The organism is Vibrio sp. EA2, from assembly GCF_033042495.1.
In the GTDB taxonomy this organism is placed as follows: domain Bacteria; phylum Pseudomonadota; class Gammaproteobacteria; order Enterobacterales; family Vibrionaceae; genus Vibrio.
Genome location: NZ_JAWLID010000019.1, coordinates 1 through 51,639, shown reverse-complemented (window position 1 = coordinate 51,639; position 51,639 = coordinate 1). Strand labels below are relative to the sequence as shown.

General features: G+C 42.3%; 45 protein-coding genes and 2 pseudogenes. 21 read left to right on the top strand and 26 right to left on the bottom strand.

Annotated elements, in window-relative coordinates:
• Positions 1-290: DEAD/DEAH box helicase family protein (locus RXX31_RS22365; protein ID WP_317591872.1), on the bottom strand; the 290-nt coding region annotated here is incomplete at its 3' end.
• Positions 290-826 carry a hypothetical protein gene (locus RXX31_RS22360; RefSeq protein ID WP_317591871.1) on the bottom strand — a complete coding sequence of 179 codons (537 nt, stop codon included), beginning with the start codon at positions 824-826 and terminating at the stop codon, positions 290-292. The genes RXX31_RS22360 and RXX31_RS22365, both read right to left, overlap by 1 nt.
• A gap of 110 nt (positions 827-936) precedes the next feature.
• On the opposite strand from RXX31_RS22360, the gene RXX31_RS22355 reads away from it, so the two are divergent.
• Positions 937-1,143 (top strand): helix-turn-helix domain-containing protein, encoded by a 207-nt coding sequence (locus RXX31_RS22355; RefSeq protein WP_065298156.1) that lies wholly within the window; start codon positions 937-939, stop codon positions 1,141-1,143.
• 426 nt (positions 1,144-1,569) lie between these two features.
• Here RXX31_RS22355 and cas6f read toward each other — a convergent pair whose 3' ends face one another.
• The 4 genes from cas6f to RXX31_RS22335 are packed head-to-tail and all read right to left on the bottom strand — an operon-like array spanning position 1,570 to position 6,316.
• The gene (gene cas6f / locus RXX31_RS22350) at positions 1,570-2,166 is read right to left on the bottom strand and encodes a type I-F CRISPR-associated endoribonuclease Cas6/Csy4 (protein WP_317591870.1); all 597 of its coding nucleotides are present in this window, start codon (positions 2,164-2,166) and stop codon (positions 1,570-1,572) included.
• A 3-nt stretch (positions 2,167-2,169) separates the two neighbouring features.
• Positions 2,170-3,213 carry a type I-F CRISPR-associated protein Csy3 gene (csy3, locus tag RXX31_RS22345; RefSeq protein ID WP_317591869.1) on the bottom strand — a complete coding sequence of 348 codons (1,044 nt, stop codon included), beginning with the start codon at positions 3,211-3,213 and terminating at the stop codon, positions 2,170-2,172.
• On the bottom strand, positions 3,185-5,128 hold the full coding sequence (locus RXX31_RS22340; protein ID WP_317591868.1) for a type I-F CRISPR-associated protein Csy2: 1,944 nt from the start codon (positions 5,126-5,128) through the stop codon (positions 3,185-3,187). The genes csy3 and RXX31_RS22340 overlap by 29 nt, the downstream gene beginning before the upstream one ends.
• Complete coding sequence (locus tag RXX31_RS22335; protein WP_317591867.1) at positions 5,129-6,316, bottom strand: TniQ family protein; 1,188 nt, start codon at positions 6,314-6,316, stop codon at positions 5,129-5,131.
• Between the two features lie 1,250 nt (positions 6,317-7,566).
• Here RXX31_RS22335 and RXX31_RS22330 point away from each other — a divergent pair.
• On the top strand, positions 7,567-7,932 hold the full coding sequence (locus tag RXX31_RS22330; RefSeq protein WP_048624863.1) for a winged helix-turn-helix transcriptional regulator: 366 nt from the start codon (positions 7,567-7,569) through the stop codon (positions 7,930-7,932).
• 80 nt (positions 7,933-8,012) lie between these two features.
• Here RXX31_RS22330 and RXX31_RS22325 read toward each other — a convergent pair whose 3' ends face one another.
• The 4 genes from RXX31_RS22325 to RXX31_RS22310 all read right to left on the bottom strand — a co-directional run bounded on the left by RXX31_RS22325 (position 8,013) and on the right by RXX31_RS22310 (position 10,534).
• Positions 8,013-8,552: a peroxiredoxin family protein gene (locus RXX31_RS22325; RefSeq protein WP_317591866.1), complete on the bottom strand. Its 540-nt coding sequence runs from the start codon at positions 8,550-8,552 to the stop codon at positions 8,013-8,015.
• Between the two features lie 86 nt (positions 8,553-8,638).
• Positions 8,639-9,295 carry a DsbA family oxidoreductase gene (locus RXX31_RS22320; RefSeq protein ID WP_317591865.1) on the bottom strand — a complete coding sequence of 219 codons (657 nt, stop codon included), beginning with the start codon at positions 9,293-9,295 and terminating at the stop codon, positions 8,639-8,641.
• A 77-nt stretch (positions 9,296-9,372) separates the two neighbouring features.
• A complete protein-coding gene (locus RXX31_RS22315; RefSeq protein ID WP_317591864.1) occupies positions 9,373-9,939 on the bottom strand; it encodes a carboxymuconolactone decarboxylase family protein in 567 nt (188 codons plus the stop codon).
• Between the two features lie 10 nt (positions 9,940-9,949).
• Positions 9,950-10,534 carry an NAD(P)H-dependent oxidoreductase gene (locus RXX31_RS22310; protein ID WP_317591863.1) on the bottom strand — a complete coding sequence of 195 codons (585 nt, stop codon included), beginning with the start codon at positions 10,532-10,534 and terminating at the stop codon, positions 9,950-9,952.
• A gap of 327 nt (positions 10,535-10,861) precedes the next feature.
• Here RXX31_RS22310 and RXX31_RS22305 point away from each other — a divergent pair, with 327 nt between their 5' ends.
• Positions 10,862-11,500, top strand: coding sequence for a DMT family transporter (locus tag RXX31_RS22305; protein WP_317591862.1), 639 nt, complete (start codon positions 10,862-10,864; stop codon positions 11,498-11,500).
• A gap of 22 nt (positions 11,501-11,522) precedes the next feature.
• Complete coding sequence (locus tag RXX31_RS22300; RefSeq protein WP_317591861.1) at positions 11,523-11,765, top strand: EamA family transporter; 243 nt, start codon at positions 11,523-11,525, stop codon at positions 11,763-11,765.
• Positions 11,766-12,412: 647 nt separating this feature from the next.
• Here the strand turns inward: RXX31_RS22300 and RXX31_RS22295 are convergent.
• The 5 genes from RXX31_RS22295 to RXX31_RS22275 form a co-directional block, all read right to left on the bottom strand.
• On the bottom strand, positions 12,413-14,146 hold the full coding sequence (locus tag RXX31_RS22295; RefSeq protein ID WP_317591860.1) for a sodium:solute symporter family transporter: 1,734 nt from the start codon (positions 14,144-14,146) through the stop codon (positions 12,413-12,415).
• Positions 14,139-15,134 (bottom strand): ester cyclase, encoded by a 996-nt coding sequence (locus tag RXX31_RS22290; protein ID WP_317591859.1) that lies wholly within the window; start codon positions 15,132-15,134, stop codon positions 14,139-14,141. Before RXX31_RS22290 ends, RXX31_RS22295 begins: the two co-directional genes overlap by 8 nt.
• 17 nt (positions 15,135-15,151) lie before the next feature.
• Positions 15,152-16,126: a nuclear transport factor 2 family protein gene (locus RXX31_RS22285; RefSeq protein WP_317591858.1), complete on the bottom strand. Its 975-nt coding sequence runs from the start codon at positions 16,124-16,126 to the stop codon at positions 15,152-15,154.
• A 566-nt stretch (positions 16,127-16,692) separates the two neighbouring features.
• Positions 16,693-17,652, bottom strand: coding sequence for a LacI family DNA-binding transcriptional regulator (locus RXX31_RS22280; RefSeq protein ID WP_317591857.1), 960 nt, complete (start codon positions 17,650-17,652; stop codon positions 16,693-16,695).
• A gap of 148 nt (positions 17,653-17,800) precedes the next feature.
• Complete coding sequence (locus tag RXX31_RS22275; RefSeq protein WP_317591856.1) at positions 17,801-18,550, bottom strand: HpcH/HpaI aldolase family protein; 750 nt, start codon at positions 18,548-18,550, stop codon at positions 17,801-17,803.
• A gap of 285 nt (positions 18,551-18,835) precedes the next feature.
• Between RXX31_RS22275 and hisD the strand changes: the two genes are divergently transcribed.
• The 4 genes from hisD to RXX31_RS22255 are packed head-to-tail and all read left to right on the top strand — an operon-like array spanning position 18,836 to position 22,642.
• Entirely contained in the window at positions 18,836-20,128 is a 1,293-nt protein-coding gene (gene hisD, locus RXX31_RS22270) for a histidinol dehydrogenase (RefSeq protein WP_317591855.1), read from the top strand.
• Position 20,129: 1 nt separating this feature from the next.
• Entirely contained in the window at positions 20,130-20,864 is a 735-nt protein-coding gene (locus tag RXX31_RS22265; RefSeq protein WP_317591854.1) for an SDR family oxidoreductase, read from the top strand.
• A gap of 55 nt (positions 20,865-20,919) precedes the next feature.
• Positions 20,920-21,915 carry a cupin domain-containing protein gene (locus RXX31_RS22260; RefSeq protein ID WP_317591853.1) on the top strand — a complete coding sequence of 332 codons (996 nt, stop codon included), beginning with the start codon at positions 20,920-20,922 and terminating at the stop codon, positions 21,913-21,915.
• Positions 21,916-21,925: 10 nt separating this feature from the next.
• A complete protein-coding gene (locus RXX31_RS22255; protein ID WP_317591852.1) occupies positions 21,926-22,642 on the top strand; it encodes an alpha/beta hydrolase in 717 nt (238 codons plus the stop codon).
• A gap of 390 nt (positions 22,643-23,032) precedes the next feature.
• Here the strand turns inward: RXX31_RS22255 and RXX31_RS22250 are convergent, their stop codons facing one another.
• The 3 genes from RXX31_RS22250 to RXX31_RS22240 all read right to left on the bottom strand — a co-directional run bounded on the left by RXX31_RS22250 (position 23,033) and on the right by RXX31_RS22240 (position 27,667).
• A complete protein-coding gene (locus RXX31_RS22250) occupies positions 23,033-24,052 on the bottom strand; it encodes an ester cyclase (RefSeq protein ID WP_317591851.1) in 1,020 nt (339 codons plus the stop codon).
• A 691-nt stretch (positions 24,053-24,743) separates the two neighbouring features.
• Positions 24,744-26,114 carry an L-serine ammonia-lyase gene (locus RXX31_RS22245; RefSeq protein ID WP_317591850.1) on the bottom strand — a complete coding sequence of 457 codons (1,371 nt, stop codon included), beginning with the start codon at positions 26,112-26,114 and terminating at the stop codon, positions 24,744-24,746.
• 11 nt (positions 26,115-26,125) lie between these two features.
• Positions 26,126-27,667, bottom strand: a complete 1,542-nt coding sequence (locus RXX31_RS22240) for a sodium:solute symporter (RefSeq protein ID WP_317591849.1) — start codon at positions 27,665-27,667, stop codon at positions 26,126-26,128.
• 329 nt (positions 27,668-27,996) lie between these two features.
• Here RXX31_RS22240 and RXX31_RS22235 point away from each other — a divergent pair, with 329 nt between their 5' ends.
• The 4 genes from RXX31_RS22235 to RXX31_RS22220 all read left to right on the top strand — a co-directional run bounded on the left by RXX31_RS22235 (position 27,997) and on the right by RXX31_RS22220 (position 32,917).
• Positions 27,997-29,289, top strand: a complete 1,293-nt coding sequence (locus RXX31_RS22235; protein ID WP_317591848.1) for an MFS transporter — start codon at positions 27,997-27,999, stop codon at positions 29,287-29,289.
• A gap of 98 nt (positions 29,290-29,387) precedes the next feature.
• Positions 29,388-30,404, top strand: coding sequence for a nuclear transport factor 2 family protein (locus RXX31_RS22230; RefSeq protein ID WP_317591847.1), 1,017 nt, complete (start codon positions 29,388-29,390; stop codon positions 30,402-30,404).
• A gap of 169 nt (positions 30,405-30,573) precedes the next feature.
• Positions 30,574-31,659 carry a porin gene (locus RXX31_RS22225; protein ID WP_317591846.1) on the top strand — a complete coding sequence of 362 codons (1,086 nt, stop codon included), beginning with the start codon at positions 30,574-30,576 and terminating at the stop codon, positions 31,657-31,659.
• 253 nt (positions 31,660-31,912) lie between these two features.
• On the top strand, positions 31,913-32,917 hold the full coding sequence (locus RXX31_RS22220) for a LacI family DNA-binding transcriptional regulator (RefSeq protein ID WP_317591845.1): 1,005 nt from the start codon (positions 31,913-31,915) through the stop codon (positions 32,915-32,917).
• Between the two features lie 497 nt (positions 32,918-33,414).
• Here the strand turns inward: RXX31_RS22220 and RXX31_RS22215 are convergent, their stop codons facing one another.
• Positions 33,415-34,878, bottom strand: coding sequence for a sigma-54 interaction domain-containing protein (locus tag RXX31_RS22215; protein WP_317591844.1), 1,464 nt, complete (start codon positions 34,876-34,878; stop codon positions 33,415-33,417).
• A 253-nt stretch (positions 34,879-35,131) separates the two neighbouring features.
• Here RXX31_RS22215 and ddaH point away from each other — a divergent pair, with 253 nt between their 5' ends.
• The 3 genes and pseudogenes from ddaH to RXX31_RS22200 all read left to right on the top strand — a co-directional run bounded on the left by ddaH (position 35,132) and on the right by RXX31_RS22200 (position 37,162).
• Positions 35,132-35,896: a dimethylargininase gene (gene ddaH / locus RXX31_RS22210; RefSeq protein ID WP_317591843.1), complete on the top strand. Its 765-nt coding sequence runs from the start codon at positions 35,132-35,134 to the stop codon at positions 35,894-35,896.
• Between the two features lie 88 nt (positions 35,897-35,984).
• A complete protein-coding gene (locus RXX31_RS22205) occupies positions 35,985-36,392 on the top strand; it encodes an amino acid permease (protein ID WP_317591842.1) in 408 nt (135 codons plus the stop codon).
• Positions 36,393-36,424: 32 nt separating this feature from the next.
• Positions 36,425-37,162, top strand: a pseudogene (locus tag RXX31_RS22200) (IS6 family transposase).
• Between the two features lie 249 nt (positions 37,163-37,411).
• On the opposite strand, the gene nhaA reads toward RXX31_RS22200, so the two are convergent.
• Positions 37,412-38,614: a Na+/H+ antiporter NhaA gene (gene nhaA, locus RXX31_RS22195; protein WP_317591841.1), complete on the bottom strand. Its 1,203-nt coding sequence runs from the start codon at positions 38,612-38,614 to the stop codon at positions 37,412-37,414.
• 145 nt (positions 38,615-38,759) lie between these two features.
• Between nhaA and RXX31_RS22190 the strand changes: the two genes are divergently transcribed.
• Positions 38,760-39,668 carry a LysR family transcriptional regulator gene (locus RXX31_RS22190; protein ID WP_317591840.1) on the top strand — a complete coding sequence of 303 codons (909 nt, stop codon included), beginning with the start codon at positions 38,760-38,762 and terminating at the stop codon, positions 39,666-39,668.
• A gap of 286 nt (positions 39,669-39,954) precedes the next feature.
• Positions 39,955-40,515, top strand: coding sequence for a hypothetical protein (locus tag RXX31_RS22185; RefSeq protein WP_317591839.1), 561 nt, complete (start codon positions 39,955-39,957; stop codon positions 40,513-40,515).
• 452 nt (positions 40,516-40,967) lie between these two features.
• On the opposite strand, the gene RXX31_RS22180 is transcribed toward RXX31_RS22185, so the two are convergent.
• From RXX31_RS22180 to RXX31_RS22170, 3 genes are all read right to left on the bottom strand, one after another.
• On the bottom strand, positions 40,968-42,587 hold the full coding sequence (locus tag RXX31_RS22180) for a BCCT family transporter (protein WP_317591838.1): 1,620 nt from the start codon (positions 42,585-42,587) through the stop codon (positions 40,968-40,970).
• Positions 42,588-42,684: 97 nt separating this feature from the next.
• Complete coding sequence (locus tag RXX31_RS22175; protein ID WP_317591837.1) at positions 42,685-43,296, bottom strand: HD domain-containing protein; 612 nt, start codon at positions 43,294-43,296, stop codon at positions 42,685-42,687.
• Positions 43,297-43,313: 17 nt separating this feature from the next.
• Positions 43,314-44,426, bottom strand: coding sequence for a TauD/TfdA family dioxygenase (locus RXX31_RS22170; RefSeq protein ID WP_317591836.1), 1,113 nt, complete (start codon positions 44,424-44,426; stop codon positions 43,314-43,316).
• 93 nt (positions 44,427-44,519) lie between these two features.
• Between RXX31_RS22170 and RXX31_RS22165 the strand changes: the two genes are divergently transcribed.
• On the top strand, positions 44,520-45,452 hold the full coding sequence (locus RXX31_RS22165; protein WP_317591835.1) for a LysR family transcriptional regulator: 933 nt from the start codon (positions 44,520-44,522) through the stop codon (positions 45,450-45,452).
• A 390-nt stretch (positions 45,453-45,842) separates the two neighbouring features.
• On the opposite strand, the gene RXX31_RS22160 is transcribed toward RXX31_RS22165, so the two are convergent.
• Positions 45,843-46,742, bottom strand: a complete 900-nt coding sequence (locus tag RXX31_RS22160) for a LysR family transcriptional regulator (protein WP_317591834.1) — start codon at positions 46,740-46,742, stop codon at positions 45,843-45,845.
• Positions 46,743-46,872: 130 nt separating this feature from the next.
• On the opposite strand from RXX31_RS22160, the gene RXX31_RS22155 reads away from it, so the two are divergent.
• Positions 46,873-48,033 (top strand): alpha/beta hydrolase, encoded by a 1,161-nt coding sequence (locus tag RXX31_RS22155; RefSeq protein ID WP_317591833.1) that lies wholly within the window; start codon positions 46,873-46,875, stop codon positions 48,031-48,033.
• A gap of 208 nt (positions 48,034-48,241) precedes the next feature.
• Complete coding sequence (locus tag RXX31_RS22150) at positions 48,242-49,132, top strand: FRG domain-containing protein (protein WP_317591832.1); 891 nt, start codon at positions 48,242-48,244, stop codon at positions 49,130-49,132.
• Positions 49,133-49,413: 281 nt separating this feature from the next.
• Here the strand turns inward: RXX31_RS22150 and RXX31_RS22145 are convergent, their stop codons facing one another.
• Positions 49,414-50,532 carry a hypothetical protein gene (locus tag RXX31_RS22145; protein WP_317591831.1) on the bottom strand — a complete coding sequence of 373 codons (1,119 nt, stop codon included), beginning with the start codon at positions 50,530-50,532 and terminating at the stop codon, positions 49,414-49,416.
• A gap of 211 nt (positions 50,533-50,743) precedes the next feature.
• Between RXX31_RS22145 and RXX31_RS22140 the strand changes: the two genes are divergently transcribed.
• Positions 50,744-51,504 (top strand): IS5 family transposase gene (locus tag RXX31_RS22140; protein WP_317591830.1). Its coding sequence is split into 2 segments (ribosomal slippage): positions 50,744-51,320 and positions 51,320-51,504, totalling 762 coding nucleotides; the frame shifts between segments, so codons are not numbered across the junction.
• Here the strand turns inward: RXX31_RS22140 and RXX31_RS22135 are convergent.
• Positions 51,447-51,639 (bottom strand): annotated as a pseudogene (locus RXX31_RS22135) (hypothetical protein); the annotation flags it as partial. The gene RXX31_RS22140 and the pseudogene RXX31_RS22135 sit on opposite strands and share 58 nt — an antisense overlap.

The following is a 51,639-nucleotide window of genomic DNA, read 5'->3' as shown; positions in this document are numbered from 1 at the left end:
TATTGGATAGCTTGGTAGGTTAGTGATGTTCCTAATGAACCTAGAGAGCCATTGAACGAGCACTGCAATACACGAGAGAAAGTACTTGTAAATCCATTAGCCACATTTACTGAGGGAGAAAAGCAAACGATCAGATCAATCATATTGGAATCTAATAGTTGTTTGCTTAAATAGGCCGCCATTATCGTTTTACCAGCACCGGGGGTGGCCTGGGTAAGAAAATGTTTGTTGCCTGATGTGTATCTTTGTAGGATGTCTTCGATACAACTTCGTTGCCATTCTCTGAGCATCAGACTGCCTCCGACTGGAGTACTTCTATTGTTTTCGAGATGGCTGTGATCTGTCCAGTTAAAGTGGCGGAATGTTGTGTTGATTCTTCATGCAGTTTACTTACTTTTTCTTTAGTCTGAGGGAACTGCGTCATAATCGATCGGTACTCGTCCATTTCAGCGATTAACATTACAAGTTCCGCATTAAGCCTACTTCTTGCTTTGTCCAACTCTTGTAAATAAGAGTTCGGTTTTTTCACACATTCAGTGCCTGTTTTGTCGTGTGCTGATCCTTTGCAACTTGGAGTATTAAGCTGTTCAAATAACTCGGTTTTATGAAACCGTTTATTACGGTTATTTCCTGAAGTCGTTAATATTCCTTGTTTTACCATCTTATTGAGCTGTTTAGATACAAACAGACGTACATGGTCTTTACTCTTTTCTTGCATTGTGGTGGCGAACAACAGATCTCGGATTTCAGAAATTCCAAATTCATTTTTGTTTTCTTTTTTCAATGAATCAATGATATAGGGGTGAATGGTAAAGCCTTGTGACACGGATGAACTCTCAGTGATGGGGTTGAACATGGAAAATAAAATGCGGATTATAGTCCGTGGAAATGCATGCATCAAGAATAGATAGTCTTTCTTTTTAATGTACGATTGAAATGAAAGACTTAGCGAAAAAATTTGGTCACAATGTTCGCTCTATGCGAAAAGACAAAGGTATTTCTCAGGATAAGTTAGCGTTAACCGCCGATATTGACCGTAGTTATGTGGGGCGAATAGAGCGTGGGGAAGTGAACATCACACTAGAAAAAGCCTACCAGTTAGCGGAAGTTCTTCGGTGTGACATTAGAGAGCTTCTACCATAATAATTATTGGGTAGAAGCTACCCAAGTCAGTTGGCTCAAACCACCTACCTGTTCGGCAGTATGCGCTTTTTGGCAGAGCCTGGAGATGTAAATTTGTTATCAGCTACTTTTCAGTAGTAATGAGGATTATAGTCCTCATTCAATGCCAAAGCAAACAGCTAAGAGTTTAGCTGTTTGGAGATGGTAATAGTATTGATTTTTTAAACTGATCCTCTCTACCTATGCGGCAGTTCACGGGGACATGTTTGGGTACGAGATTTTTGAGCGATTATCAGCTACCTATGCGGCAGTTCACTATTACCAATTTAATAATAGTCCATAAATATCAGGTAGTTAATGTTTATTCTACTAATTTACCCTTTTAAACTTTATGATACATTATAGGCTTTAAAATCAATAGGTTATGAAGAGGGTTTAGAAGTAAGGTTAAATCAAAGGTACAACCTGTAATGAATTATCTGTATTGCCTAGCCCATAACTGCTAAACCTTCCTGTGCTTAAAGTATCTTCTAACTGTTCCATTTGTATATTTAGTCGGAACCCATTACCACCGCTACTATCTTCTTTAAGTGAGTGGTAACTATGGAATGCATGAGTCGTGCTTTTGGAATAATACGCTGGGTCAAATATTTCGCCACGCTCTAATGCTCTTCGTTCAAGTCGTTTTATTTCTCTTGCTTGGCCTGCTGATGTTGCTTTGTCTATAGATTGCTTACGCCTAAACAGAGCATAAGAACAATTGTCTGGGACGATTTGCGCTGTGGAGATGCTAAAGTACCCAAGTTTTGTCATTTGTGTGAAATACCGTCGTGACAACAAAAAATCCAGTTCCATTTTGTTGGTACTAATAAAAGTGATTTTATGTCCCACGGTTTCTTCTGCCCAAAGTGGAAACGAAACGCCAATGGATCTCGTATGGTACTTGTAATTAAAACGATGTAATTCCTTTAGACATTTAGCCGCTATTACTTCATTGTTTCTATATTCAGGTAAGAATGTGATTGTCCGATAGTACCAATCCATGGCTTAGCTTCCTTTTCGTTGAAGTGGCGAGCCTTTAATTAGGTTTGCAATGATAAAATGCAGATCATTAATCGTTTCTTGAGAAAGTTCATCTGCAGCTTCAAGTTGGTCTACATACTCATCTGCTCTTTCCAAAAGTGTAAATATGTCTTTTCCTGTGTTTGGAAATCGATAGGAGTATACATCTTGCTTATGTACACCATAGTGACTTATACGTAATGGCTCTTCAGCATTAGGATACCAGTCGTCAATAGTGGCAATTGCTGCTCCAGTTTTATAACTGCCTAATATAGGACTTCGTACTCCGTCCACTTCAGTTGTTTGATAAATGCGACTTTTTTCTCCTTTGACCGAATTTTTGAAAGCTAGGCTTGGAAATAAAGGGTCACTTTTGGCATAGCGAAGTGTAGCACTGACTTCAAACTTACATAGACCGTTTGGTTGTGAAAAAGCGTCAGTAATTAACTTGATTAGTGCTCCCCAATGTTGATGCGCCTTGAAGTTGTTAGCGTCACCATAGTTTTTTCGAATGTCGTCGAAAGTGATAATAGCTTCTTCGTTATCCCAAGGCCATGGTTTCACGCTAATAGAAAAAGAGTAAGGAAGTTTTTTATTTTTCCAGAGCCATCTACCGTTACAAATGTTCATAAAATATCGAGTTGCTAGCTCTTCCCAACCAATCTTTTGTTCATATAGCTTCACAAGTTTAATAAGGGTGCTTTTGACTTTAGGATCGGAGCATATAAAAGGTTTTTGATGACTTGAAACAAATGAAACAGAAAATTCGCATTCGATACTCTCGGCTCCGTGAGGCACACAGCAATAGTCTAATTCATGGATATTTCCTAGCGCTAATGAATATTCAGTGACCTTTTCATCTATTTCACCATTATCTTTGTAAGCTGACGTGAAGCCTTCTTTCATACCCAACTGTTTATTTGCCGAATATGTCAGTGGCTTTTTTCTACCTTCAGGCCAGATCACATGGAACGTAACATGGGTAGGTTCGATAGAGCGTTCATAGGATAGCTGAGTCGGTAGTCTCATTGTATACACTCCTCGGTAGTAAAATTGAGCCTTGCGTCGAATAGTGATATTGCCAAAAGTATTGGTCGGGATTTGTATTTTCACTGATTGCGAATAATTTTATGACACCAAGTATGGTTTCGGCGAAAGCGTGTTTGTAGCTGCGAAGTGAGTAACGTTTTTCACTTGGAAGTTCTAACAGGTGGTAACCAATGCAGTTGACGGTTTGCATTTTGTTTTCTTTTAATTCAGTAATGATATCTTGAACACTATGTAAGGTTGTTTCGTTATTCAGGCTAAGCCATCTACCAGTTTCAAAGGGGATCGTCTTTATGGCATCATCTAAGCTCATGCTTCTTCCCAAACGTTCGATATCGGAAATAGCAACTGTTACGTTTCCTCTCGCTATTCTTCTTGGTAGTAAGCACATGAACTCTCGTGGTGTTATTTGAGAATAATTGTTGCATTGAAGAATCAAGCTGAGGGTAAAATCGCATTGCCAGTCATCTCGCGTCGCAGGCGCTGTGATGTCATTTTTGGTATTGAGAGTCCACTCTCTTGTTAATCCTCGGTTTTCTACGTGTATGCTATGAATGCATACGGAAAAGCTATCTATTTTAAAGTTGGGAATAACTGTTTGTAGGTTTCTCTCAAAAGCATGCACGAACCCATAAAATGCCATCATTGAGGGGAGTCCAATGCTCATCGGTGAATTCATGGCAGATGCGCCTGAGATTCGTAGGTTTGTTAATAGCAAATAGTTTTCGCTTGAGTTTTCTAGCTCTGAATGTTGTTGAGGATATGGCGACTGAATGATTGAGCCGATGGTAGTGTAGACTAGCTGAGTTAAGTTGGGATCATATGCGTAACTACTGGCAGATTTGGTTTTGGCTAAATCTGCATTGAAACGCTCTGTTAATTTCCTTTTATTTAAGCTTTCTTGGCCGGCAGTAATGCTACTTAACCATTTGGAAATCATCGTCTTTACGTCTTCTATAACTAATTTTTTTCTTGTCGCAAGTTTAGTTGGTGACATTACCCACTGAGATGATTCGATGTATTCTCGCATCGCTTTCAACGATGATTTCGTTAGCCATTGCTGGCTATCTGTTAAATGATGGTGTTTGTACTTTGCTATCGGAGGTAAAAATTGAATCATTCTAAAATTACCTCCGCAGCTCATTGCAAGAGATCCCATGTTTGTCGCTCGGCTGAACCGGGTAATAGCAGAAAATCGATAGTGTTCTCTAAGTACTTCATAACAATCATTTTGCATCGATTGAGAAGCTACTGGTGATAATGAAATATATGAGTTGTTGTTATCCGGAAGAGAAATCTGTGCCAGATAATTTCTAGCTAGCGAAGTATTAATTTCCAACGGAGGAACAAGTGCTAGCTCTTTTGATATGTATTTGGCTGTTTTAACGTAACATCCGAGCTTTCTTAGGATATTCCAAAGAGGATGTTCAATATCAGCAAGTAATTGCCCTAAGCAATGAATATGGCCATCCCATATAAATTCGCTCGTTAAAAAACAGGATTTATTCACTTGGCTAGAGTCATTGGCATAAGCCCAGTTATCGGTGGGCAGCTTGCTCGAAGATAGCAAGAAAGGTGGCAGGTGCCCTATAGGTAAAGCTCGAATAATCCCACTTGCTCTAATGTCAGGGAACTTGGGATTATGACTTTGGCGATATTTAACAGTACTTAAACAGCTTGCCCACCATTTCTCGTCTCTAAGCTTTTCTTTACATGTTTTTCTATCAAGTAGGTCTTTTTGTTTAAGGACCTTATCTGTTAGGTTTACTAGTATGGTTATGGCTTCGAGAGGAGTATTTGTTATGTCTATGGGGCGAGAAAGTGGTCGGAATGCTCTCCGTAAATCCCTATTGAGGTCGTCTGTATCATTTTCTATTATTTCTGCCAGTTTCGTCATTCACCACCTCGACACATAGAAAGAACGATTGAACTCATCAGTTTGAAACTCTGAAAGCCAAAGACAATAAATATCACCTAAGTAAAAGGCGTAATCAGTAACGGCTAACACATCTCGATTTCCAAGACGAAAATTTGGGATGAGTATACGTTGTTCGACCATGGAAGTAATTTGCTCCCGGGAACAGTTCAGTACTATACATGCTTCAAGTGTATTTAGTCGCAGATTGGCGAGCTTGCCGTTGTCGTTCCACAAATTCATTTCTAAATACTGGAAGAGCTCTTTCAATATAATATTCGAACGAAAATTTCGGTCAGGAAGCTGAATTGAGCTGAACAGCATTCTGCCAAGAATATCTTTCACTCTTAGCTCCGCTTGGCTAAGAACGGCGTATTCGAAATTGAATTCTATATCTCTTTCAATCAATTCATGAAAGGAGCCAGGCCACTGTTCCCAAAAATCTGTGAACTCACCAAAATTACTAGTTTGAGATGAGTCGGATACTTTTGACCACCAATGAATAAACCCCCATCTGAAACTAAGAGGGACAATTGGTAATGGTTTAACATCAGCGCCAGATAACCAAGAAGCTACTGTGAGCATTTTTGAACCATTACTTTCTTGAGGTGAAGATACGATTTCACCACATTCAGGGCAGACTCCGGATAAGCCCGCATAACGATAATCATAGGATGCCCCACAGGCGCAGTGACTAGACAGCTTAATACTATGTTCGTGACAATACTCATATCCGGAAAAGTGCCATCGGTAACTTGCATACCCCTTTTTTTGCAGACAAGTAGGGCAACATGGCACTGAGTCTTTGCGTAAAAGCGAACGTGGAATTACCTCAGCACCACGTATTAGAGCGGTAGTTGACGGAGAAAACTTCATTTGGCTTCTATTTAACGCGATACCCAATAGATTTGCTGGTTCGTTAAATGTTAGCTGACTGAGTTGATGTAATGCGTGTATTCGCGAGCTTGAATGTTTGTTGGATGAGTAAGGGTTGATACGAAAGATATCTGTGGGAAATGTCTGGAACTTCGTTGGATCTATATCTAAAAGGTAACGTTTAACTGCTACCAAAAAACGATAAACATCACTATAACCATTTCTGTTGGCTACACGAATAAAAAAGCTTTCAAGGCTTTCGTCTGAATAAGGTTTTGGACGTTGTAAAAGCATCAATTGAACCAATTAAATTATTCAATTTGAATATAGTTCAAAAATAGGATTATGAGATATTTTTATCATATTTTAGTAGGTTAGTTGAATAACCACTGAATAGCCACCGAGTCAGTAGATACTAGTTAGTCTTATCTTCGATTCAACTAGGTATTACTCAAACTGATGGCATTACTCATGTGCTCTTGATTAAGAACACTTAATATTAGACCTCAATATCCTCACGTTCTACAGCACAACCAATCCTCAAGATAGATATAGATGGAGTGGCAAACAGTTTTACCAACCATGTATTTATTTAGTGCATCCAATAATTCTACAGGCAGCGTACTAGGATCAACAACTGGATATGGTATGCCTTCCAGTCTGAATGCTTCTAGTTTTGGTATGTTGTTCATCATTAAAACCCTAGTTGTTATAAGCTCAGTCAGAAGTTCGATTTTCTATCAGCCCCGGAATGACGCGAATTGTCGACATTTCTTTAAGTGTATATCAAGGATGGTAAGCCTGTAACACCTGTAAATCACTACTGTCCAGGTTCAAGCTAACTGACGCTACAGCCGACATTTGTCAGCACAGTATCGCTTGGTGATCACATGCCAGCACAGTATCGGTTGACACGAGCCTACCCCAAAATTGCTTTTGGTAAGTTGTGGTAAACGATTTACCACAACTTACCACAATTTGAGATTTTGGTTAAAAATCCACCAAAGGACGTGTCAGGCCGATCTGTTCACAGTTGGCACTTGGTAAGTCAAAAGTGCCCCCAAATGAGTTATAGCCATGAATTGTGACTAGAAAAGTTAGTCGAATTGGCTGAAGAAAAACTAATAGTACAGCCTATTTATGGAGACTTTCACGTTAGTTGATTCAGTTCATTTTGAACTAGGTTACTAAAAGTATACTAATTGCAATCGACCTTCAGGTAACTAATATATACCGTAAAGTATTAATGGCGCAGAGGTCACTTGTGTATACAATCTATTTTTGCTGTGTAATTAACTATGAGTAACTTGCTTATCAGCAATGACTGCGAGTCATCGCCTTTCTCAGAAAGTAAGCGTAATCTTATCTGATGGATAAAGCGGTAGGTTCAGCTCGTGCAGTGACCACGTACAGTAACCGCCTGTGGTAAATTCAATCCAACTGATATGTAGTGCAACTATGACGTAGAAAGTAAATCAAATAGCTGTGGTTCAATGACACTAAGTGAAACCGAAGCGACCTAGTTTCCTAATTGAAGAGGCTGTATGAAAGCAAAAGTTGAAGTTGACCCAAAAGGGCGTAAGAGCGTTGTTGATGCCTGTACCGAGCCTTGTGCGATCGAAAAAGGTATGAGGATTTTGGGTTCAAAATGGAAGGGTTCGATTATCTACCATCTGAAAGATGGTCCAGTGAGATTCAATGACCTTTCAAGAATGTTGGGCGGTGCAAGCAAGAAGATGGTCGACCAGCGTCTAAAAGAACTAGAAAGTGAAAACATGGTAATACGTCGTGTGCTCAATGAAAAACCACTTGCAGTCAGTTACGAACTCACCGAGTTTGGGCGCAGTGCGTTAACGATTCTCGATGAGTTGAGAAAATGGTCTGAAAGCAACAATGTGCAGCTAAAATAGCGAGAGCCACATTTATCTAACTCCCCTTTGCGCAGAAAGGCAACCAATATGGTTGCCTTGTTGTCTTTCGAACTGGAGGTTCAATAGTCTAGCGTGCCACGGATAGGGTAGTGATTCTCTGGGTTACGAATCCATGTCAAACCTCGGGTCAGTGCACCGAGCTCTGGTCTGACAAATGGGTTATTGGATAAGTCAACCACGTGTAGGTTGCCGTGTTCATTGACGACAAACAACCCCGGCTCTGCAAAGTTATGGTCGGTTTCCGCTTCAGAGCGTGGTAGTGATATATAAAGCCCCAGAGTCTTCATTTGCTGCTCAGTAAGACCATAGGCGATCGGAAAACTGATATCGAGCTTTTCAAGGTGTTGCTCCAATTGTTGCTTCGAGTCACCAGAAATAGCCAGAATATCAACGCCCGCCTCACTAAAGGCTTGCTTATAGGTCTCAATTTCATTCAGATATTTGGTGCAAAGTGGGCAATGTTTACCACGATAGACAAACACTGCTTGCCATGTTGCATCACCTTGAGGCTGGCCTAGCTTGACTTTGGTTCCATCCAGCTTTGTTGCCTCTAACGTAGGAAAAGCGTCACCCGCTTTGAGTTTTTGTGAGTATGTCATCTCGGCTCCTGGGATTGAAGTCATCACTAACTAGAAAAACGATAAGATACTAAGAGACCAGTTTCAACCAGTATACTTTTAGTAACCTAGCTTTGATTAGTCTGAGCCATTAACTCAGTTAAGATCTGTTTGTAACCTTCCACTGGATGTGCACCAGAAACAGCATGTTCTCTGTTGAAAATCACCGTTGGCACACTCGATATGCCCATATTTTGCCATTGTTTCTCAGTACTGCGGATTGAATTACGTCGCTGCACATCATCTAGCCAGCGCATTCCTTCTTCAGGGTCTAGGCCTACAGAGATGAGCTCTTGCTTTAGAATCTCACGGTCAGAGACGTCTTTCTGTTCACTGAAAAATGCGGTAAATAAACGTATCTTTAGCTCAGTCTGCTTGCCCAAGCTCTTGGCGTAATCGAGCAAAAGGTGTGCGTCAAACGTATTCACCATCTTCATGTCATCAAAGTAGTTAAACTTGAAGCCATGTTCAGTGCCAATGCTGGCGATACGAATGCGCGCGTTTTTACTTTCCTCTGCGGTACTGCCATATTTACGAGCAACGTGATCTCGAAGGTTTTCACCTTCAGCAGGCATATCCGGGTTCAATTCAAAAGGCTGCCACTCGATCTCTATGCGATCTTCAATGTCGAGTTGTTTGATCGCCTCTGTTAAATGGTTGTATCCGATGATGCACCACGGGCAGACAACATCACTGATAATGTCGAGCTTAATTGTATTATTCATATGGGTTCTCTACTCAAAGCACTGTGCTCACTCGGCAAACAGTGCTTTAAGTTGTGTTTGCTTGTTCTTGACTGAGTTTAACGCTCGCTAGGATGCGTCCACGCAAACTTCTGGAATGGCGCATCGGTTTCAGTATTTGCCAGTGCATTAGTGAAGTTTGAGATAAGTTTAGCAGACAACCCCGTCAGCACTTCCAGCGCCTGACGTTTGGTAAAACCGGCGTCGAGGAATACTTGCAGTTTTTCATCACCGATATGGCCACGGTTATCAAGCAGTGCTTTGGTAAAATCATGCAGTACTTGCAGCTTCGCATCAGGGATGGCGGTACCTTCACGTAATGCTTCAATCACCTCATCTGGCATTTTGCCTGCATTCATCATCCATGTATGACCAGGAACACAGTAGTGACAGTTATTTTCAAAGTTTGCGGTCATAAAGACCACTTGCTGCTCCAATGGACTGAACGTTGTGTTTTTCATAAACAGGTCGAAGGCAGTATTGTATGCTTCGTAGGTTGCCGGCGCTTCAGCGAGAACGGCGTGCAGGTTTGGCAGCATACCGAAGCCTTTTATTGACTGAGCTACAAGTTCTTTAGACTCTTCTGGGGCCGTTTCTGCATCGTAGTAAGTAAATTGAGTGCTCATGACTACCTCCTTAGAAATGTGCGTCTAGGTGCGCTTCAAAGCGAGCAAAGTCGTTCTCAATGTCTGCGTTTTTCATAACGTCGTAGCAAGCAAAGGTTGGCAGTGCAGACATGCCAAAGAAGCGGAAGTTTGCGTGCACGTGGAACATCAAGTCATCCACACTGCGCCCTTGGAATAGGTATTCGCGATCATCATTAAATGACTCTTCTGGCGCATTGAATGTGAAAGAAAGCATGTATTTAGTATTGGTACGAGCGCCGCCTGTTCCATAATTTTTCTTTGGTTCTTCTGGCGTTCTGCCATCGAAGGCACATAGCGCACCACCCATCCCCGCAGTGAATACTTCATCCATGTATTTCTTGAAAGACCATGGGATGGTCATCCAGTTGACAGGTGACTGTAGGATCACTCGATCTGCCCATTCAAAATTCGCCAGTTGCTCGTCAACTACGATGTCATCTTGCATTGTCACTACGCGAACTTCGTGATCCTTTGATTCTAACTGGGTGCGAGCTTTCTCAACTAAAGCCGCATTGAGTTTGCCTTCAGAAAATGGAGATGGTTCGTGTGCGTTAATGATTAGAACTTTACTCATAATATTAACCCTTCAATATTTGGATGTTTACAGAGCGAATAATGATTTCGCTGTCTTGCGGTTTATTATGGTTACCTGCATTTCTAGTGCAATTAGTTAACTTTTAGTAACCACCATAAAAGTCGAGAGAAATGGTATTAAGCCAATGTTTTATGTGACTTTTATTTTTTAGATTGAAGTGGGTATATGAGGGGAGAGGCGTTTAAAGGTACCAAAGGTATACTAATTGATTAATGTCGTGTGGCTACCATAATACACAATAATATTAGACACCCTCCTAAGACTGTACCGATGATTTTTTCTGAACTAACTCGGTCCCCCGCGAACATGAAAGCACCAATCACAAATCAATTAACCAACAACAGAAAGACGGCACTAGCCCTGGTCCCATGGATTTTTGTGTTTCTATGGAGTACAGGTTTTATCGGTGCGAAATATACGGTTGCCTATAGCGAACCTTTCTATCTGCTGTTTCTGCGTGGAATGCTGTCTTGCGTAGCTTTCGCAACTTTAGCTTTTTTAGCCAAAGCTAAATGGCCAACAATAACAACTGCTATAAAACAATTAACAACCGGGCTGTTGATTCAGACAATTTTCCTTGGCGGTTACTTCAAGGCAATCACTCTTGGTATGCCTGCGGCATTTGTTTCGCTGATAACTGGAATGCAACCAATTCTTACTGCTGTAATTCTGACTTCACTATACAGAAAGAGATTTAGCACAATGCAGTGGATTAGTATGGCAGTCGGCTTTATAGGTGTATTTCTTGTACTCAGCCCAGATAGGGAGTACGGATCTTTCATTCAGATCACGGCCATTCTCGCTTCAGTTGTTGGTCTGCTAGGCATGACTATGGGTAGCATCTATCAAAAACGCTTTAAAGGGGACGGCCATATTCTGACTCAGGTGTTCTTTCAATACGTCTCGCTAACACTGATTATGGGGGATTCTGCCCCTTGTGTTTGAGAAACAGCAAGCCAATTGGAGCATGAGCTTTATACTGGGACTTGGCTGGTTAGTATTTGTCGTCTCCGTCAGCGCGATCCTTCTTTTGATGTTTATGATAGAAAACGGAGAGTCAACAAAAGTTGCGACATATTTCTATCTGGTTCCTGTGTTTACGGCTATTGAGTCGTGGTTGCTATTTGATGAAAGCATATCTGTAACGGTGCTAACTGGAATGGGTTTATCTCTTAGTGGGTTACTGCTATTCCTCCGAACTGCTGACTAGCTAGTTCACCCCTAGTAGACATGATCTGCTTTAATCAAACCGGACACTTTGATAATGGAATATAATCTGTATTGGATGAGTGAATTTGGCCAACTACATGTAGGCTGGCCACATGGTTTCAATACTAAATGTAATCCGAAAAATTAGAATGTTCGAAAGGTCGTAACTCGGAAATGATGTGATGGACGCCCCCATTAACGGCTTCGATGAGCCAGAATTAAGGTGTTAGCACTTAATTACGAGGGAGCAATGAGCATTATGGCGCGAGCAGTAAAAGCTCATTGAGACGTCGGATATATGTCAGCGAGCCGAACCTAATCAGTTCTTGCAATCACAGGGGCGTGCATATATGTCCAAAAACGAGTTACAGAGGCACTTTCGCTTGTGTGATCGCCAAGCGATTCTGTCGTGTCTTCACTGTCTTACGCTGCTTTTTCGAAGTAGAACTGACTAGGGTTCTGATCAAACTATCTTAAATGAGTTAGCAGCAGCCTTAGTGTACTAATTACTGTAGGTAGACTGATTTGAAAAAAACTCTCATTTAGTACGTATATCGCGGTTTATATCTAACTAGCTGGATACTAACTATTAAACCAGAAAAGACTGAGTAGTCTCAGCTTTTCTGGTTCGCATTTTATAGAGAGTACTTAATTTATTTGCTCAGTCTTTTTTGACGTGTTTGGTCGCTTGAAAGAATAGATTGCATACCCAACAACACTAACAGCAACGATCACAGAACAAACTCGGATAAAGTTAATCAGCACCGGAGCGTTGTCGATAAATTCATTGATTCCCCAAAGCAGAACCAGTGAGAAAACAAACATGACCAGTAATCCGTAGCAAGGCGCGTCAATTTTACCCGGTACCACATACCAACCATCTTCTTTAATTGGTTTGTTGAGACGAGCATATTCAGCTTGTTGCCCTTTGATTGTGTATAGGTGCATTTTGCTTTGTTTACCCGTTAATACTAGGCTTGCAACATACGCGACTGCTGCGTTTACGATAACCCCGATCACGCAGTACCAAGGCCATGAAACGTCAGTGGCAACAGCAACATACCAAATTGCCAGGAAGCTAGCAGCAACACCAATCAGAAGTCCTTTTTCAGTAATATGTTTAGAGTAGAAGCCAAGAACAAACATACAAAAGCTTGCACCAACAAAGTAAGAACTCGCTTTGCTTAGCACCTCTAAAACTGAACCAGTGCTGGTAGCAAACATGAATGCCGGAATGATGATTAAGATTGCCCACATAACTGTGAAGAAGCGCGATGCTTTCAGGTAATGTTCTTCGGACTCATTCGGCTTAAAGAAGCGTTTATAAAAATCTGCGACTGAAACGGTTGCCATTGAATTAAATGCAGAGTCAAGGCTCGACATACTCGCAGCGAGAATAGCTGCTGCAATAATCCCCATTAGCCCTGGCATACCATATTCACTGGCGTAGTGCAAAATGATGGTATTGCCGTTTTCAAATTCTTTACCATCGTAATAAGCGTTAAACAGCACACCGAGTAGAATAAATACAAAGTAGATAAAGAATGCGACATAACCCATCATTAACATGGATTTCTTCGCGTCTCCCATGCTTTTCGCTGCCATACAGCGTTGCACCATCATTTGGTTGCCGCCATACACAGTAGTATGGAACATCGTCATCGCAATAACACCAGCCCAAACTGTCGTTACTTGGCTTAAATCAAAGCTTGTTTGAAGTGCATCGGTCATGCCTTTTGATTTGAGTTCAGCCATTACTTCTGTCATTGGTTGGGGCATGCCGTTCCATACTGCTTCAATGATAATGAACGCCCCAACGAATAAGATCACGGCTTGAATAACATCAGTCCAGATAACGGCCGCAATCCCGCCCATTACGGTATAAATTAGAGCGATTGCGGTGACAATCATGATGCAATACATTACATCTATACCAGTAATGAACTCTAATATTAGCGCTGTGGCATACAATACCGCAGCCGAACTTACAGCCTGTTTAATCAAGAAGATAAACGATAGAGTAATACGAGAAGCTTTGCCGAACCGTCGCTCCTGGTACTCGTAAATCGAGGTTAAGCCATTGTTATAGAAAAATGGCATAAACACTGCGACGATAAAGAAGATAACCAGCGGATAGTTTAGGTGTATTGCAATAACGGAAAGACCTTCTTTGTACGACCAAGCCGGTCCACCTAAGAAAGACATCGCGCTGACATAGGTACACACAACGGAAATGCCGATTGCCCACCAAGGGATGCTTTTATCGCCTAGGGCAAATTGATTAGCAGAGGTGACTCGTCTACCGATTAACGCGCCCATGACAAGAGTTAGGACAATATAAGTCCCTAAAATTGTCCAGTTTAATGCTCCAAACTCATACATAGTTAAGTCCTTTTAATTGTTCCTTAATCTGACCAAATAAATCGTAATCGAGCTGTAGTAAAATATGCGCGATATCGATTGCTACCCAATTCTCTTTGAGTAATTCTCCTTCGCGTCGCCAGATATCGATTACGCGAAGTTCAATCTGCTTACCTGTAGGTGCAAGCCCTAACCAACCACTGTTTCCTGAGTGTGTTCCATGCATATGTGGCCAACCACCAGTGGATACGTAGTCATTTTTAGCTAAAATATTTAGCTTACTGTCTACAATTCTGTCTGGGAAAGCAAAGACAAATGGTCCTTGATGGTGGTCACGAAATCCTTGGATACCTCGCGTGGTGCCAATTCCTGCGGGACCATACCACATGAAGTCCGGATGCCAGTAATTTTCCAAATCCATCGAACAAAGGTTTTTTCCATCAAAGCTGCCCAAACAATCCAGCATATCCAGTACCAGCTGTTGGCTTTTATTGCTTTCTTCCTCTGAAGTTTGTGCGAGAAGTAATCCGTCTTGAGTCGCTGGCGTTGGAACTAATCCATCATGGCCAAGGCTTTTTCTTAACGGGTTGACACCTACTTGGTTCATTACGTCGATAAAATCCGGAATCATATAGGATTCGGTGATTTGATTATCTTCTACGCACACCATTTCAGTGTAACGTAAATAAAGCGTTTTCCCTGTCGAAGGGATGCCAAACAGTGGCTTTGAAAACGTACCAACAAAGTAACCGGTTGAGTTAATCCAAGAACGGCCTTGATATTCGCCATGTATAATGATTGATGGACGACGCTCTATGTCAGGCATAGAATCCACAAGTGGTTCGAGGAATGTTTGTTCTGTCGCAGGTATACCAGCGACATCATTAATCGGGTGGGCGACACACCACTTCACATCAGTATTTAGCATTTCATGCGCGATTCTAGTGCGTAGTTCTGAGTTAGCACAAAAGTAACGTTTATAAAAATTTTCTATTAAGTTGAGAGACATGCTGCTTCCTTACTAGTTTAACCAAGTTGCAACAAAATCTGTTTCCAGATAGCGCTTTCATCTAGTAGGGTGAACTCTCTACGTAGCCCCCATGGGCCGAACTCTGCGTGGCTGATACCCATGATGTAAACCTCTTTTCCAGTTGGTTTTCCAAACATGCCGTAACCTTCATGTTTACCTTGTAACGACCAGCGAATAGCCGCACGTGGTGACATCATCTCGTCATTGCGGCCTACACGGTGATGAACTTTAAATTCAGCATTAGGAAATGAGGAGCGTAGAGACATCCAGAACTGATCAATTTGATGGTGAGACAGTGCCGTTTGACCGCCAGTATATTCGCCAACACACGCTCTATCATACTCGGTTGGAATCACAGAGAATTCCGCGTTCATGATGCTGCGAAGAATATCTTCATAGCGGTAGCCATATTCATTGTCATTGCCAACACCGTGGTACGGGCCTTGAATGTCCACTTTAGGAGTGAAAGGGAATGGGCTTAGCTCGATTCCACCTTCTGCTTCAATTTGTTTACGAGCAAACTGTTCTGATGTCATACCCAACTGGTTGGCAATGGCTGCAACGTCGCGGATCATCCATTCGTCGTTGATTTGATTATTGATAGCATGGCAATCTGCGATGATACGAAATTTAAGCTCTTTGTTGGTAGCCTTACCAAAAACGCCATCTCTAGCATGGGTTGCGGTTGAGATAATTCGGTGTGACGAGAGCATACCTTGCTCTGGAGTGCCCGACCAAATTACATCTTCACCTAGTAATGTGCGGTTAGGGAACTCAGCTAGTGTTCCCATCGTTGCGCTGATGACGTTTTTGTTCCCCTCTACAATGGAAAGTGGTGTACGGACAATAATGTCAGGGGCATAATAGTGGTGTAGTGTATGCAGCCCTCTATCTTCCCAAATTTCTTTGGTAATTCCTAAAATGTAATCGGGAAAGTCTTGCCACTTATCATCAAAGCCAACCATGGCCATAAATCACCTCCTGTGTAAAATGGTGTTGTGTTGAATTATTTTTGATTACGTATCCAAAGTCGTGTTTTGTTGCGATTATGTCAATGAATTGTTCTAGCTGTGTGCAAAGATCGTGGTACGGATCAGGTTTTTAACAATTTTTCGATTAATAAACCTAGATAGGAAGTATATGTGAGCCGATTAAATGTCAGGAATAATCGTCTATTGGAAGGCATCAGCACTAGTTAAGGTTAACTTTTGTTATGAAGGATATTTGCTCGGTAAAATAACGAAGAACGTATCAGATGTAATGAGTATTACCACTAATTTGCATACGAATGCGTTTTGGTGATTTGATGTGTGGAGCTGTTAGAATAATGAAAGCCATTAGCAAAGCGTTACCTAGTTGCTACTGTTACGGTATGAGATACATTTAGGACAAAGGGTGTGGATAGCCACAGGCAGGTTTGAGCGTAACTGTAGGGCTATGAAGCTAAATGCTACTTAAAGATTAGGGTGGCTGAAACAGAAAATGCCCTATTTGATTAAGGGGCACTTTCATCTTTGAGTTTGAATAGGACTACAATCTACAACGAAGTACTGCTGCGCTCAATCAAGGTGCCTTGCTCCAGAAGATATTCGCCTGTCGCGTCTCTATTGCCGTTGATACGATTCATCAGATCTTCTACTGCGCGTTGAACGATTTTATCCACGGGCTGAGCAATGGTAGTTAAGCTATAACTTGGCCATGCTGACATCGGAATATTATCGACACCAATTATTGCGTAATCTTGTGGGATTTTCGCTCCAGCCTGGCGCAAGCCATCCATTACTCCCATAGCGAGGATATCGTTGGCACAAAAAATGGCTTCCGCTTTGGTGGAGTGACCTAAGATTAGTTTTGCTGCTTCTAAGCCTGCCTCAAAGCTGTATTTCGCTTGAATGAAGATTGGTGAAGCGGCTCCTAGTGCTTGAAGCTGTGAAGAAAAACCTAGCCACCGCTCTTCACTAGTCATTGTACCAGCATCCCCACTAACATAGGCACATTGCTTGACGCCTTTGTCAAATAGGTATTGTGCGGCTTGAATGCCAGCCAGTCGGTTGTCGATGCCCGCACTATTGGCATTGGTTCCTTCGGCATATCGGTTAATTAGGCTTAAATGAACGCCAAATTTTTCGCATTGAGCGAAGGCTCTCGAAGTGAGGCGACTGGTGGCGATGATCAAACCATCGACCTGATACTCGATTGCTCTTGATATAGCGAGATCCAAATCCCCTTTATCGATTGGGCAAAGTACGACTTGGCCGCCACGACGCTGAATCTCCATGGCTAACGCTCGCGATTGCATGTCATACATTGGGTTGGGTTCACTATCCAGAGCAATAGCAATCAGCCCCGAGCGATTAGAAATCAAACTGCGAGCAATAGCGTTAGGTGTATAACCTAGCTTAGCTGCAGCATCCATAACCATCTTGCGTTTCTTTTCACTGATGCTTGCTGTAGGACTAAACGCTCTTGATACTGTCGATTGAGAGACGCCAAGCATTTTTGCTACGTCAATCGAAGTGACTTTCGCTTTAATAGTGATACTCCTTAAAAATCGGTATGAGAACCTTATGCAAGAGGAGTTTATGGGCTAGACGATTTACGTGTCTAGCCCAGATCATTAATATGATTTAAATATCGGGGAAAACTTAAGAATTCATCACATTTCTTTCATGTTTGAAACCATCAATGATCATTTTATGCTCAGAACCTACGCAGAAAAAATTCACCCCTAACTCTTTCCAGTCCTTTATTTGCTCTGCTGTCGATAGAAACATCCCAACGGGCTTATTGGCGAGTTTTGCAGCTCGAATCACCTTGATACTCGCGTCACGGACTATGTCCTCGTTGACACTTTTCGCACCGTAGGCAACAGTAAGATCGACTTGACCTATAAACAGCGCGTCAATGCCGTCTACGGAGGCAATCTCTTCAACATTATCAACGCCTTGAGGGTCTTCTATTTGTGCGATGACGACCGTGTTAGCACTGCTGTCTTTTAAGTGCAGTGCCATTGGTTTAGTCGCGTACTTTGCCGCGCGGCTTGATCCTGCGTAGCCACGACCACCCTCACCATAATGGCAAACCCTGGCGAGTTGCTCGGCTTGTTCTGCAGTACAAACATGAGGGATCTGTACCCCCGTGGCTCCACAATCTAACGCATTCAGAATGGTCGAAGGTGCGTTGTCTTGAACTCTGACAATACAAGCCAATTCATCTGCTCTTGCCGCCATGATGCAGGTATCTAACGACGATCTATCGAAAGGCGCATGTTCTGCATCCAACACGATAAATGATAAGTCTGCCAGAGCGAGTACCTCAATAATGTGCGGGTGAGGCGTTTTAACAAATGTACCTAATAGAAATTCTTTATTCAGAGATTGTTTGAAAGTAGTCATATGTAGCTCCATTGCAAAGGTATGCAAAAGCTAACACGTCAAAATGTAAAATAAGAGTAAAACTGATGTGATCTAAAACTCATTTTTGATTAAAAAGTGAAATAAAAACGATGGCATTTTTCGTTTATTATCATTTTTATTTATTTATAACAGTGGTTTAGGTTGCCATTCTCATTGTGTTGATATGACTTGTCAAATGTTAAAATAGTGTTTAGTCTGATTTTGCATTCGTATCCAAAAGTATGAAAAACAAAATCAGTATCAAACTATCTAGGAGAAGCACACATGGCACGCTTTATCAAAAACGGAATTACAGAAGAATTATCGGCATCGAATGATGCAAAAGTACGTCAAATCGTAGAGGATATTTTAGGGAGTATTGAATCGAAAGGTGATCAGGCTGTTCGCGAACTATCAGAAAAATTTGATAACTGGTCTCCAGATCAATTCCGTCTTACCGATGAACAAATTCAAGCTTGTGTCGATGCATTGGACGAATCAACTCGCCACGATATTGAATTTGCTCAAACACAAGTACGTAACTTCGCGCAAATCCAGCGTGACTCAATGAAAGATGTCGAAGTTGAAACCATGCCTGGTGTGATTCTGGGTCACAAAAATATTCCGGTTAACAGCGTTGGTTGTTACATTCCTGGCGGAAAGTACCCACTGGTGGCTTCTGCACATATGAGTGTTCTGACGGCGAAAGTGGCTGGAGTGAAGCGTGTTATTGCTTGTGCACCACCATTTAATGGTCAACCTAACGTTGCTATTGTGGCTGCAATGGCGCTAGCAGGAGCCGATGAAATCTACTGTTTTGGTGGTGTTCAAGCGGTTGGCGCAATGGCGCTAGGGACAGAAACCATTGCACCCGTCGATATGATTGTTGGTCCAGGTAACGCCTTTGTTGCCGAAGCGAAACGCCAGCTATTTGGTCGTGTTGGTATTGATTTGTTTGCAGGACCTACAGAGACACTGGTGATTGCAGACGAAAAAGGGTGCGATCCAGAACTTGCGGCAGCAGACTTGCTAGGTCAGGCAGAGCATGGCTACAACTCTCCAGCCGTGCTACTAACCAATAGTGAGCAGTTCGCGCATGAAACTATTAAAGAAGTAGAGCGTCAGCTTACGATTCTTCCAACTGCGGAGGTAGCAGGCAAAGCTTGGGCAGATTATGGTCAAGTGATTGTGTGTGACTCTTATGAAGAAATGGTCGAAGTGGCGGATGATATCGCTTCTGAGCATGTTCAGGTGATGACACAAGATCCTAACTACTTCCTAGAGAATATGACCAATTACGGTGCGCTATTCCTGGGTCGCGAAACCAACGTTTCATACGGTGATAAGTGTATCGGTACTAACCACACTCTACCGACTAAAAAAGCGGCGCGTTACACAGGTGGCTTATGGGTTGGTAAATTCATTAAAACCTGTACTTATCAGCGCATTACAGAGGCTGCATCGTTGAAAGTAGGTGAGTATTGCTCACGTCTCTGTGCACTTGAAGGTTTTGCTGGCCACAAAGAGCAAGCGGACATTCGAGTTCGTCGATACAAAGGTAAAGTAGAAGAGGCATAATATGACAAAACTCGCCTTAGTTACGGGCGGCAGTGGCGGCTTAGGGGCCGCCATCTGTAAAAAACTTGCAGAAAGTGGCTATCAAGTTGTGCTTACCTACAACAGCAATGCAGATGCCGCGGAGCAAGTGCTCAGTCAACTGGAAGGGGGAGGCCATTGTGCTTACCAACTTAATGTTGAGAACTCTCAAGCGATTACTTCATTTGCCAATCAAATCAGCGAAATCAGCAATAAGCTCGATTTGTTGGTCAACTGCGCAGGTATGACAAAGTTCGTTGCTCACTCAGACCTAAACGGCTTGGATGACGCACTGTTTGATAAAATCTTCCAAGTGAATGTTCGAGCGCCTTTCGCTATGGTCCGAGCGTTTGAAAGACCTCTGCGCCTAGCCAAAGGCTGCGTTGTGAATATTACTTCCATTGCGGCCCAAACCGCAATGGGCAGTAATGTCGCCTACTGCGCTAGTAAGTCGGCCGCAGAGAACATGACCCGCTCGCTTGCTCGTGCATTGTCACCAGATATTCGTGTTTTGGCGGTCGCTCCAGGGCTGGTAGATACTGAGTTTGTGAAAGGTTTGGATGATGATTGGCGTAACCAACAAGAACAATCAACACCACTTAAACGTTTAGCCAATGATGAAGAAGTCGCCAATGCGGTTTACGCTGCTGCCGATGTACTTACCTTTTCAACTGGCAATACCATTGCAGTCGATGGTGGACGCCCACTGAGCTTATAAAAAGCTAGGAGAGCCTTTGGCTAGGCAGTTTAGAAAGATTTAAAGGATAAATACGATGTCTCTACAACAAAGAGTAAATGAAAACCTAGTTCGTTATATGGAGCTGATCCCAGGAACAAGCGCGTTTATTGATGCCCGAACTCCGGGAAGCGATCTGAAAGATAACTTCTGTATTATTGGTGCCGGTGTGGCTGAAAGTAGCCGCCAGCACGTACACATCCGTGAAACCGCAGGTTTTAATATCGGTGCGGCGGGTCAACCTCCGGGTATCAAAAATTCACTGCATTCTCATCGTACTGCTGAATTGTTTATCGTTTTTAGAGGTCAATTCCGCTTTTACTGGGGCAACGATGGTGAGTTCGAAGCAGTGCTTTCTCATGGTGATGTCATTTCTATTCCAACCAATTTATTCCGAGGTTTTGAAGTCGTCGGACGTGATTACGGTTTTATGTTCTCGGTATTAGGTGGTGATGATTCGGGCGGCGGCGTAATTTGGCACCCGAATGTTATCAAGGACAGTCAAGGTTACGGTTTATATCTTAAAGCCGATGGCACACTAGTAGATACGATTGATGGTGATGCTGTTCCAGCAGATTCCGAGTTAATGCCACTGCTAACTAACGAAGAGTTGGCGACATTTGATACTTACACGGCTGAAGAAATGATGCCGTTCGTCGCGCTGCGTAAAGACTATCGTGAGATCACAAGCGAATTTGGTTCTAAAAATGTTAAGCAATACGCTTTGACAGGACACCCGTTAGCAGATTACGACTTCCAAGTGAAAAGTGAAGATAAAGTGAGCATCATGGCTTATGAATTGTGTGAGGGTGGCTCTATTCCTCAGCATCACCGTGATGAAAAGCAAGTGTTGATCAACTTTGATGGCGACACCGAAGTCGAGCTGACTCATGAAAGTGAGCAAGCGAGAGTGGTTTTAACACGAGGTGATGTACTGAATGTACCAAAAGGAACATCTTATTCACTGAGAAACCTGCGTGGGAACAGTTTGACATACAGTATCCTCGGTTCGGATCAGCCTAAGAAGTTATAAGGGGTGTAACATGACGCAAGCTTTACCATTAATCTGGCTACCCGGGTTGTTGTGTGATGATGCGCTGTTTGAAGAGGTAAATAAGGAGCTGCCCGATTGGGTAGCTCCTTCTACTATTGAACTAGCGTCACTACCTACCATGTCAGAATTAGCCCAGAATATGTTGCAAAAAGCGCCGAGTGAGTTTGTGTTGGGTGGACTATCAATGGGAGGAATACTCGCTTTCGAAGTTTATCGGCAAGCGCCAGAGCGAGTGAAAGGTTTGATTTTGATGGACACAAATGCGGCAGATGAAAAACAAGCGGTAACGGATAAGCGAGATGCTTTGGTTAAACGTGCTGTTGAAGGAGCGTTTGACCAAATTACCCCAGAAGTATTAATGCCAGTTTTGATACATCCAACTCGTCTCGCACAACAGGAGTTAACTGAACGAATTGAACGGATGGCGTTTAACGTTGGTATTGAGGCATTTAAGGCGCACGCTAATGCATTGGCGACTCGTCCAGACTCTAGACCACTGTTGTCGGAGATTACTGTGCCAACTTTGGTGATCACGGGCAAGCAAGACTTACTGTGCCCTATAGAAAATCATCTGCTTATGGCGGAGCATATTCCAGACGTGACACTCCATGTCATACCCGAGTGTGGTCATCTATCTTCAATGGAGCATCCAAAGCGAGTTGGCGTTCATATATCAGACTGGCTTTCAATTCATCACTGTCAGTGATTTAGAACGTAAAGGAGTCGCACTAAAGGCTCCTTTTTAATAATTACGATTAGCGCACTCAGTATTTAAGGTTAAATGAGGCCAGTTGGAATTGGTGATTGACGTTTCTTCTAAACTTTAAATGGCTAACATACAACCTAGAATTAGGAGCATGATATATAACAATATAGGAAGGCTTAAATTAACGTTAAGCACCTAATGATTCATCTTAGAGAAAATTGAAAAATAAAATCAAGACCTGCAATCGTGACTAAGCCGTGATGGCAACACCACTGATGGTTGATGTTTGACTTAGATAATGAAGTGTTCGTTTCTAACAGACCTAATGTACCATAGACACAGCGATAACTTATTCAGTGTCTATGGCCTTTAATACATTATATTAACTTCTTAAGAGTATAAATTTGGGAAACGGGATTGATTCAATTCACGCATACGAGCAAACACATCAACCCCCAATTGGTTGTAGGCATCAAGGATATCAACCAGTACCCAGTTTTCACGGATAAGTGAACCTTCACATCGCCAAAAATCGAGACTTCGCATTGTGATTTCTTTTCCACTCGGCGCGATACCTAACCAACCGTCACCAGAAAGCTTCATGCGCATTCCAGGCCAAGCGGTAAATGCAACGTAATTGTTTTCAGCAAATAGTACGCCATTTTCCCAAATTGTTGTTCTGTCGGGCATTGCATTTAGGAACGGTATTTGGTGATGCTTTCTAAAGCCCTGGATACCTCTGGCGGTTCCTATGGTTGAAGGGCCGTACCAACTGCAACGAGGATGCCAATGTGACTCAAGTCCCATTGCTTTTTCACCACCTTCAGCGTGCTTCAGCAATCCATGCAGCATGTTGTTGACCACATCATAGGTTTCTTGAGTCAACTGCTGGTCTCTTTCTCCAAGGATAATGCCATCATGCGTGGCTGGCGGTGGTACATGCCATTCGCGACCCAGACTAGGAGAAAGAGGCCAAGAGTCTGCCTGAATCATTAATTCAGGAATGTCCCAAAGTGCTTGTATCTCGACAATTTTGTTGTCTTCTATGCGGTAAAATTCGTGAAAACGCATGGAAACTTGCTTACCAGTCGGTGGAATACCCAACCAAGGTTGCTCAAATGTTCCAGTATAGTAACCTCCAGTGCCGACCCATTCAGCCCCATTTACCTCATTTGCTATCAAGATATAAGCACGCTTTTCTAGATCTGGAATCGCTTGAATAAGCGGAGCGAATGCTTTGCTGTAGTACTCTTCAGGACCATGCAGGGTTTCAAATGGGAAGCACATATTGATCTGCGCATCATTTGAGATAGTTTCGTTTAACAAGTGAACAAACCGCTCAGGTTTATGATCATATAGAGCTTGGTTAAGTGTATTGATCAATTTTTTTCTTTCTGCATACGTCGTCATTTTATGCTCCATGGAAGTTATTGTTTTCTATAAGACATTGATTGTCTTATATCTTATAAAGTTTTTATAATTAAATGCACTGTGAATAATAATGTCTTTGTTTATAATAGGTTTTTATGTTTAATTTGTGTTTTAGGTTGGCGTTTTTGTTACTGTATTATTTCCACTGAATCGGGTAAAAGATAGAGGTTTGTATTGTTTTTGTTAACTTGAACGTGTGTTTATTAACAATTGCATTCGTATTCAATTGGGGTATTTTATTTAGTGTGTCTATAACTAAGTTCAAGTGTTATCTGAGTTAGATTTAGGAGGTATGTCTCATAAATTGACTACATAGTGCTAATCAAATCTCACATGAAGTCTTTGCTTTATCGGTAGGCTATTTCATTATTTAGCCTGCTTTTCAATGATCAAGCCTAGATGGTAAGGACTATTTACCGAACCGATATTATTCAAGAACGTGGGAAAGATAGGGGAAGAACTGACTCTATGCGCTATTAGATCAACCTTCCAAGAAGTAGGAGTACATTATGAGTCGCTCATTCAGAATTTGGACCTTGGGGAATAAGATTAGAATATATATTGATTGATGAAGTAGACATTTAGAATTAAAGTTTACTTGATTTAGGTTAACCAGACATAGTGAGAATGAGTGCTAGCAAAATTTAGGCTAGCACCGACTAGAAGACTCTTATTCACATGGTGGTGCAAGGTGAATCAAAGCTAATCCACCCAGTGATGTTTCACGGTATTTCTTATTCATATCTTTACCGGTTTGGTACATAGTTGCGATAACCTTATCCAACGAGATCAAGCATTTACTATTACGCTTGAGCGCCATACGTGAGGCGTTGATCGCCTTCATCGCTCCCATCGCATTACGTTCAATGCAAGGAACTTGCACCAAGCCACCAATAGGATCACAGGTCATGCCTAGTGAATGCTCCATTGCGATTTCAGCGGCAATACAGATTTGCTCATTACTGCCACCGCGAAGCGCCGTCAAGCCTGCTGCTGCCATTGAAGAAGACACTCCGACTTCGCCCTGACAACCTACTTCTGCACCAGATATCGAGGCATTTGTTTTGTACAAAATGCCAATTGCGCCAGAGACGGCCAGGAAATCGATTAATTGTTTAGTATCAAGCTTGTTGATAAAGCGGTGATAGTACATCAATACTGCTGGGATCACGCCTGCCGCACCATTAGTTGGAGATGTTACAACTTGTCCTCCTGCTGCATTTTCTTCACTGACCGCAAAGGCGAAGAGGTTTATCCAATCCATGATTTCCATAGGATCGTTTTCTATGGCAGCGTTCGCTTCGAGCTTTTTCAATAAGTTTGGAGCTCGGCGGGTAACATTCAAACCGCCCTCCAAAATGCCTTCTGTCTCAAAGCCACGTTCCATACAACCTGTCATTACATCCCATATCTGATCGGCGCGACGATTGATGGCCTCTATATCCTGAAACGCTTGTTCATTTTTCAGAATCATGCCACCTAGGCTCATGCCATATTTGTCAGCTTGTGCTAGCATTTCATCAGCCGTTGAGAATGGAAACTCAACTTTCACAGATGTGGTTGTGCTGCCATTATTCAACTCGTCGGCAGTCACAATAAAACCACCACCAATTGAATAGTACGTTTCAAAACTAACATGATTACCTAGCTCATCGAATGCGGTAATCGTCATGCCATTTTCGTGTAGAGGAAGATTCTCCTCATGAAACAGCATATCGGTTTTATAGTTGAATTCGATGTCATGGCGACCACCGACAGATAACATCCCTTCGTCAATCGCCTTGCGCATCGCGCTGTTGGCAGACGCAATATTAATAGTGTTAGGTTTGTTACCCAACAGCCCTAATATGGTGGCCCGGTCTGTATGGTGGCCAATCCCTGTTAACGAAAGTGATCCGTACAAATCAACTTGAATACGCTTCACTTTTGCCAAGTTTGATTCTATCAAACGTGTAAAGTGGTAACCCGCGATCATAGGACCATTAGTATGAGAGCTGGAAGGACCTACACCAATTTTGTATATATCAAAGATGGACAGCATAAATTTACTCGCTATGACAATGCAGCATAGAGCCAGTCGGGGAGGACCATACAAACAATGATGGTCGCTACCGCAAACACCAGCAATCCATAATGGCTTGTGGTTGGCTTTGCAAAAAGATGTTTTTGATGATTAATAAAGGTTTGTTGCTCGGTGGTGACGGAGCCCCAACGAAGACTTACCAACACACCAAACAAAAGGAAAACAAATGTACCGATAGGTGCAAACCAAGGCCACGCTATATCAAAGTATCTTGCAGAAAACACCACAATGATACTCATGAGGCTACCAATAATTACACCCTTCTCATTTGCTTTGCTCGAGAACAATCCAAGTACGAATGACCCCAAACGAATTCCGACAAAGATAGAGGTCAAGCTGGCAATGGTTTTGAGGACAGACTCATTTGAGACCGCAAGTAGTGCTGGCACAACAACTATCCCTGCGGCAAGTAGGCTGAATTTCCTCGCTACTTTTTCATAGTGTTCATCATTAGCTCCTTTGCGGATAAAACGTTTGTAGATATCGAACGTTGCTACCGTCGCCATGGAGTTATAAGTTGAATCAAGGGTTGACATCGCGGCAGCGCTCAAACCAGAGATGACCAACCCAACGACAAGTGGATTGGTATGATTGAATACGAAATCCAAAATCACTTCGTTACTATTTTCAATCGATTGATCCTGATAGAAAATGCTGAGTAAAACCCCAAGGACTGCAAAGAACAGATAGATGAAAAAAGCGCCGTACCCACAAAGCAACATCGACTTCTGTGCCGTCTTTTCACATTTTGTTGCCAGCGTACGTTGGATAATCAATTGATTGGTACCATATACACTTAAGTGAAGAAAACTAACCGCTACAATCCCTGCCCAAAAGGTAGTATCGACGCCCAAATCAAAGTTGAAATTAATAATATTTAAATGCTCTTGCGATAGGTGACTTGTAGCATTTATCCCTGTCAGCAAAGTAGCAAAAATCGCAATACTGGCGGCTACTAAAACCGCTGATTGCAACATATCGGTCCAAATCACCGTTGAGATACCACCTGAATAGGTATAGCAAGCGGTAAAAATACTAATGTAGATAATCGCTTCTGTAATACTGATCGGCAGCACCTGAACGATAATCAGTGCGACAGCATATAGAATTACGCCTGCTGAAATGCATTGGACTACAAGAAACACCGTCGAATTGATGGTTCTTGCGATAACGCCAAAGCGGTGCTCAAGGTACTCATAGATGGAGGTTAACTTCAATCTGTAGAAAACGGGTACAAAGAAAATAACGGTAAAAAAGATCACGATAGGATAATTTAAGTGAATACTCATCGCTTCCATGCCAGAGCTGTAAACCCATCCAGGCATCCCTACGAAAGTCATTGCACTAATGTAAGTCGCGAGTATTGATACCCCGGCAGTAAACCAGCCAAATTGCTTACCCCCCGTAGAAAAGTCGCCACCTATACTGTAACGCTTATTTACTAAGTAGCTGATTAATAGGGTAGTTACTATGTATAACATAATTACCGCAAGGCTTGAGTACGTAACCATTTTGAGGTTTTCCTGCTTTGGTTGATTAGTTATTATCCTGGGATACTACTTTAAAATAGACTTTTTATGATATCACCGCGTGATAACTGTGATGTTTATCACTTACATGGTCTGAAATTTATCAAGGCAGTCTATTTTACGAGATCTATGTCACTAAAAATCAACAAATGGGTGCGTATTCATTTTTTTATTTGACTTTGATCACAGATCAAATGTGATGGATAACCTTATGATTAGCCACGACACGAATTCGGAGACATCCAACAAAGCGATCGTGTAAATTTAACTTAAATAGAAAATATCTTAATATAAATAGAGGTTTATCGGTCATGAATGCTAAAAAACACATGAGCGAAGTTCCTATGATTCAAAGGGTGGCAGCTTATCTTGCGATATTGGTTGGTTACTTTTTTTATTGTTACAACTTTGTAATTATTGACTACGTACGCCCATACATTGTAGAGGCTTATGAAGGCATTAGTTTATCGGATACTGCCCAGTTTTATACTTGGCAATCACTAGGAGCGCTCATCGGTGCATTGTCATGTGCTTGGTTTGCAACCAACTTTGGTAAAAAGAATACGCTAATTGTCATCACCGCGCTCAATGGTGGCGCAACGATTATGAACATGATGTTTAGTGATTACGCGACATGGGCAGCAATGCGATTCATCGTTGGTATCTCTCTAGGTGGTTACTTTACAGTCGCTGTAAGTATGATGATTGGTCTTTTCCAGCCAACAGTACGCGGAAAATTAACCGCTTTTGCTTCTTCTATGTTTTCCGTTGCTTTGATGGTCATGGGTGCGTATGCCGCGTTTATTTCAAGCATTGATGCGCCTTGGCAGAGCCTAATGTGGGTTGGTGGCGTACCTCCTCTAGTGGCGGCTATTGTCATGGTTTTTATTTTACCAAGTGACAAAAAGACCATTGCTTATGGTGAAGAAGAGTCAGCCAACGAAGCGTCTGGAGCAAGTGTAAAAAAAGGGTCGTGGGGTGAGATGTTAAGTCAACCTTACCGCAAGATTACTATCACCTGTTTATTACTCGCTGGTCTTAACTTTTATGGTTACCAATTTTTCTCAGGCTTTGTCACCACATACCTCAAAGAAGTGCGTCAGTTTGATGGAGCAACGATCGGCCTTATCTTTTCTATCTCTGCATTCGGTTCGCTATTTGGTGCATGGGTTTGGGGGGCGATCGCGGACAAATTTGGTCGTAAGGTGAACGCGTTCGGCTTCATTCTCGCGGGTACTATGGTGTCTATTTTCTTTGTTGCACCAAGTGATGTGATGATTGGCAGCTTGAACATGTTAGCGCTACTAGGACTTATTTATAACTTTGGCCTTTCAGCTTCTGCGGTATGGGGGGGATATTTCTCAGAATTATTTCCATCGCATCTACGCAGTTTCGGCGCCGCTTTATTCCACGGTGGCCGTATCATCGGCATGTTCGCTCCTATGGTGCTTATCTTTATTCAAGAGCGTACCGATCTTCAAACTGCGATGTGGGGATCACCAATCGTATGGATTGTTGCTGCTCTTCTATGGCTCTCATTGCCAGAGACTCTAAAAGGCGGATTGTTCGATAAGAACAAAACATCCGAATCAGCAAACGCTTAATCAAATTATATATATCCGGCTGGCAGCCCAGCCGGATGAAAAAATAAACTTGAGTCCTGTTCCCAACGCTGACTCGACAGCATAAAGAGAGATTTATTATGTCTAAATACCAAGAAGCAAAACGAGTTGTTCGTCAATACTTCGACGCTATGGAAAATGCAACTTATGAAACCGTTGCAGAAGTGCTAAAAGCACACACATCAGAAGACTACCTATGGCGAGGGGTTTACCCATTTCGTGAGCAACGTGGAGCTCAAGCGGCAGCTGACGTTTTCTGGGCTCCGCTAATGAAATCAATGACTCGCATGCAGCGTCGTCAAGATATCTTTATCGGAGGTGAGAACGAAGTAACGGCTGGAGAAATCTGGGTAATGAGTATGGGCCACTTCATGGGGCTATTCGACGCCGAGTACTTAGGAATGCGTCCAACTGGCAAGATCATGAACATCCGTTACGCAGAGTTCAATTGTGTCGAAAACGGCAAGATCACTAAAACGGGTCTTTTCCTTGACCTTTTAGGTGCAATGGACCAAGCAGGTTGTTACCCACTTCCACCGTCTACCGGTAAGCATTTCGTTTACCCGGGTCCTCGTAATCACGATGGTTTACTTTTTGAAGATGCGGATCCAAAAGAAGGCGTAGCAACACTGGCCTTAGTCAACAAGATGGTTGATGACTTATCTGCGCTTAATGATAGCGGCGCAATGGGTTGCCCGCCAGAAGTATTAGAAAAGAGTTGGTCTAAAGATATGATCTGGTACGGCCCATGTGGCATCGGTGCGTCTTACACTATCCCTCGTTACCAACAACAGCACCAGCTACCGTTCCGTAACAACCTAAAAGACAAGAAGTTTAACGGCCACGTATGCCGTTTTGCAGAAGGTAATTTCTCTTGTTTCTTTGGTTGGCCAAACCTATCTAATACGCCAATTGGTGGTTTTTTAGGTATGACAGGTGGTGAAGTACGTGCAGATATGCAAGTAGTCGATGTTTACTACCGCGATGGTGACAAGTTATCTGAAAACTGGGTTCTGATCGACCTGCCTTATTGGTTAAAGCAGCAGGGGCTAGACGTATTCGAACGTACTCAGAAAATCTTAAACCCTTCTCTTTAAGAAGTTATCAGGGCGGTCATCTGCCCTGGTATCCCCTGAATGCCTTCTCGCTTTAGGGGATATGCTCCCAACTAGTACCTCAGGGATGGGGTACATCCTATTTACATAAAACGATTACCGAGAATTAGGCCTCTTGGAGGCTTTCTAGTACCTAAATATGGAGATTACGATGAAGAAAACGGCTCTTTCTGCGCTGATTCTAGCTGCACTGACTTCTGGCAACACCTTTGCTGCACACACTTTTACTAATGACGCGGGTGACAGTTTAACCCTCGACGGTCGTTTCGAAGCTCGCTACCAAGATCGTGGCGGCAATGATGAAGGTGAATGGAACAGCGGCAGCTCGCGTTTTGGTTTGAAAGGCCAAATGGGTTTAGATAATGACTGGGTAGGCTTTGGTCACGCGGAGTGGGGATACAACTCTGGCGCAAATGGTGACAATATTTATGACCGCTTATTGTATGCAGGTGTACAGCATGAAAAATACGGCAAAATAGCAGCGGGCACTAAGCAATGGTCAACCTTTTATGACATTGCATGGTTTACGGATATGGGCCGTATTTTTGGTTCACGAGGTTCAGGCGTATATAACCTCGCAGATTGGGGGATCTCATCTGGTACAGGTCGAGCGGAAAACTCCATCACCTACCGGAATTCAATTAACGAGAGAATTAGTTACGGCTTTACTTACCAAACTACACGTGAAAATGTTGCATTAGCCAGCAACTCAACTGCTTCTTTGAAAAACGGTCTTAGCGCGTCAATCATCTACAAGCCCGTTGATGGTCTGACACTTGGTGCTGCTTATCACCAAAATGAACTTGCTGATCTTAGCGCTGTAACCGAAGGAGCGGAAGACGGCGATAATATGCGTATTTTGTTAGTTGGGACCAACTACAGTAATGAAGGTTTCTACACTGGCTTTACTTTTCACATAGGGGAAAACTGGGAAGCTGCTAGTCAAGGGGCAAGCGATGTCCTATTCGATACTCTTGGTGGCGAGTTCTTCGCATACTACCATTTCGAAAATGGTTTTCGTCCGACTATCAACTATAACTACTTGAAAGATCGTGGTGACGAAACGAATGGTTTTGAGCGTAACTTGTTGATTCCTGGTGTCGAATATCACTTCAAGAAAAACAAATTCCTAGTTTGGACTGAGTACCAATTTGATTTAGGCAAAGATCAATACGATGGTAATACATTTGAGAATCGAGACGATCAATTCGCGGCGGGGATTCGCTACTACTTCTAAACAATACTCGAAAATTGATTTCGCTTGTGTAGCGCATCCGATTTATTGACCATGGCAACAAAAAGTAAGCCTTTACCCTCGGGTTAAGGCTTTTTCGCATCCGAAAGTGAAACACTGCTTGGGTAATACCCAATTTACACTCCTAACGAAACCTGACTCCTTTAATTTCTTATATCTGGTCAATTCGATTTATGACTACGTAACTATCTGTGTTAACCTGATTAAAGTTAAATTGACTTATGAACTAGCTTAAATGAATCCTGAAAAGCAAACCGTCACATCGAAGGACGTCGCTAAACTGGCTGGCGTTTCGCAATCTACCGTATCACGAGTATTTGTTCCGGGTAGCTCTGTGTCAGAAAAGACCAAGCAAAAGGTATTCGAGGCCGCAAAAGCCCTAAACTATCGTCCCAATGCTTTTGCACGTAGCTTGACGACCAACGAATCTAAGTTGATTGGCTTAGTATTTCCAGATACGGACTACCCGATCCACATGAAAACACTGCAACTGATTTCAACAGAATTGCAGAAGCAGGGATACTCTGCAGTGTTGATTCCTTGGCAAGTGGACGACAAAGATAATCATTCTATCCCTAATATCTTCCAGTACCGCGTGGATGGAGTAATTGCTGCTTCGGCAACGTTTAACAAGTCACTCTATGAAGAATGCGAAGAGTTCAATATCCCTATCGTTCAGTATGCGCGTGTGGTTGATGGTACTAAAAGTAGTTATGTTATCAGTGATAATTACGAAGCAGGGCAACAAGCGGCTCAATTGCTTCATGCAAGTGGCGTGAAGAATGTAGTATATCTAACTGGCGAAGTGCCGACCTTCACTAATGATGAGCGCCAAAGCGGGTTTGTTTCTGAGTTTGAAGATTTAACTGGTAAAACGCCACGTATCATTGAAGCAAGTTACGACTATTCAAGTTCGCTGGATAAGATTCGTGAAATGCTGACAGATAATAAGCGTCCAGAGGCAGTATTTTGCGCGACGGATAACTTAGCGATGGCTGTAATGGATATTGCTCGAATTGAATGTGGCATTTGTATTCCACAAGATCTGAAAGTCATTGGCTTCGACAATATTCCACAAACTGAATGGTTGAGTTATCAGTTAACGACCTTCCGCCAAGATTTCCGCCGATTGGCTCGTGAGTGTGTAAAGATCATTGTCGATCAAATCAACAATAAAAATAGTAGCTTGGTAAAAATGATGGTGCCTGTAAAGCTGATTGAGAGGAAAACTACTATTTAGTGACACTATAAAGTAAAAAGAGCCAATAAAGACATCAATACTGCTGATTTTCCAGGGATAGTGTGATGTCTTTTTCATAATAAATTCCATCAGTACTTACTTTTGTCTTTCGGAAGTTTTACTCTCCCAATACCTAAAGTTATTTATTAACTTCTAATTTATATAAAACACCTACATGCTTTATCCAAAAGAAACTCAAACTCTCGTTAATGCTAATCGTTATAACGATTAGCGTGGGTAATCGCTTGGTGATCACATCAATTGTGATGCGCTATTAACTCGAAAATGCCCCATCTCGTGTTAGAGTTGATGCTCATTCACAGGCTGTTAATGACGTTTTGAGATACTAAAGCTAATGTGATGGTATATGGGATTATCGTCACGATTCACATGTCGAAAAATGACACTTCAACTTTGTGGCTACAAATTCTGTGCGCTAAGTGTCTGTTACGTTAATTCTGTGTCGAACGAGCATGATATGTGACAAAACCACAAATTTAAGTGCTGATCCCATATTTTCGCAATTTACTCTGCAGTGTTGTGCGGGGGAGCTTTAACTGCCGCGCCACTTCGCTATGGTTGCCTTTACACCGCGTCAGGGCATTGATCAGTAATTTCTTTTCATAGCCAGCCAAATGTTCGGCCAACGATTCTTCTGGCTCCCGGCTGTCTGCTGGAATCCACTCTTGATATGCAGGTACAGGCTCGATAGAAATCGACGGTTCTTGTATTGAGCCCAAGTGCAATGCATTCAGCACACCGTCGCTTAATTGCGAGCACATCAGCATGCAACGCAGCACCACGTTCTCCAACATCCTGACGTTACCGGGCCAGGGACGAGACTCCAGCGACTGGATAAAGTCCGGGGTATAGCCGGTTATTGCGGTATTGAGCAGCGGATTATGCTTGCGGATAAAGCATTCAACCAGGTGTGGGATATCATCCAGCCGCTGTTGCAGCGGGGGAAGCACCACCATGCAGACACCAAGGCGGTAAAACAGATCAGAGCGCAGCTCTTTTTTTTGTATCGCCACCTCGGGCTGCTCGTTCATGGCGGCGATGTAGCGAATAGACACGGTCTTTTCATGGTTGCCGCCCACTGGGCGGAAGGCGCCGTCCTGAACAACCCGCAGCAGTTTGCTTTGCACCTCTATCGGCATGGAGTTGATTTCATCTAAGAAAAGCGTACCGCCATCAGCCAGTTCCAATAGCCCCTTTTTGTTTTCGGCACCGCTAAACGCCCCTTTAACCGTGCCGAACAAGGTACTCTCAATTAAGGTCGGCGGGATCGCCCCGCAGTTGATAGTGACCATCGCCACATTGTTATGGCTGCTATTGAGATGAATATAGCGGGCAACCAGCTCTTTCCCGGTGCCGGTTTCCCCGGCGATCAGTACCGGAAGTTGTGTCTGGGCGAAGGTTTTTACATCCTTGAGCAGCCGCTTAAACTGTTTGTTCTCGGTGACAATCTGCAGGCTTTTCTTTGTCGGAGGCTGGCTTTCCTTCAGGGTTTCTGTCAGGTGGATCACGTGATCCGTCAACTCCCTTAAGTTACTGATATCATGAACGACTTCAATCACGAAAATCGTCGTGTTATCAATATCGAGAATGGGAAAAGTCGATGCGGTCATGGTCATCACTTTACCCGACGGCGCCTGATAACTTTGGGCCTTGTTCCAGATAGGCACACGGTTACGTAGCACCTGGAGCATCGAGCTCGAATGTCTGGAAAGGGACGGGAACACATCCAGCAGTTTGCGGTTGAGAACCTTACCGACGGCGATGCCATCCAGTTTCGAGCTAACCTCGTTATAGGCAACAACCGTTTCTGATGCGTCGATAATAATGTATGAACTGGCAATGCTGTCAAACACCGTCATCACCTGGTTGATAAATGAAAGTATCTCCGCAGGGTGCTTCTCCATCACTGTCCCATCCCCGAGCTGACGAATTATCGTCATATTAAACCACATTATAACCACTAATTTAGCGAAATTATTCACATAAAAATAAGAAAAATTAATTAGTTACACTGCATTTGCCGAAAATTCAGCACTGACGATCTTTCGTCATGATATTTCAGCCTACCATAACTATACCAAATAACGTAATAGGCTGATTTAAAAGCATTTTAAATAAAAGTTCCAACATGGCACGGTTCTCGCTACCTACTGTTCACCAAGCGTTAAAGACAAATATATAGAAGGACTCACTATGTTTAACTACATTATTGCGCGTACCCCTTGTAAAGCACTGGTTGATGGCATTTCTTCAGCTGATGATGGCAAACCCGATTACGATCTCGCCATGAAACAGCACCTGGCGTATTTAGATGCTTTAAGAAAGTGCGACGTTGAAATTTTATTACTTCCTCCGCTTGAGGATTACCCTGACTCTGTCTTTGTTGAAGACCCGGCGCTTTGCACCAAACACTGCGGCATTGTGACCCGCCCGGGTGCCGATACGCGTCGCGGGGAAATAGATTCGATTGAACCGGCGCTGCGCCGTTTCTACGGGGACAAAATTGAACATATCAAAGCCCCTGGCACCCTGGATGCCGGTGACGTGATGATGGTGGGTGACTCCTTCTATATCGGCCAGTCGGCGCGAACTAATGAAGAAGGTGCCACCCAACTGATCGCGATACTCGAGAAATACGGTATGTCTGGCCATATTGTTCCTCTGAAGGAGGTGCTCCACCTCAAAACCGGTCTGGCCTACCTGGAAAACGGTAACCTGCTTGCCGCCGGTGAATTTATTAACAAACCAGATTTTGCCCACCTGAACATTATCGAGATCCCTGAGAACGAAAGCTATGCCGCTAACTGTATCTGGGTAAACGGTACCGTCATTATGCCAAGTGGCTACCCAACAACAGAAAGTAAAATCCTCGAACTGGGATACAAGGTGGAAACCGTCGACACCTCGGAATACCGCAAGGTTGACGGTGGCGTAAGCTGCATGTCGCTACGCTTTTAATCAGCTATTGAGGAGGGCTGGAATGCCCTCCTTTTTCAGGAGGATACATAATGACGGACAAGAGCATACGGAAGCTGGGTTAGTGCCAATGACCGCCCTTGTAAAAGGGGCGATTGTCGGCAGTGGGATCTTCAGCTTGCCGCAAAATATGGCTGAAGGGGCAGGGGCCGGCGCTATTATTATCGCTTGGCTTATCACTTTCTTCGGTATGGTCACCCTGGCAAAAATTTTCCAATGGTTGTCTGTTAACCGGCCTGATATTGAGGACGGGGTATACGGTTATGTGCGGGAAGGGTTCGGCGACTACCTCGGGTTTAATGCGGCATGGGGGTACTGGATTTCTGTTTGGGTCGGCAACGTCGGTTACCTGGTCGTTATATACAGCGCACTGGGCTCATTCCAGATCTTCGACTTCTTTGGCAATGGCAGCACACTCCCGGCCATGGTTTGCAGGGGCTTGTTGCAAAAACTGCCTCTAAGCGAGAGACTGATGTGATTGTGATATAAGCAGAGCTGAGAAAACCTTAAATGACCAACGAATTCAAATGGAAACATTTTGCCCCTGAAATCATTCTCTGGAGCATTCGTTGGTAAGGCTCTACCCCGATGAGCTACGCCAACCTCAGTGATATGTTGGCCGAGCGCGGGAGCTCCGTGCATCGCTCTACGCTCTACCGGTGGTTTGTTCAGTACTCGCCTATCTTGCATAGGAAGCTGCGGCGGCATTATCAATTCATCCGGGCTGACTCGTCGTGGCAGCTTGATGAGACTTACATTAAGGTCAAAGGAAAGTGGTGTTACCTCTACCGGGCCATCGATAAGCAGGGAAGAACAATAGACTTACGCTTTTCGCCGAAGAGAGATAACTATGCGGCCTACCAGTTCCTTCGTCGCTGCCTGAAGCGTTACCGTCATGAGCAGCATCCAAAGACACTGAATACAGATAAGCATGCCTCGTACGCCAATGCCATCAGCGAGCTGAAACGCGATGGCAGACTGCGTACTGACGTCCAGCATCGCCAAGTTAAATACCTCAATAACCGCATCGAATCCGACCATGCCCCTATCAAGAAACTGATTGAGGCCACCGGGGGTTTTAAAGTCAACAAACGGGCCAACGCAACAATACATGGGTTTGAATCACTGCGGATGCTGAACAAAGGCCAGTTTGATTTCTGGTTACGAACTGATGAGCGGAAGACATTGGTACAGGAGAGATCTGCCTTTATGAATCGAGTCTTCAACGTAGAGCGAATTTTTGCCTGATAACCTATCAAAACCCAGGGTAAATCTGCTCATATCCATTTTTTGCAACAAACCCGGTATGAAGGTCTAACTGCATCAACTGGCACGGGGTTCTCATCGCTCGCCGTGCCAGTAGGCTTTCTCTGGCGCACTTTTGCCCCAAAGTGTGCTAACTTCTCGGTAGATAAGTTTAAGTACCTACCGAGATTTTAAGTTATAAGGATTTGAGGTCAATCTACACAGATTTTTATCAACTTATCTTTTTATGCTTCATGAAGATTGTAACACTGTTAATTCTCGATCGAACTTCTTATCTCGGGAAGTAATTGAAACAGCGATTGCTCCTAATACTGCAGAAAATAGGGATCCTAGTAGCACGCCTACTTTTACCTGAATAAGGGTAGAAGGTATACTTTCGTCAAATGCCAATGTTCCTACAAATAAGCTCATCGTAAATCCGATGCCACATAATAAACTCACTCCATATAATTGAATCCAATTGGCACCTTTAGGTAAACTAGATATTCCTAGCGTTACAGTTAGCCAACAAGCCAACATAACACCCATTGGTTTGCCTATTAATAAACCACACAAAACACCTAATGAAACAGGAGTAAATATATCGTTGATACTTAAACCTGTAACAGATACACCAGCATTTGCGAAAGCAAAAAGCGGTAAAATGACTATTGTTACCCAAGGAGATAAACTATGTTCTATCTGAGATGAGATAGACTTTTTCGGGTCTTTATCGATGGGAATACACCATGCTATGGCAAAGCCTGCTAACGTAGCGTGTACTCCAGATTTAAGTACAGCAGCCCAGATCATAAACGAAACCAAAGCAAATACAGTTTTATTAAATAAATTTAGGCGATTTAATAGAAACAAACCACATAAGCCTATAAATGCGATGAATAAAGGCATCATCAATAAACCATCATTGAAGAATAATGCAATAATCGCAACCACACTAATATCATCGATAATCGCAACCGACAATAAAAACAGCTTCAAGCTAGATGGTAAATACTTACCAAATAATGAATAAACGCCGACAGCGAATGCAATATCAGTTGATGAAGGAATCGCCCAACCCTTAATCGCAACTGGGTCGTTAAAATTAAAACATAAATAGATAAGTGAAGGTACAATTATCCCCATTATCGCAGCAATTAAAGGAAGGGATATTTCTTTTAAACTTGATAATTGTCCATACAAAGTTTCTCGCTTGATTTCTAACCCGACATGGAAGAAAAAAAGCGCCATTAAACCATCGTTTATCCATAACAACACAGGTTTAGTAATATCAAATGCCCCTAAATTAACTCCAATCTCAAATTGAAGAAAAAATTTATAGTTATCGGAGTATGACGAATTGGCTAAAAACATTGCAATAATTGTTGTGCAAACTAATAGTAGACCGCCATAAGCTTCCTTTGGAATTAGTGATTTAATTTTTTGCAAGTACATAGTTTTTTTCTATTGATGAATAATGATGCGCTATTTTAGATCAAGAGCATAAACAACATAAATCGAATTAAACTGTATCACTTGCAGAAAAAAATTGAAAAGAAGTTATACTGTTCAAATTTGCTAGTATTTTGAACTGATTATTATGTCAAAGTTAAACTATCGCCATCTACAATACTTCTACACAATCGCCAAAAGTGGCAGTATTACCCGTGCCTCAGAAATATTACATATCACTCCACAAACCTTGAGTGCTCAACTTAGTACGCTGGAAGAGAGACTAGGTTATCCACTGTTTGAGCGTCGTGGTAAACGACTTGAATTGAATGATATGGGACGATTAACTTATGGCTATGCCAAAGAGATATTTTCACTGGGTGATGAGTTACTCCATTCACTGACTTCCCAAGCTAAAGACGTTGCGTTGTATTTTTCAATTGGTGTAACCCCTGCAATAGATAAAGCCGTATCATTTAACTTACTCAAAGAGATCTATTCAACACGCTCATCTGTTCATTTGGTATGTAAAGAAACCAACTTGGAACAACTACTGCCAATGTTGGCGGTAAATAAAATCGATGCCATTATCAGTGAAGCGCCATTACCACTAGATTCACCTTTTAAAGCGTTCAATCATTTGCTTGCTGAAAGCGGATTAACCTTTTTCGCTGAAGAAAACACCGCTAAACTTTTACGTGATGAATTTCCATTGTCTTTGGATAAACACCCAATGTTTACCTCTGGAGATGGTGCTAACCAAAGACCTAACTTGCTCTCTTGGTTTGATCGAATCAATATCAACCCAGAAATTATTGGCGAATTCGATGATTCAGCTTTAGCTAAATATTTTACACAAGCAGGCTATGGTGTTTTTTGTGCGTCTTCTTCACTAGAAAAACAGATCTTAGAACAGTTTAACCTTGGTATTGTAGGAAGAACCTATGATATCACAGAAAGAATATACCTTATTTCACCAGAGCGTAAAGTTAAGCACCCAGTAGTTAAGCAGTTGCTAGAAGTGGGCTATTCCTTATTTAAATCACCAGTGAGTTAAAATTTCTTAGATCTCACTTTGATCAGTTTATGGAGTTAAGAATGGCCGTTTAGTTTTCTGGTTTGTGATGAAGCACCGCTGGTATTGCCAACACGTTTCTGTCCAGAGGTGTGCTGACGTGGATGTGTAATACACCTTTGTCCCATTGTTGTTTATCAGTAACAATATGCAGGTTTTTCACCGCTCCCTGTTATTGACCTAGTGTCCCTTGTGTATGACTATACTATGGTTCTTTGCTTTCTATCAATTTTATATTAATGAGTACAAACAATACTATGGAGGGTAAATGGCTATAAATTTTGATTGGGTTTATAAGTCGCAGTTTGAAGCTTGGAGTGAAAATTCTGCATATTGGCATGATAAATCTACTAGTTTAATGCACGCATCTGAGATTCTTTGGAAATCTTATGAGAATGGTGAATTGATTGACGGTGGTAATAGTCATCGGTTGCTCATGGGGCTGTCTTTTGAGCTAATGTTTAAAGCTTTTTATGTGGCTGAAAGCGAAGAACCACCTACACACCATGATCTTAATAATCTTACTAAACACTGTAAATTACAATTAAGTAAGAAGGATAGGGTAATCTTAGAGGTTCTTCACGGATATATTTTATGGCAAGGTAGATACCCTACCCCAAAGAAGCCAAAAACAAAGAAGTCAAAAACAGAGCCAGATTATAAAGGAATTAAAGATCAGAGTGATCCATTTGTGAATACATTACCTATCGAAAGTCAATTGGACGGAAACTCAAACCAGTTACTAAAAATAAGGGACTTAGATTTCGAACATTTGTTCAATTTATGGAAAAAGATAAATAATGAATATTTAGATAAATATCTAACGTAACATCACCACAACAACCTAAGATCAACCACAAAGCTTGCTAACTCCACACTCAGAATGACAAGCCAGATGCATAATTTGGCTTTGACATACCTGAGATAATTAATCATTTGCTAAATTAGCGGAAGCACTGACACGTTTCTGTCCAATGACGTGCCAGCTCGATCACAGCTAGCATGTGATCACAGCTAGCACGTTTATGCCCCATTATTTGGTAGACCTTTTACTCATTCACATCCTGTTCATGGGCTTTTCCCCTACTAAAACTTATCCATTCTTTTAGTGGTGTTCGTTGTAAATCCCCGTGTTGTATTACGAGGGTAAATTCCACCAAATTAAAGATAGCTGTATATCGAAGTACAGATTCATTAAGCGTTACACAGCTATTATATTCATGTGTAAATAATAGTTGTGTAACACTTTTAATTTTCCTTAGTCTATGCTCAGTAAAGCGGTCACTTGATATTATAATTAACCGTTACATTGTTCTTTTTTGTATCTGAGGAAAGTTCACGATATAAACCCCAAGACATTATCAATAGTATGATCATAAATGGGAGCCCTGCACTCACTGTCGCTGCTTGTAAAGCCGATAGAGCATTAGCTCCTCCACCGTAAAGTAACGCACCAGCAATTAGACCAATGATGATAGCCCAAAAAAGCTTTTGTTTAGTTGGAGTGTTAATGTTACCGCCAGCCGTAATGGTATCCATGACTATTGAGCCCGAATCCGCTGAAGTAACAAAAAATATAATAAGTAACACTATGGATATTGCGGAAAGAACATTGCTAAAGGAAAGTCCTTCATACATTTGGTAAAGCGCTAAAGAAACATCGCTTAAACCACTTGCCAGCCCGCCGACACCGTGATTAATCTGGTCAATCGCTGTTCCTCCCATGACCGCCATCCATATACCTATAAGAATACTTGGGATAAATAATGTAGCCGATAAAAACTCCCTTACTGTTCGGCCTTTTGAAATTTTAGCAATGAAAAGGCCAACAAATGGAGCCCAACTCATCCACCATGCCCAATAAAACACCGTCCAACCTTGCATCCAAGTAGTATCACTTCTCCCAATCCAATTGGAAAGCGGGATTATATACTCGACATATCCTAAAAGAGTCATAGCTGAATCTTGCAAGAGCAATTCAGTTGGACCTAAAACAAGAATAGCGATAAGCAAAGATAGAGCCATTATTATATTGATGTTACTAAGGAGACGCACACCCCCATGCATACCTCTAAAAATAGAAAACATCGCGATCGCTGAAATAATCGCAATAACACTTAGTTGCGTAACGATGTTGTTATCTATACCTAACAGATGGTGCAAACCACTGGATACTTGCTGAGCACCTAAACCTAAGGACGTGGCTAAACCGAATACGGTAGCAATAGATGAGATAACGTCTATAAACGATCCCCAACTGCCCCAGCAACGCTCACCAAGTAGAGGGTATAAGGTCGAACGAACTGTGAATGGCAGGCCTTTGTTGTAACAAAAATAGGCGAGTGAAAGCCCAATCATCGCAAATATAGCCCAACCATGGATTCCCCAATGATATGTAGCTGAAGACAATGCAAGGTGAGCAGCCGCTGGTGTATTAGGTTCTACGTTTAAGGGTGTTCCATACCAATTCGTATAATACGCTACTGGTTCTGACACCCCCCAAAACATTAAACCAATTCCAATACCGGAGGCAAATAACATGCATAACCAGGAAAAGGTAGAATATTCAGGTTTGGCGGAATTGCCGCCAAGACGAATTTTGCCAGTAGGTAGAATTATTAGTAGGAAACAGAAAAAAACAAAGTAATTAGCGGACGCCATGAAAAGCCAATCTAAATCGGATATGATCCAACTACGAATGCTAACAAGAGCGCTGTTGGCTTCCTCTGGAAACATGATACTTGTTATCACCAATAGCAACATGAATACAGAAGAAACTAAGAAAACTGAGTTGTGGACGTCGAATCCATAGACAGGTTCCCCCGTGTATATATATGTGTTGTCTTTTTCTTCATTGACTAATACAGGACCTTGAAGGCTCTTATTTTTTAGAGTGAACATATCATTTCTCCTCTAGTGATGACCTATTTGATTCGGTCATCACGTTGAGCTTTAGTAATATTATTTATATGTGAGTCTTTTAGAACCTACTCTAGCGTTACGTGTTAGTACGAATATCAACGCCGTCTTCAAGAATGTTATCCCTACCTATATGCTCTAAATCAAATGGTTTGCGAGTGAAGATGCGCTGTACCATTGGTTCGAAAAACTCAAGTTCTTTTGTGGGATATTCGGGGTCAAAAGATGCTTGATCGTATTTTTCACAAAAATCGACACATGACTGATACCAAGGATGATCTTTGTAGTTATCGCGTTGGTTAGGGTTGCCATTCAGGTGATGAAGGTAGTAGTAATACTGGAACACGCCATGCATGTTTATTACCCAAGTAACTTCAGGGCGTACATATGGTCTAATTATGGATGCAGCGTATTGCGAGTGATTATAAGGTGCTAATTCATCACCGATATCATGTATCAAGGCTGCGACAATCATTTCTTCATCTGCACCGTCATCATAAGCACGGCTAGCCGCTTGAAGTGAGTGCTCTAATCTACTAACGCGGTAGCCTGAAAGAGTATGCTCCAGACAACGTAAAGCAGACATAATTCGAACTGGTAATTCAAGAGCAAATCCGGCTTCGAGTTCATCAAGAAATAAATATTCTTCACGAGTGCCATCTTTCATTTGAGTAAAATTAACGAAATCCATTCTGCGATTAATCCTTATTAAGCATTAAGTGTATTTTTTAGAACTCGGTAAATACCTTTTGGTGTATCGATATCGATATAACAACCTTGTAAATGGCGTAGTCCCTCATTCGCATCAAATTCTGTTCTACCATGGAGTACACGACTGTTGTGGAACATTTGGATTTGACCTGGCTCTAAGCGGAATTCCCATTTATAGGTTGGATCATCAAAAAGTTCTCCCAGTCGTTTACGAGCTTGATGGAACAACCGAGTGTCTTCTAATGACATTAAAGGTAAGTAGTCAAGACGAGGGCTATAAGTGACACCGGATATCCGACCCATGTAATCCGTCTGGATCATAGTTTGACGTTCTATTAATTCGATATTGGAGTCAACATGTCGATAGCGTACAGGGATACGCGTTAGCAAATCGTACCCATCCGGGCATTCAACTTTTAATTGTTCTAGGACCGAGAGACTGTCCACTAGTGTTGAAAGACCACCTTTAGTTTCATTGTATCGGCAGTGCAGCAACTGGATTCCGGGCATTGGATCTCGGTAAGGGTTATCAGTGTGTGCTGCTAGCGGGACTGTTCTATACGCGAGATCATTTGAGTCTGGGCGTGTATAAACTTCGAAGTACTGACCAAAGTTAGTGGATCTGACATGCCCAAAGAGATCTCCTACTCGTGTTACAGCATCCGGTTCGTTTGGTACTCCGTTGATAATTATTGCGCCATAAGTGAGAAATCGTTCGATGGCATTAAATAACCCTTGTTCGGTTTCTAGATCGGATAATTCAACTTGGAACACGGACTTATCTATGTCACTTCTCCATGCTACCTGCGCTGGAATCCCATCGTTAAAGTCGAAGTCAGGTAAAAATTGGTCAGTTTTATAAGTTCCTTGGTAACCATCGCTAAATGTTAATCTGATGTCACCACTTGTTAGGTGGATAGCATCTGTAATTATCAGATCTCTGGGAAGATCATGCGGATTAAATAACCTTTGTTGAGTTATTTTATCTAGGTTGTTCTCATCTTGACAGCGTTCACGCAACCATAACGGTGACAGTTCGTAATGAGAGTTTTCAACGGCTGCTTTTATAGATAACGTATTGTTATCAATGATTATTGTTATGTCTGGCATTCTTCTTTCTCCTATTGTTTGCTAATCCAGTATTACTTTTGTTTTGTTAAACTGGTAGCCTAGGAATACTTATACGTAACATGCAGTTTTCTTATGATTAACAAATCCAGTATTCCGTCACTCAAAGCGATGATGGCGTTTGAATCAACTGTTAGGCTGAGCTCAATGACCGCGGCTGCCAGAGAATTAGGGATCAGTCAGCCGCTTGTGTCTCAAAGAATCCGGTCTTTGGAAGAAGATTTAGGTTTAATCCTCGTTGATAGGACAATTAAACCAGTACAAGCGACACAGGTTGGACGTCAGTTTTATGGTCAGATCTCTGTATCAATAACGGCCATCAAAACAGCCATTTCACAAGTTAGGCAATCATCGTCCCAGCAGTATCCACGCGTTAGGATCGCAGCTCCGTTCGGATTCATGTTTTTCTGGATTCTTCCTAAGTTGCAAAACTTGCAAAATGAATTTAGAGATATTGAGTTTGATATTCAGCCATGGGTAAAAACGGTAAATGAAAAAAAACAAGATTCCGATATAGTTTTTTACTTTGGTAAATCTGAAAAAATATATGGATATGAAAAGCAACTTGTTCCTGAAATAGTGCAACCTATATGTTCTAAGAAATTTGCTGAAGAACACGGACTTTATGCTGGAAAGTATTTATATTCAATAGATAATTATCCATTGCTTCACATGGATACGAATAATGCGAGTTGGTTTGATTGGAATGACTGGACTAGAATCTTAAGTATTAAAAATAAAAAAGAATCCACGACATTTTACCATAACAATTATCCACTTCTCGTTGACGATATAAAATCTGGTAAAGGTATTGGACTTGGTTGGGTTGGATTAATTGAACCATTAATTAAAGATGGTCTAATCATTCCTCTTGAACCAAAAATTCAATGTTGTGCTCGTGGTTATCATATTTGCACAGATTACCACCATACTCGATTAATTAGAACTCTGGTTGATTGGTTTGAATTACAAGCAGATACTGAATTTAGTAAGTATCTTGTTTCTTAGCTAATGCGATAAAAGTAGCTTCTCGAGGTTACATTTTCAATTGGATAACATTCATAAAGTTATTTAGCGATAGGATAATAATCTTGATTAGTTTTGATCCGAATTAATAGACGAGAAAATATTGGATAGTAGTAAGGCTCGATACGAGTTCAAAGGGAATTGGTTAATAACGGTGATGTGCAAAATGTGCAAACCATTGCAGCCAGTATAAAACTGAAGGATGTAACGTTGAACGCTGCCCGCAGATGGTTGTATCTAATTAACTTAACCAATAATTATTCAAAGTAAATAACGCTAGTATGCATCTATCTCCAATTAGGTCTTCGTAGATTTCTTTACTTCTTGCAAAGGCATCACTGCCTTTGGTTGTTTCAGTAACGGATGACACTGTTACCTAGGTTTTTTGTATTTAAATGCTTCAACAAACGCTAAAAATGCAGGTGATGATTGTCGTCTGTTGGGGTAGTAGAGATGAAATCCAGGAAAATACGGTGTCCAGTCTGTCAAAATCGTTTTTAATCGGCCATCATCGAGATAAGGTTTTGCCAACTCTTCTGGGACAAATCCAAGACCAATCCCATCAACGGCGGCGTTTAATACGTGCATGATACTGTTAAATACGATGTGTCCTTTTCCCTTGACTGTGAACTCTTTACCATCTTTTTTAAATTCCCATGCGTAGACAGAACCTTCTGGCCGGTGACGGATATCAATACATGAATGTTCAGGTAACTCGTAAGGTGTTTTAGGTTCACCGTGTTGTTTGAAATAGTTGGGAGAGCCAACCACAACAAGGCGTATATCTGGACCAACCGGAACTGCTATCATATCTTGACTAATTGATTCACCAAAACGAATACCCGCATCAAATCTTTCTGTAACGACATTGGTAAAACCATAGTCGACGTAAAGCTCAACGGTAACATCAGGAAACTCCTTCAAAAACTCAGCTAACTTAGGTCGTAAGCAAAGCTCAATTTGGTCGTCAGTGCATGAAATACGAATGGTACCAGAGGGCTTGTCTCTTAACTCGCCCAGCGCTTCTACCTCCTGATTTATCATCTCAAAAAGAGGCGATAAAGAGGTAATTAGCCGTTCTCCTGCCTCCGTTGGCGATACATTACGAGTAGTTCTGGTCAGTAACCTTAGACCCAGTCGTTCCTCCAAACTTTTCATCCTGTGACTTAATGCAGATGGAGTAATACCGAGTTTTGCCGCTGCTTTGGTAAAACTCTGGTCTTCGGCCACAGCTAGAAATGCCTGTATGTCGTCAATCTTTGTAAAATTCATTGCTGAGTTTTTCTCACAAGTACATCAAATTAAATCCTACTAATCATGTTGGGGTGTTTATGTCAACATTTAAATCAATTAATCAGCTACTCGATCATGACTTCATTAAAATGATAAAGGAGATATACCAATGACATTATCCAAAAGTAACGAACATCTTGAGCAGGCAGATAGCGAGCCGTCTCGACGTACTTTTCTTAAAAAATCAGGTGCATGCGCTGCTGCACTAGGAGCTTTATCTGTAACGGGAGCGGCTTTTGCGGCAAGTAATGGTGCACCAACACTCACGCTTTCTAGCGAGTGGGATAAGACTTTCGCAAAAAGTGACAAAGTGGATCATAAAAAAGTCAGCTATAGAACTCGATATGGTCTAACACTAGTTGCTGATCTTTACGTACCAAAAAATATCACTGTTAAACACCCAGCGCTGGCTGTTAGTGGTCCGTTTGGTGCTGTTAAAGAGCAGTCATCAGGGCTTTATGCTCAAACAATGGCCGAGAGAGGGTTTATCACACTTGCCTTTGATCCGTCTTATACAGGAGAAAGTAGTGGTGAGCCACGTAATGTCGCATCTCCTGATATCAATACTGAAGATTTTAGTGCCTCTGTGGATTTCCTTGGTTCTTTACCCAATGTCGACCGTGACAGAATAGGTGTAATAGGAATTTGTGGCTACAGTGGTATGGCACTGACTGCAGCAACGAGTGATTCACGCATTAAAGCTGTGGCGACTTCTTCCATGTATGACATGTCTCGCAGTATCAGCCGTAGTTATAAAGACAGTTACACGATGGAGCAACGGCACAAGGTTATGGACTATCTTGGTCAGCAACGTTGGGCCGATGTTGATCGAGGTAGTTATGGCTTGGGTTATCATGAAGTCCCTTTCGATGAAAACGGGAATATTGTCACGGGACAACGTGTCCTGCCAGACACCTTGCCAGCTAACCCACATCCGGTCGTAGCAATCTTCTTTGATTACTATCGTACAAAACGTGGTTTCCATCCCCGCGGAATTAACTCTGCGTCGGCTTGGACTGCAACGACACCAATGTCATTCTTTAATTTTCCTATGTACGCCAACATAGAAATGATTGCACCACGACCAGTGATGTTGATTGCAGGTGATAAAGCTCACTCTCTCTATTATTCAGAAGATGTACACAAATTGTCTCCTGATAATTCGGAGCTAGTGATTATTCCTGATGCAGATCACGTAGATTTATATGACCAAATGGACAAAATTCCGTTTGATAAATTAGCTGCGTTTTTCCAGAAAAACTTAGCTTAAAGGCTGGGGTGGTTAGCTATGCATAAGATGACTAAAAGACTCATGTTAGTTGCATTTGTTGGTACAGCGGCTCTAGTCGGTACCTATACGATCTGGCCTACAGAGAGAACACTTTAACGACGCAGAAGTGGTTGTTGAGGCGCACCAGCGACTCAAAGATAAAATACCCTTTGGGGTTTTCGACAATGTTTATGACGCAGCTACCAGTATGCTGTTTCCGAGTGGCACACATTTTTCGATTAATAGCAGAATGCTACGCTCACCAAACTCGTTGTTTCATAGAGCTCCGGGTCGATACAATATCAATCAACTGAATAATAGCCTCGAACCTAATGATCGTGTCAAATTCTTCTATAGGGGCTTGTCGTCTAGCGATTACGAAAACATTTCACCATTAGAGCGCCCTATGAACAACTCAAGTAAGCTTTCACTAGGCTTGCGAGCCGAAAGACTAGCCCGAATTGAACATTTCAGAGCACATCTTCGAGCAAAGTTTACCTTGTACGAAGACGTATTTGGCAGTGCACAGACAGAGGATCTTGAGCATTTGGAGCTCGCTTTCATGCAGCACTTTAAGAGTGAAGCAAAACTCGCCCCTCCACTTCTGGATATCACCTATGATCCGCTCGTTGCGCTTTACTTTGCGTCGTATGAACCGACGGATGGACATATCGGCGTCGTATACAATTTTTCCCTCAACGATACATCCCGCACACTATCACTTGCAGGCGCAGATTTACGCGTGACTATCATGCCCGATGTCACGCGATTGACACGTCAAAGAGCACTCATCTTCGAAGGCGTGAGCACGAGAACTATTGAGGCTATTGTACCTCATAAACTTACCTTCACTCAGCACGAGAACCTAAGGTTTGAGGACCCGGAGCTAGGGATCGATGACTTACACCTTTTGGGCGACGATAAGGTTGCTAAACAATTCTGTGAAGACTATGCAAGCCAATTTGCGAATCAACGAGTACCTATGAACGCTCCGCTCGTTCAAGTTCAGGATGAAAACAAACAACTCTTCGAGCGCATTAAGAAAATGGCTCAATCATTACACGACTCGACCCGACAATGTATCCTAGTATCAACCTAGACTTACTCGAAAGGCTAGCAAAGTTTCATTCGGAAGCAAAAGGGTCGTTCCCTGACCACTGGACGTCTTGGCACAACCTCGAAGGATCAGTTAAGAGAATTGCTCGTGGGCGGGAAATAGTCCCGCGAGACTACTACTCGTGGCTTTACAATGAAAAAAAGCGAAAAATAAATTCGTTCATTGAGCTTTGGAAACGTTACTTCAATAGTTAATCTACCAAATTATTAAATTAGCATTCAGGTGGATCCTCGACCGAACAGCAATTTTAACGAGAAGGAATATTATGTTCTGCCATTTGGGGCTGACTTCCTTTTTCTCAATTCGCTACCCTTGGCAGCAATGGCAAAATCACTTGCTGCGCGGGCGGTCTTGAAAACATCAACTAATCGGTTCCGGCGCTCTTGAGGTGTTTCTGTGATGGCTTGAGCTCCGTCCTGCATGACTTCGCTCTTGAAAACCCTTGAGACTCTACTCAACGCCGATAGCTTATGGAAAAAGTCAAACCAGAACGGCCCCCCAAACCCGACCAGCAACCCAGCAGCGAAAACTGAAAAGAACCACGCCAAGTACTTCCAAACCGTCATGTTCGTATCACTGTTTTTCCAAGGCAAGTGCTCCCAGCCGATAGGCAAATTGGCTCGCTTCAGTGCTCTCAGGCTCTTGGAGAAGCTTTGCCCCAGTTCCTCGGCGTCGAATGCAGGAAGGTCGGAGTTTCCTGAAGTCGCTTTTACAATACTCTCCTCGGTTCTCTTGAGCTGTGCGTTCAGGTCATTGGCTATTTTCTCACCTTGCTTAATGAGCGCTGCCCTAGATTCCTCGCTTTGCACTAGGAACTTGACGACTTCGACGCTACTGAAGTTGATCGAGAACACGAGTATAAAACCGAATAGAACCGAGGTGACTCGCGCTCGACGGGCGAAATATTTCGTGGCTTCATCGCCGAACGCTTCGAACTTGTTAGCGATGTCTTCAAGGAGTACGTTCAGCGTTTCTTCATTAACATTGGGGTATCCTGAGCGTTTATGAATCTCCTTACCAAATGGTGATTCCGCGAAGCGTTCGAAGAATTCTAACGTTGTAAGTGACTGAAGTTTATCGGCGCGACGGAACTTGTTAACGAACTCGTTCAACACTTTCTTCCATGTTGACGCATCGCGATCAACTGGCTCCAAACGCATTGAAGTCATTTGGTTTACGAAGTTAGCTCTGGTCAGATCATTTGGCGTGCCTTTTCCCAATTTCGGCGAGATGACTTTGTCGAACATTTCCTGCATCAACCGCTCTAAGCCTTTGACGCGATGATTGAGAAGACTATTGAAGGCTTCCACGATCGCGGAGGTGATAGTCGATAACACCATCATTGTGACAGCGAAGGCAAGCAGTGTTTCCAGCCAAGCCATAATGCCCTCCTTGGACAAAGCTTCTTAGAAGAGGAGAGGTTCTTAATCAATTCCTTCGATATGGAGGATTATTTCCTAGTAAAGATAGTCAAATGTTTCCCTGTTAACAAATGAGATACTAGGGGCTGTTGATCTTTGGTGGCTATTTTTTAATCGGCATGGTGAACTTGTATAATTGGTTTCGCCAAAAATCAAAACACAAGGACCCACCATGCCAAGGACAATGCTAACAGATCGACAATGGGCCAAGCTATCAAAACTTATGTTAAGCAGCGGTCGAATCTATAATAAAGCTGAGCATAGAATGACGCTTGAAGGCATTTTATATCGAATGAGAACAGGCTGCCCTTGGAGAGATATTCCAAAAGAGTTTGGGGGTTGGAGTAAAATTTTTAGACGCTTTAATCGCTGGTCTCAAAAAGGTGTCATTCACTCTATATTCAAAGAGTTATCAAAAAACTCGGACAATAGATGGTTATTCATAGATGGAACCATTGTCCGAGCCCACCAACATGCAGCAGGTGCTGCAACAAAAGAAAGTGAAGAGATAGGACTAAGCCGAGGTGGAAAATCCACCAAGATTCACCTAGCGGTTGATAGCAATGGATATCCAGTTCACTTTGAGTTATCTGGCGGTCACAGAAATGATATTGTTTTTGCTGAGCAATTAGTTTCGAGTAGCCCAACTTGTGACTTCACTGTCGCTGACAAAGGTTACGATAGTAAAAAATTCAGAAGTTTCTTAAAGAACGAAATAGGCTCAATCCCTATGATCCCACAAAGAAAACTCAATATTTGAACAATGATGAGATGGATTGGGAGCTGTATAAAGTGCGTCACCTTGTAGAAAACGCCTTTGCTAGGATTAAGCATTTTATAGCGATATCAAGCAGATATGATAAGTTGGCAAGAAACTACTCAGCGATGATAGCACTTTCATTCACTATGATGTGGCTACCGAAATACTGCTGAGTAATTTGTCGATATGAAAGATCAACAGGCCCTAGGGCGTGTTGATCTTTCGTGAGTATTTTTTGAACAGCATGGTAAAGAGTTATAATTTGCTTCGCCAAAAGTAAAACCATAACCAATACCATGCCAAGAACA

Coding starts and splice junctions, on each gene's coding strand:
- RXX31_RS22355 (WP_065298156.1), top strand. CDS start 937: ATGAAAGACTTAGCGAAAAAATTTGGTCACAATGTTCGCTCTATGCGA.
- cas6f (WP_317591870.1), bottom strand. CDS start 2,166: ATGGATTGGTACTATCGGACAATCACATTCTTACCTGAATATAGAAAC.
- csy3 (WP_317591869.1), bottom strand. CDS start 3,213: ATGAGACTACCGACTCAGCTATCCTATGAACGCTCTATCGAACCTACC.
- RXX31_RS22340 (WP_317591868.1), bottom strand. CDS start 5,128: ATGACGAAACTGGCAGAAATAATAGAAAATGATACAGACGACCTCAAT.
- RXX31_RS22335 (WP_317591867.1), bottom strand. CDS start 6,316: ATGCTTTTACAACGTCCAAAACCTTATTCAGACGAAAGCCTTGAAAGC.
- RXX31_RS22330 (WP_048624863.1), top strand. CDS start 7,567: ATGAAAGCAAAAGTTGAAGTTGACCCAAAAGGGCGTAAGAGCGTTGTT.
- RXX31_RS22325 (WP_317591866.1), bottom strand. CDS start 8,552: ATGACATACTCACAAAAACTCAAAGCGGGTGACGCTTTTCCTACGTTA.
- RXX31_RS22320 (WP_317591865.1), bottom strand. CDS start 9,295: ATGAATAATACAATTAAGCTCGACATTATCAGTGATGTTGTCTGCCCG.
- RXX31_RS22315 (WP_317591864.1), bottom strand. CDS start 9,939: ATGAGCACTCAATTTACTTACTACGATGCAGAAACGGCCCCAGAAGAG.
- RXX31_RS22310 (WP_317591863.1), bottom strand. CDS start 10,534: ATGAGTAAAGTTCTAATCATTAACGCACACGAACCATCTCCATTTTCT.
- RXX31_RS22305 (WP_317591862.1), top strand. CDS start 10,862: ATGAAAGCACCAATCACAAATCAATTAACCAACAACAGAAAGACGGCA.
- RXX31_RS22300 (WP_317591861.1), top strand. CDS start 11,523: ATGAGCTTTATACTGGGACTTGGCTGGTTAGTATTTGTCGTCTCCGTC.
- RXX31_RS22295 (WP_317591860.1), bottom strand. CDS start 14,146: ATGTATGAGTTTGGAGCATTAAACTGGACAATTTTAGGGACTTATATT.
- RXX31_RS22290 (WP_317591859.1), bottom strand. CDS start 15,134: ATGTCTCTCAACTTAATAGAAAATTTTTATAAACGTTACTTTTGTGCT.
- RXX31_RS22285 (WP_317591858.1), bottom strand. CDS start 16,126: ATGGCCATGGTTGGCTTTGATGATAAGTGGCAAGACTTTCCCGATTAC.
- RXX31_RS22280 (WP_317591857.1), bottom strand. CDS start 17,652: ATGCTTGGCGTCTCTCAATCGACAGTATCAAGAGCGTTTAGTCCTACA.
- RXX31_RS22275 (WP_317591856.1), bottom strand. CDS start 18,550: ATGACTACTTTCAAACAATCTCTGAATAAAGAATTTCTATTAGGTACA.
- hisD (WP_317591855.1), top strand. CDS start 18,836: ATGGCACGCTTTATCAAAAACGGAATTACAGAAGAATTATCGGCATCG.
- RXX31_RS22265 (WP_317591854.1), top strand. CDS start 20,130: ATGACAAAACTCGCCTTAGTTACGGGCGGCAGTGGCGGCTTAGGGGCC.
- RXX31_RS22260 (WP_317591853.1), top strand. CDS start 20,920: ATGTCTCTACAACAAAGAGTAAATGAAAACCTAGTTCGTTATATGGAG.
- RXX31_RS22255 (WP_317591852.1), top strand. CDS start 21,926: ATGACGCAAGCTTTACCATTAATCTGGCTACCCGGGTTGTTGTGTGAT.
- RXX31_RS22250 (WP_317591851.1), bottom strand. CDS start 24,052: ATGACGACGTATGCAGAAAGAAAAAAATTGATCAATACACTTAACCAA.
- RXX31_RS22245 (WP_317591850.1), bottom strand. CDS start 26,114: ATGCTGTCCATCTTTGATATATACAAAATTGGTGTAGGTCCTTCCAGC.
- RXX31_RS22240 (WP_317591849.1), bottom strand. CDS start 27,667: ATGGTTACGTACTCAAGCCTTGCGGTAATTATGTTATACATAGTAACT.
- RXX31_RS22235 (WP_317591848.1), top strand. CDS start 27,997: ATGAATGCTAAAAAACACATGAGCGAAGTTCCTATGATTCAAAGGGTG.
- RXX31_RS22230 (WP_317591847.1), top strand. CDS start 29,388: ATGTCTAAATACCAAGAAGCAAAACGAGTTGTTCGTCAATACTTCGAC.
- RXX31_RS22225 (WP_317591846.1), top strand. CDS start 30,574: ATGAAGAAAACGGCTCTTTCTGCGCTGATTCTAGCTGCACTGACTTCT.
- RXX31_RS22220 (WP_317591845.1), top strand. CDS start 31,913: ATGAATCCTGAAAAGCAAACCGTCACATCGAAGGACGTCGCTAAACTG.
- RXX31_RS22215 (WP_317591844.1), bottom strand. CDS start 34,878: ATGACGATAATTCGTCAGCTCGGGGATGGGACAGTGATGGAGAAGCAC.
- ddaH (WP_317591843.1), top strand. CDS start 35,132: ATGTTTAACTACATTATTGCGCGTACCCCTTGTAAAGCACTGGTTGAT.
- RXX31_RS22205 (WP_317591842.1), top strand. CDS start 35,985: ATGACCGCCCTTGTAAAAGGGGCGATTGTCGGCAGTGGGATCTTCAGC.
- nhaA (WP_317591841.1), bottom strand. CDS start 38,614: ATGTACTTGCAAAAAATTAAATCACTAATTCCAAAGGAAGCTTATGGC.
- RXX31_RS22190 (WP_317591840.1), top strand. CDS start 38,760: ATGTCAAAGTTAAACTATCGCCATCTACAATACTTCTACACAATCGCC.
- RXX31_RS22185 (WP_317591839.1), top strand. CDS start 39,955: ATGGCTATAAATTTTGATTGGGTTTATAAGTCGCAGTTTGAAGCTTGG.
- RXX31_RS22180 (WP_317591838.1), bottom strand. CDS start 42,587: ATGTTCACTCTAAAAAATAAGAGCCTTCAAGGTCCTGTATTAGTCAAT.
- RXX31_RS22175 (WP_317591837.1), bottom strand. CDS start 43,296: ATGGATTTCGTTAATTTTACTCAAATGAAAGATGGCACTCGTGAAGAA.
- RXX31_RS22170 (WP_317591836.1), bottom strand. CDS start 44,426: ATGCCAGACATAACAATAATCATTGATAACAATACGTTATCTATAAAA.
- RXX31_RS22165 (WP_317591835.1), top strand. CDS start 44,520: ATGATTAACAAATCCAGTATTCCGTCACTCAAAGCGATGATGGCGTTT.
- RXX31_RS22160 (WP_317591834.1), bottom strand. CDS start 46,742: ATGAATTTTACAAAGATTGACGACATACAGGCATTTCTAGCTGTGGCC.
- RXX31_RS22155 (WP_317591833.1), top strand. CDS start 46,873: ATGACATTATCCAAAAGTAACGAACATCTTGAGCAGGCAGATAGCGAG.
- RXX31_RS22150 (WP_317591832.1), top strand. CDS start 48,242: ATGCTGTTTCCGAGTGGCACACATTTTTCGATTAATAGCAGAATGCTA.
- RXX31_RS22145 (WP_317591831.1), bottom strand. CDS start 50,532: ATGGCTTGGCTGGAAACACTGCTTGCCTTCGCTGTCACAATGATGGTG.